This window comes from Aeromonas sp. FDAARGOS 1410 (genome assembly GCF_019048745.1).
In the GTDB taxonomy this organism is placed as follows: domain Bacteria; phylum Pseudomonadota; class Gammaproteobacteria; order Enterobacterales; family Aeromonadaceae; genus Aeromonas; species Aeromonas jandaei.
Genome location: NZ_CP077401.1, coordinates 1,648,384 through 1,705,157, shown reverse-complemented (window position 1 = coordinate 1,705,157; position 56,774 = coordinate 1,648,384). Strand labels below are relative to the sequence as shown.

The window sequence follows — 56,774 nt, the reverse complement described above, 5'->3', positions numbered from 1 at the left end:
ATCACCACCATCCGGCCGGGGATGAGAAAGCTGAAGCGGCTGCCAAAGCCGACCCGGCTCTCGATATCGAGCTGGCAGTCATGGTGACTCAAGGCATGCTTGACGATGGCAAGGCCGAGGCCGGAGCCACCGGTGTGGCGCGAGCGCGCCTTGTCCACCCGATAAAAACGCTCGGTGAGCCGTGCCAGATGCTCGGGCGGGATCCCCTCCCCCTCATCCTGCACGGCAAACAGCGCCATCGCCCCCTGCTTGCGCCACTCCACCGTCACCTTGCGCCCCGGCGGCGTGTAGTGAATGGCGTTGTAGACCAGATTGGAGACGGCGCTGCGCAGCTGCTCCTGATCGCCGCGTACCAGAAGATTGGGCTGCACCACGAACTCGATCTGATGGGCCCGCTCGCCCGAGAGCGCCCGCGCCTCCTGCTCCAGCAGCCCCAGCATGGCGGGCATGTCCACCAGATGGGAGAGATCAACGCTCGGAGCCGCCTCGATGCGTGACAGGGTGAGCAGCTGATTGACCAGATTGTCCATCCGGATGGTCTGCTCCATCATCACCCGGTGCGCCTTGGCCCACATGGCGGGCGGTGGCGGCTCCTCGGTCATCTCCAGATAGCCCTTGAGCACCGTGAGTGGCGTGCGCAGCTCGTGGGAGACGTTGGAGACAAAGTGTTTGCGGGTCTTCTCCAGACTGCGCAAGCGGGTGACATCGCGCACCACCAGCATCGCCTGATCGGAGGCGTAGGGCATGATGCGAAACTCGAGAAACTTCTCCTCGTTGACCGGGGAGTGCATCTCCAATGGCTCGTCAAAAGCCTGTTTCGCCAGATAGGCTGTAAAAGCCGGATTGCGGATCAGGTTGCCGATATGCTGACCGGCATCTTCCGGCCAGCGAAAACCGAGCAGCTGCTCCGCCAGCCGGTTACACCAGAGGATGCTGCCATCATCACGCAATACTACGGCCGCGTCAGGCAATGCCTCGGCCCCTTCCCGAAAGCGGCGGATCAGGCCCGCCAGCTCGCGGCGCCGGGCGCGGTGGCGCTGCTGCAACTTGTAAATGCCGTTGAAGATGTGCTCCCAACTGCCTTTGCCGTTGGGAGGAACCAGGCTGCGATCGTGCCACAGCCAGTCCGACAACCGCTTCTGGAAGCGGTAGTGCCAGCCAAGATGGAGCAACGCAGCAACCAGCAGAGTGAGCGAGAGGTGATCAATCAGCCAGCCAACCAATGCGAAGGGCGCGTAAAAAAATGCCATTCGCCACAACTGTCGCCGCCAGGCGTAGGGTTGCAACATAACAGCCTCTAGAGACGGGTTGAGAAGCGGTATCCGGCTCCACGCACCGTCTGAATCAATCTATCGTGCCCTGTCTCTTCGATCGCCTTGCGCAGGCGGCGAATATGGACATCCACGGTTCTGTCCTCGACGTACACATTGGTACCCCAGACATTGTTGAGCAACTGCTCGCGGCTGTAGACCCGCTCCGGGTGGGTCATGAAGAAGTGGAGCAGCTTGAATTCGGTTGGCCCCATGTCGAGCGCCCTCTCTTCGGCGCTGACCCGGTGCGAAACAGGATCCAGCTTGAGACCCTGCACCTCGATCACCTCGTCCACCGAGGTGGGAGAGACGCGGCGCATCACCGCATGGAGGCGGGCAGTCAGCTCCTTGGGAGAGAACGGCTTGGTGATGTAGTCATCGGCCCCCGCTTCGAGGCCGCGGACCTTGTCCTCCTCCTCGCCGCGGGCGGTCAGCATCACCACCGGGATCTGGCGGGTCACTTCATCCTGCTTGAGCTGCTTGATGAACTGGATGCCGCTGCCACCGGGCATCATCCAATCGAGCACGATGAGTTCCGGGTAGGGTTCGCGCACCTTCGCCAGTCCATCGGCAAAATCTTCCGCTTCAATCGTCTCATATCCCTTCTGTTCCAGCACGAAACAGAGCATTTCGCGGATCGGTGCTTCGTCCTCGACCACCAGAATTCGCTTAGCCATTCCCTTCTCTCTCCTCTGTGAAGATGGGTGCGCCAATTATTAGAATTTTCTGTGACACTTTTATGACTTTGTGACAGACGGGATGATAAACGTTTTCAAATGCCACTGGCAGATATCCGTTGCAGCAGATCCCAGCGGTTGCCACTGATATCTTCAAATACCACTACGGTGCCGTAAGGCTCGTCACGGGGTTGTTCACAAAAATGGACACCATACTGCTGCATCCGCCGGTAACCCCGCCAGAAGTCATCGGTCTCGAGAAACAGAAATACCCGCCCGCCGCCCTGCTTGCCGATGGCGGCACGCTGCTCTTCGCTGGCGGCGCGAGCCAGCAGCAGGGCGGAACCCGTGCTGCCCGCCGGAGCGACCCGTACCCAGCGCTTGCCCGGTTTGCCCGGCTCGTCGAGCCGGGTATCTTCCAGCAGCGCAAACCCCAGTCCCTCGGTGAAAAAGGCGATGGCCTCGTCGTAATCGGCCACCAGCAGGGTCAAGGCCCCGATGGTTTGTCCTGTCATAGGGTTCTGCCCGTTTTATAAGAAGTTGTCGAATGGTGGTCTACACAGCGTACTGCCCGCCCTCACTGCGCTTCCACCCGATTGCGGCCACGCTTCTTGGCCTGATAGAGCGCCTCATCGGCCCGCTTGAGCACCCGCTCCGGGCTATCTCCCACCCGTTCGGCCACCCCGAACGAAGCGGTCACCTGCAGAGAGGCGGGCCAGTGGGGATACTCTTCCAGCCGGGAACGCAGCCGCTCGGCCAATGCACAGGCCCGCAGCAGGTCGTAATGGAGGCAGAGCAGCACGAACTCCTCGCCCCCCCAGCGCACCAGATGGCAGAGCGCATCGCTGTTTAGCTGGATCTCGCTGACCAGATGCTTGAGCACTTCGTCCCCCACCGGATGACCGTGGGTGTCGTTGATCTGCTTGAAGTGATCCACGTCGACATAGATGAAGGCAAACGGCAGATCGCCGATATCGGCCAGCAGCCGCTCCCCGCCCAGACGGTTGAGGGCGCCGGTGAGCGGATCGTAACAGGCCAGCTCGCGGGAGCGGCGGCTCTCTTCACTCAGGCTGCGGTTGAGCGCCTCCACCTCCTCTTTGGCGCGATTGGCGTGGCACAGCCGCTGCTTCATATGCAGGTGATTGACCATAAAGGTGGCGCAGCCATAGAGAAACCAGACCAGCAGGATCAGGCGGTAGAAGAGGGTGGCATCCAGCCAGTCGCCATGAAACTGCAGCTCTTCGATCACCACGCCGTGCTCGCCCACCGACATGTCAGACCCCGCCGCAATCTCGATGGCGTAGACCCGGCTCAAATCTGGCCCCTGCAATTGCAAGGGCACCTTGTAGTGCTTGATCCACCAGGTGGCCGGGGTAAACACGTCGAGCGGCACCTCATGGCTTCTGCCGTAGTCGGCGGGGCGGAAGATGATTTCGTTGAACTTGGACGACATGGGATCGCCGGGGATATTGGATGCCCGGTTGTAGTTGCGCAGATAGAAGCGCCAATCCTGCTGGCCATCGCCGGTCACGCTCAGGCGCACATGGAGCGTCTTGAAACGACTGAGGTTGAGCCCCTGCTCGGGGGCAGACAACGTCAGGATCAAACCGCAGCCGGGATAGGTGTTGGGCTCGTCAGAGCGTGTGCAGCTCACGCCGGGCTCCCCTTCCAGCGAGGGAGCATAGCGGGCCGATGCTTCGCTCGCACCGGGAGCCCGCGTCACCTCGACGGTGTGGGGCCAGTTTTTGATATCCAGCACCCGCTCGGGACCGAACTCGAACAGCAGAATGGAACAACCTGTCAATGCCAGCAGATACCAGAAAACGGACTCGGCAAAACGGGAACCGGAAGCGAGCATGCTTACCCCATGGCATCAGGATGGATACACAAACCTCAGGATCAAGCCGGGCAACATAGCCCGGGCCTCATCGTGGAATCTCGAAACAAGCCACTATGATACCCTCGATAACGACAATAAACATGTAGCTTATCAAGATGTTCGCGACTCTTTGCCCGGCACTCCCGTCAGCGAACTGCCTCGCGATTGCTGCCGATAGCGCTGGGGCGAGCAGCCCAGTTCCCGGTTGAACATGGCAATGAACGCGGAGGTGGAACCATAACCGAGCCGCCAGCTGATCTCCTGAATAGGCAGCTCCCCCTTGAGCCAGGCCAGCGCCTTGATAAGCCGCAGCCGCGCCCGCCACTGGCCGAAGTTCATCCCGAGCTCGCGCAGACAGCGGCGCGCCAGAGTGCGCTCTGTGGTGTGCAGCTGCTGCGCCCACTGGGCCAGCGTGCGGGGATCGGCCGGATCGTTGTGCAGCACCGCCAGCATGGGGGCCAGCAGTTTGTCCTGACTCATCGGCAGGTAGCTCTCCTGACAGCGGGTACGGGTCAGCTTGGCCACCAGCAGCTCGGCCTGACGCTGATCCCACTCATCCACCATATGGCCCACCTTGCGCTCGCAAAAGTCGGCAAGCAGGGCGCGGATGAGCGGCGTCATCAGCAGCAGGCGCGGCTCGGCCGGCAAGCAGGCGGCCAGCTCGTGACTGACATAGATGGAGGTGTAGTCGAGGGCCTGCTCGTTATAAGCCGCGTGCTCCAGATCCGCCGGCACCCAGATCAGGTAGTCGGCGGGCACCTGCAAACGCTGGTTGGCCAGCCCCATCTCCATCACCCCCAGACTGATCATGCTGAGCTGCCCCCAAGGGTGGGAGTGCATCGCCATGACGTTCTCCGCCTGCAACTGCTGGTAGCGAAAGTAGAGGGGATTGGGCGCTGGCAGCTCGCTGTCTGCCGGATGGTAGTGCCGGTTTGTCATGGTCTCTTCACTCTCCTCTCGATGCCCGCCTCTATACCCGCCTGATGTGCAATCTCTGCCCGTACAAGGCAAGCGCCATACCCTAACCGATGGCGGTAGCCTTGCAGCAGATAACGGGGAGTTGTCTTTTCTGCGGGATAGTTTGTCAGTTTTACGTTACTTGACAACATACAGACAAGGTTAAACTTGTCGCATCTACTCCAAGGAGCCTTTGATGCGACTCTTCTCCCCCCTCCTGTTTCCGCTGATGGCGGTGCTGATCTGGGCCACCAATACCGTGGTCTCCAAAGCGGCGGCCAGCGTGCTCGACCCCGCAGCCATCTCCTTCTATCGCTGGGTGATCGCCGCCCTGGCGCTGACCCCCTTCTGCCTGCCCACCCTCTGGCGGCGACGCAGCGAGGTTCGCCCCTGGCTCGGCAAGCTGCTGGTGCTGGCGGCGCTCGGTATGGTGCTCTACCAGTGTCTGGCCTACTACGCCGCCCACAGCACCTCGGCTACCAATATGGGGGTGATCGGCTCCCTCATTCCGCTGCTTACCCTGCTGCAAGGGGCGCTCTTCTTCGGCCAGCGTCCCGGCAAACAGGCACTGCTCGGCATGAGTATCTCCCTGTTCGGGGTGCTCTGGCTGCTGGGCAAGGGCGAGCCGCTGGCTCTGCTGCACAACGGCATCAACCCGGGGGATGGCATGATGTTGCTCGGCTCCGCCAGCTATGCTCTCTACGGCCTGCTGATCCGCCGCTGGCAACCCCCCTTTGGCCCCTGGCTCAACCTCTACATGCAGATCCTGCTGGCCGTACTGCTGCTGGTGCCGCTCGCCCTCAGTGCCGACTCGATGGCAGTGCCGGCCGAAGGGTGGGGACTGGTGCTCTTCGCCGGGCTCGCCTCTTCCCTGCTGGCGGCCTACTGCTGGATGCGCGGCCTCGCCTGCATGGGCGCCGAGCGCACGTCGGTCTTTATGAACCTGATGCCACTCTGTACGGCGCTTATCGCTGTCGTCGGTCTGGGCGAGCCGATCCACTGCTACCACCTGCTGGGTGGCGGCCTCATCCTGGGGGGGGTGATGATCTCCCAGCTGAAAAAGCGTGTCCCACTGCCGGAACGCAATGCGGCCTGACGGACAACACGCCAAAAACAACAAGGGAGCGCTGGCTCCCTTGTTCATTTCTATCGTGTTTGAGCGACGGTGAACCGACTTCACCCCGCCCGGCGCCAGCGGTAGCGCCGCTCCGGTCGTCCACGCTGGCCGTAGTTGAGATCCACATCCACCCGATCTTCCGACTCCAGATACTCCAGATAACGGCGTGCCGTGGTGCGACTCAGCGACAACCGCTGTGCCACCGTATCGGTCGAGAAGACGCTTTCGGGCTCCGCGGCAAGCAGATCGAGCACCTGACGCAGGGTAATACTGTCGATCCCCTTGGGAGTGGTACGTACCTCCTTGGGTTGGGCACGTCCCTTGCCGAGCAGACGATCGAGATCCTCCTGCTCCAGCCGCCCCGGCTCGGAGAGCTTCTGATGAAGTTGCAGGATTTCGTCGAGACTCTGCTGGATGCGAAACAGCCGCAGCGGCTTGATGATGTAGTCATGTACCCCGAGATTGAGCGCCTGCTGGATGGTCTCCACATCGCGCGAGGCGGTCACCATGATCACATAAGCCTCGCGGTTGTGGCTGCGCAGGCGGCTCACCCACTCAAGGCCGGAGCCGTCAGGCAGGGAGATATCCACCAGCAGCAACTGCGGCACCACGCCGGCCATCATGGCATCGGCCTGGGCCAGCGTACCGGCCCGCCCCAGCAGGGAGAAACCGGAGGTGGAGGCCACCAGCTCGGACAAGATGGCACCAATCCGATCGTCATCTTCAATAACAAGGGTGAGTATTGGATCCATGGCTCACATTAATTTGTTTTTATTCAGGTAGATGCCAAACAAGGTGGTCTGCTCGACAGTTCGGCGCCATTCTATCACACCCTCATAGCGCCCCACGGTTTCCTTGACCAGAAAGAGTCCTACGCCATGATCGCCGCTCTGGCGGCTCACCCCGTAATCGAACAGGTGATCGGCCAGATCCTCGTCCACCCCCTCGCCGCTATCCTCCACTTCGATCACCAACCGGCGCCCCACATCGCACAGCGAAAGCAACACCCGCGGCGGACACTGCTGACGATTGCGCCAGGCCGCCTGCAAACCGTTATCCAGCAGGTTGCCGATGAGGGTGATGAGATCCGCCGAGACGGCGGCCGGATACTCGCCGAGCGCCGAATCGGGATCGAGCTCAAGCGTGACCCCCAGTTCGCGGGCCCGGCTGAACTTGCCGAGGATAAGGCCGGCCACCGGCTTGTTGTCGATAAGTTCCAGCAGCTCCTGCAGCAGGGTCTGGCACGCCTCGTTCTCCTGCTGGATAAGCTCTACCGCCTGATCCACATGGCCCAGTTGCAGCAGGCCGGAGAGACTGCTCAGCTTGTTGGCAAACTCGTGGCTCTGCATCCGCAGCATTTCGGCGTACTGGCGCAAGTGGGTGACCTGTACCCCCAGACTGGTCGCCACTTCGGGACGACTGAAGATCAGGAGGCGCCCGGGCTCCTTGCCATGCACCACCTGCCAGCGACCGACGAACGATTCGCCCTGAATGGAGAAGGCAACCTCGCCCTCCTGCTCGAGTACGGGCGCGAGCGGTGGCACCAGCTCGGCCAGCGCCTGCCCCTGCAGGGCGTGACGACCGGTGGCAGGCAACCGCAGCTGATAGATGGCGGTGCTGTTGATCATGGCGATGTGGCCGCGGCCATCCAGCGCGATCACCCCTTCGGCAATCTGCTCCAGCACCAGATCCTGCAGGGTGAAGCGGCGGACGATCGCCTCCGGCTCCAGATCGAGCAGGGTCTTGCGCAGCAGATATTGCACCCAGAGCGCCAGCAGCAGGCCGCAACCAAAGACGGCGCCGATGGCGGTGATGAGCAGGGCGATCCGCTCCATGTAGATGCCCTCCACCTGCTGCATCAGGTAGCCCACCACCACGGCCCCCATGGCGCGCCCGTCAGCCCCCACCACCGGAGAGAAGCAGCGGATCGCCGGCCCCATGGTTCCCATGTCGCGCGAGCAGTAGCTGCGCCGCTCGTGGATCGCGGGCCAGAGATCCTCACCGCGAAACTGTCCCCCCACCAGAGCGGAGTTGGGATGGCTGAGGCGACGGCCATGCTCGTCGGTCACCACCATATAGGCGGCATCGGTGCGGCGGCACACCTCCTCCATGTAATCGCGCAGCGCAGGCTCGCTCCCCTGATGCAGCGCCGCCACCACCCGGCTGTCAGCCGCCATGATACGGGCCAGATCGCCCCCCTTCTCCTCCAGATTGCTCTCCAGCAGGTGGCGGATAAAGAGCGCGAGCAGGCTGCCCAGAACGATGATGAGCAGCAGGGAGAGCCCAAGGGAGAGGGTAACCAGCTGGTGGCGAAGTTTCATGCACGGACCTTGCAACGTCAGGAAGCCACCCAATAGTGCGGATGCCACCAGGTCTGGTCAATCAAAGGTGCCGGATCACCGGCAAAATCGGCCAAACCCTCCTCACGGGCGCAGAGCGCCACCGCTCTGGCGACGGCGCGAGCCACCTCCCCCACCTGTTCGATGGGAGGCAGCAGCCGACCCGCCAACAGCGGATAGGCACCGACCGCCCGTACCGCGGCCAGCAACATGCCATCGCTGATACGGCGCGCCTTGACGGCGCAGGCCCCGAGACCAATCCCCGGGAAGACATAGACGTTATTGCACTGGGAGACCACCCGCCGCTCGCCCGCCACCGTCACCGGCGCAAAAGGGCTACCGGTGGCCAGCAGGGCACGGCCATCGGTGGCGGCCCACACCTGCTCGGGGGTGGCCTCGGCGCTGCGGGTCGGGTTGGAGAGCGGCAGGATCACCGGCTGATCGCACACCTCCCCCATCGCCTGCAACACCTCGCGGGTAAAGAGGCCACCCTGACCACTCACGCCAATCAAGACCGCCGGTCGCACTTGGCGGATGGTCTCCAGCAGCGAGCTGTTACCCTCCTCTACGGCGCGGGCAAAGGGCAGCTGGGCGCGGGTCAACGCAGGGCGATCGCAGCAAACCACCCCATCCTGATCAAACAACCAGACGCCGTCGTGACTCCCCGCCAGCTGGGCCAGCATGGCGGCAATGCCGCAACCGGCCGAGCCCGCCCCGACTATCAGCACCGGGGCATCGCACAGGACAGTGCCCGCCTGCTGCAACCCGGCCAGCACGCAGGCCGAAGCCACAGCCGCCGTACCCTGAATGTCGTCGTTGAACATGCAGAGCTCGTCCCGATAGCGGGCCAGCAGGTTGGCGGCGTGCTTGCCGGCAAAGTCTTCAAACTGCAGCACCACCTGCGGCCAGCGCTTGCGAATGGCGGCCACCACCTTGTCCATGAAGTGGTAGTAGCTCTCGCCGTCGATGCGCGGGGATTGCCAGCCAAGGTAGGAGTCATCCTCCAGCAACTCGGGGTTGTTGGTGCCCACATCGACGCAGAGCGGCAAGGTACGTGCCGGGTTGATGCCACCCGCGGCGGAGTAGAGCGCCAGCTTGCCGATACAGATCCCCATGCCGCCGATACCGAGATCGCCGAGCCCCAGCACCCGCTCGCCGTCGGAGATGACGATCACCTCCACCTCCTGCTCCACCGACTCGAGGATGTCGTCGAGATCGTCCCTGTCATGCCAGGAGAGATAGAGGCCGTGGCTGCGCAGATAGAGGTCGCTGTGGCGCTGGCACGCCTCTCCCACCACCGGGGTGTAGATGATCGGCAGCAGCTCCGGCAGGTGGTGGCGCACAAGATCGTAGAAGAGCACCGGGTTGTCCTCCTGCAGCTGGCGCAGCAGCAGATGCTGGTCAAACGGACTCTGCATGGCACTGACCAATCGGTAGATCCGGCGTCGTTGTTGAGAGAGGGACTCCTCCTTGTGCGGCATGCGGCCGCGTACACCCTGACGCTTGCGTTCGGCATAGGGCAGGCTGGTGCCCATCATGATGTCGTTCATCTTGTTTGTTCCTCAATCCGGTATCAGGCAAGCAGGGAGATAAGCGCAGTCGCCAAAATCAGCATCACGGCACCGCCGAGGCGGGAGGAGATCTGGGCAAAGGGCATCAGCTTCATGCGCTGGGCCGCCGAGAGCACAGCCACATCGCCGGTGCCCCCCATGTTGGCCATGCAGAGCCCGCCGGTGATGGCCGCCTCGATGGGATAGAAGCCGATCAGCTTGCCGACCAGCGCCGCACCGAGGGCGCCGCCAATCACGGTGACCATGACCAGCACGAAGTAGCTGATGGAGAAGGCGCTGATGAGCTCGGGAATACTGGTATAGGCGACGCCGATCCCCACCAGCAGGGAGGGGGTGAGGTTGCTCACCACAAACTGATACCAGTCGGCTGCCGCCTGCTCATAACGGCGCGGCAGCAGACCGCTCACCTTGATAAAGGCGACTGCCAAAATCATCAGGGCGAAGGGGTGCATGGGAATAAAGTTGCCAAGCAGGGAGCCCAGCACAAACATGCTGGAGCTGATGAAAAGGCCCATACCGAGACTCTGCAGGGTCGGCGCTTCGGCCTGCTCGTCAGCAATGCTCTGGCTATTCTCTTTGAGCATCAGCTTGCCGTTGCCGGTCAGGGAGGGGTAACGGCGACCAAGGCGCGCCAGCAGGGAGCCCACCAGAATGGCCAGGGTATTGGCGATCACGACCGCCGGTACCATGCGTGACAAGAGATCCGCACTGGACATCTGCATCGGGCCGGAGAGGATCTCCACCAGAGGCACCGCGCCAGCGCCCATGCCACCGCCCATGATGGGCAGGCCGATCAGCAGCACCGCATTCTTGAAGCCATACCCCATCAGGGAGCCGACCAGCCCCACGCTCAGCAGCGCCAGTGCGACGCCACCAAGAATGACCGGCAGGTAGCGCATGGCGGCATTTTTCAGCAAAGCGCCGCTCATGCCAAACACCGAACCAGTCACCAGACTGGCGATGAAGAAGTTGAGAAAGCCCCCCTCCTTCATGAAGTTGGTGATGACCTGTCCGGCCTGTACCGGCAGCAACTGATATTCAAACAGGGCAGCACCGCCGAAGATGGCGAGGATAGTGCCGCCACCCAGATATTCGCGGATCGGCATGATCCGCTCGCCCAACTCGGTCAGCAGGGTACCAAGCACAAACATCAGCGCCAGTGCACCGACCATGCCGAGCGGCAGCGAGCCGTTCCAGCCGGAAAAGAGAACGCAGGTCGCCAGCCCGAGAAATATAAAGAGCGGCATACCGGCAATTTGGTGGCCACCCATAAAAGCGGCCTTTTCTTGTGTGGTTGGTAGGGTAGAGAGGTTTTTCATTGTTATGGACTCTGCGTGTGATTGTGGCCGCTACTTTATTGATCCCCCTCGCCCCTGTCGGTTAGCCAGACTGCAAAGCCATATAAAAACATTAAAAACTTAAACGTCACGCCTCGAACAAATGTCATACATCCGGTATGGCAAGCGGGCGTTATATGAAGCTCAAGCGAACAAACCGGACAATTATTTTCCAGCCAATCCCGGCTTGTGGATCGGGATAAGCAGAGGCGTCGGTGAAAATAGCAGAACCGGATGACAAACCCTGTGGGCAAATAATCTACGCTGGCAGTGAAACATATGGTCGGGGTCGAAGCCTGTCGACCAGCCTCGCCGCAGCCATCCGTGGCTATGGCCACAGAGACGCAGCAAGAGCAAGGCATCGCAAAAAACTGGCGGTTTGGCCAACATCAGGAAAGGGGAATATCGATATAGAGCGATGAGCCAAGCCAGTGCATACATCGGCACCGGCTTGAACTCACAAGGACTACACGTGGTCAGATCTATTCCATCAGCAGCAATGGAATATTGGCAGGGTCAAAATCATGGCAGATATCGGCATGCTTGCTGGCGCCCTTATTGGGCCCCTCCCGACTCACACCATAATGGGACTCTGCACCATATTCTCCATCACTCAGCAGAGCTTCTATTGCCAGATATACACATCCACTGTCATAGCCATCCACAACCCGTCTCTCCCTGTTTTATAACCTCATCAATATTAGCGGATAAAAAATAAGCTGCGCGAGCGATACAGATATTTTCTGAAAATATCCTCGAAATTATTACGGTATTTCGTCACATATTTCCGCTCTTCCCCTTTTTCCCCCGGACCCGGTCACTCCACAGCCAAGAAGTTCCAATCAAGCCCCACCCGTTCACGATTTGCTGTCATCAGCTGAAAAAGAGATCTGCATCACACCATTTACTTAGCCTGCTAAACAAATGATAATGGTTAGCAGGCTAACAAATTTATGTGAGTGAGGAACAAGGGATGACGGATCTGGAGAGGTTGCGCGAACTGTCGCTCGCCGAGCAAATCGCACGCATGCACCGGTTGTGGCGTACCGCCGCCGATCTGGAGCTGGCCCCTCTTGGCCTGACCCACCCGCGCTGGACTGCGCTCTGGAAGCTCTCCCGCATGGGCAACCATGTCAGCCAGAAGACCCTGGCCGACGCCCTCGAAATCGAGCTCCCCTCCCTGATGCGTACCCTCGGCCAGCTGGAAGAGCAGGGGCTGATCGAACGCCACTGCTGCAGTCAGGACAAACGGGCCCGCATCGTCTCGGTCACTCCCACCGGCCAGACCCTGCTCGACCAGATCGCCAACCGCATCATGAATATTCGCAGAGAGCTGCTGGCCGGTATCGACGAAGAGACCCTGAGTCTGTTTGAGGCGACGGTGCAGCGCATCTCGGCCAATGCCCTGAGCAAGATTGAAACACACAACGAGAACGGTGGGCAGAGCACCCCGCCCGATGCACAACCCGCAGAGGAATAAGATGACCCCGGATCAACAATTCAGCCGCTGGATCAAATGGTCCATGGCCGGCTTTACCGCCCTCTTTGCCTACTTTCTGATGGCAGACCTGCTGATGCCCCTCACCCCGCAGGCCATGGCCACCCGGGTGGTCACCAAGCTGGCCCCGCAAGTGAGCGGCAAGGTGGTCGAAGTAGCGGTACACAACAACCAGCAGGTCAAAAAAGGCGACCTGCTCTTCAGGCTGGACCCGGTTCCCTTCGAGCTGGCGGTCGAGCAGGCCCGTCTTGCCCTGGCGCAAGCAGAGCAGCAGAACAGCGAGCTGGATGCAGCCCTCAGTGCCGCCAATGCCGAGCTCTATGCCAAGGAGACGCTGGCCAGCCAGAAGTGGCGTGAAGCTGAGCGGATCAATGCTCTGTTCCAACGTCGCATGGTCTCGCTGCAGCAGAAAGATGAGGCTGACAGTGCCCTGCGCAGTGCCCAGGCCAGTCTGCGTGCCAGCAAGGCGAAGCTGACCCAGCTTGAGGCCAGCCGTGGCTTGAGCGGGGATGACAACCTGCTGCTGCGCCAGGCTCGCAACAAGCTGGCGCAAGCCGAGCTGGCATTGGCTTACAGCCAAGTACATGCGGATCAGGACGGCACCATCACCAACCTGCAACTCAAGCCGGGCAGCATCGCCAGTGCAGGCAATCCGCTGCTGGCGCTGGTGTCGGAACAAGTTGATGTCATTGCCGATTTTCGTGAAAAGAGCCTGCGCCACGTTGGCGACCAGACCAGAGCGCTGGTCGCCTTCGATGGCGAACCGGGCCAGCTCTATCCCGCCCGCGTCAGCAGTCTCGATGCGGGTGTGAGCGCCGGTCAGTTTGATGCCAACGGTCGGCTGGCCGCTCCGGTCGAATCGGATCGCTGGGTACGGGATGCCCAGCGGATGCGGCTGCACCTCAAGCTGGAGCAGCTCCCCGATCATCTGCCAGCCGGGGCGCGGGCCACGGTACAACTGCTGCCGGACAACCCGCTGACCGCCATGCTGGCTCGTGCCCAGATCCATCTGCTCAGCCTGCTGCACTATGTCTACTAATCAAGCTGCGTCACCCAGTCCAGCCACAACCCATCTGTGGCATCGGCCCCTGACCGGTAACGAGCTGCGCCAGTGTCTGCGTATCGCCTTTGGCTGCACCACCGGCTTTCTGCTCTGCAAGCTGTGTGGCTGGAATTACGGGGTCTTCTACACGGTTACCCCCGTGCTGCTGCTTGGCATGGTGCCGGTGATGAATGGTCATGCCGCGCGCCAGCTGATCGCTGCGGCAGCCATCTGCGGGGTGGAGGTGGGTCTGTTGGGGGGGCTGTTCGGCAGCCACCCCGGGCTGATGACCCCCATCGCCTTTCTGCTGTTTCTCTACCGCTTTGCCGCCATGTCGCGGGGCAGCCTGTTCCTGTTTGGTGCCAACGGTGTGCTGAGCCTCAGCATCATGCTCCACTTTGCCAGCTATCCGCAGACCGACCTCAACGACCTCATCTTCAATAACCTCTTGGCCAGCGTGCTGTCGGTGCTTATCGCCTACCTGATGACGGCCCTGATACCGGATGTGGAGGCGCGCCCCAAACCAGCCCCTGCCCCCAAGGCACCGCACCGGATGCGCCATGAGGCTCTGCTGGGAGCAACGGTCGCCACCCTCTCGTTTCTGGTGTTTCAGGTGTTTGATCTGCGTGACTCCATGTCGGCGCAAGCCACCACCCTGCTGGTGCTCTTTCCCATGCACTGGAACGGGGCGCTGAACTACGCCCGCAAACGGGCCATGGGCACCTTGCTCGGTGTCACCTTCGGTCTGCTTGGCCAGCTGCTGCTCTATGACTGGTCGGGTCAACTGCTGCTGGTGGCTCCGCTGCTCTGGCTCGGCGCCATGCTGTTCAGCCATGCCCATGTGAAGGAGGCGAGCGGTTCCGGCGTCGGTTTTGGTGCCCTGACCACCCTCGGCATCCTGTTCGGTCAATATCTGACGCCGGGAAACGATCTGGTATTCAGTGCGCTCTACCGGGTCAGCAGCATCCTCTTTGCCATCGTGGCCACCCTGCTTATCTGCTATCTGGTGCACCAATTACTCAACCGCTTTGAGGCAACCCGCTTCGGCTGCTGACGGTTGGCGTACTCGAACGCCACTAACCACCTTGACCAGGCGGAGCAAGGACGCTAGCTATGCTTGTAGAGCTGCAATGTATGGGTGAGGAGCCGCGCTATGGTCGCAGGGTGGGGAAAATGGTTGGCAGGGGTGCTCTGGCTGGCGGCAAGCCAGACCGGCGCAGCACCATTGCTGATTGGCGCCGAAGATGACTGGGCCCCCTACAGCGTGCTGAACAGGGAGACGGGTCAGCCGCAAGGGCTGGCCCCCGAGCTGGTTCGGGCGGTATTCGCCGCCGAAGGCATCGAGGTCGCCTTTCGTACCCTTCCCTTTGCCCGCTGCATGCACGATGCCAAGAGCGACCAGCTGGCAGGCTGCTTCGATGCCACCATCACGGATGAGAATCACGACCAGTACTTTTGGCACAAGACCCCCATGTTCAGCGAGGATCTCGCCATCTTTGCCCTTGCCAGCGAGCCACGCCGGGACCTCGACCTCGCCTCTCTCAAAGGCAAGCGGGTCGGCATCACTCTTGGTTACACCTACCCCACCAGCTTTATGACAGATCCGCAGATCGCCCGCTTTCAGGCCAAATCCGACGCCCAGATCCTCGATATGCTGGCACGGGGCCGAGTCGACTACATCCTGATGAACGGCATGCCGGGCTATCTCAAGATCCGGGAGAAAGCGCTGACGGGGCAGGTGGTCAAGGTCGGCAAGCTCTCTACCGATGGCTTCTGGGTCGCCTTCTCTCGCCAACACCCTCAAGGGGAAGAGATGGCCAGACGGTTCGAGAAGGGGCTGCAGAAGATCAAAATGAACGGCACCTACGATGCCCTGATGCAGCAGTTTGAAACCCGGTTCGGGGCGCGCTGAAAGGCGCTCCGGCCACATTCTCCCCCCGTCAGACATCAATCGACGCAACCCTCGCACAAAGTGATTACAGCAGAGCGTTGAGCTGTTAGGCTCACGCCCGTATGACACCACCGTATAACATCAGGGGAGCTGTAACCATGAACAAGGTCCATATGATGAGCGCGGGGGCACTGGCTCTCTCGCTGCTTGCCGGCTGCAATCAGGGCAATACCCTCACCGTTACCGGCGGTAACCCCGTCAGCTATCAGTGTGAACAGGGCAAGAAGGTACAGGTACGCTACTTCTCTCTCTCCGACGAGAGCCTCAGCTTTATCAAGTTGTCTCTACCGGACGGCAAGGATTACACCCTGCCGCAGGCCATCTCGGCCTCCGGCGCCCGCTTTACGGATGAGCGTGAAGCCGTCTGGTGGAACAAGGGGGATGAGGGGTTTGTCGAGATGCGCGGTCAGGACGATGATTGGCAGATCGTCTACAACAACTGCAAACAGCAGTAAATAGAAGAGACCCCGGCCAGGCCGGGGTCTCTCTTTTGGTTGTTCGGGGATCAGTTGAGCTCTATTTCAAAGCGGTTGGTCACCACCACGGGAATGGCATCCGGATTGCTGTCCGCCGGACTGTAGCGCAGCCGTGAGAGGGTTGCCAACGCGCTCTGCTCCAGCTCTCCGGGCGGCTCGGCGGCGACGATCTCTGGTTTTATCGGGTTACCATCAGCATCGATCTGGTAGCGTACATCCACATATCCCCTGACCGGTTTGGCAGGCACAACGACAGGCACGTCATCACCAAAGAATGAACGGCGGTTTTCCTGAATCCAGTAACTGGAGAGCTGCTCGAGGGGAATCGCGATCGGTGTACGGTTAGCGGCGACCTCCTGCCGGGAGCTGCATCCTGCCAGCAGCAACACGGCACACCCCAACCACAATGCTTTCCATCCCATGCCAAGCTCCTTTTCGTCTCTTATGCTGGTTGTTTCTTGTTCTGCTCTTGGTCAGCAGACTGGCCGTCCACTGGTCAGTGACCCATCCTAGCGAAAAAGACCCGCGCTGGACATAAACAAAGGGCCAATCTGTGAAGATTGGCCCTGAAAACATCAAGTTGGCAAAAGTTAACCCGGCAGAATGCCGGACTCAGGAGGCGAACAGACAAGGGATACGCTCCCCGCCCTCACGCCAGGCGTTGAGATCATGGATCTGCTGGTTGCTGCTGCCACGCCAGAGCAAACCGGGATCCGCCAGCTCCTTCTCGAACTTGCCATCCACCAGCACATCAAGCAGAGCCACCAGCTCCCGTTGCGGTGCGGTGAGCTCGCCCAACAGGTAGCCGGTCCAGCACCAGATATCCTTGCCTGGACACTCGGCACGCACCCGTTTCACCAGCGCCAGCACATGAGGAACGTTGGCCGGGTGGAGCGGATCGCCGCCGGAGAGCGAGAGCCCGCGCCGTTTGATGCGGCTGTCGTTGAGATCCGCAATGACGCGATCGCTCATCGCCTCATCGAACGGCTTGCCGCCGTCAAGGCGCCAGGTGCTCTGGTTGTAGCAGCCGGGGCACTGATGTTCGCAGCCCGAGACAAACAGGGTGGCACGGGTGCCGGGGCCGTTGATCACATCAACCGGATAGTATTGGTGGTAGTGCATCATCTCTCTCTATTACGGCGCCCTCATCCCCGACTCTTCTCCCGCGAGGGGAGAAGGGAGCAAAGCAGCACAAACAGTACATCGGCCGGTTCCCTCTCCCCTTGGGAGAGGGCTAGGGTGAGGGCTCGGCTTACATATGTTTGACGCGGCGCTTCACCTCTTCCTGCTTGCCCGCATTGAAGGGGCGGGCATCCGGGCTGCCGAGGTAGCCACAGACACGGCGGGTCACCGACACCTTGGCGGGATCGTGGTTGCCGCAGCGCGGGCAGGTAAAGCCCTTGGAGGTGCACTCAAACTCGCCGGTAAAGCCGCAGTCGTAGCACTCGTCGATGGGGGTGTTGGTACCGTAGTAGGGCACCTTGTCATAGCTGTAATCCCAGACGTTTTCGAGCGCTTCCAGATTGTGCTGGATATTGGGGTACTCGCCGTAGCAGATGAAACCGCCGCTGGCGATGGGTGGATAGGGCGCCTCGAAGTCCAGCTTGTCGTAGGGGTTGACCTGCTTCTCCACATCGAGGTGGAAGCTGTTGGTGTAGTAGCCCTTGTCGGTCACACCCGGCACCACGCCAAACTCCTTGGCATCGATGCGGCAGAAGCGGGAGCAGAGGTTCTCGCTCGGGGTGGAGTAGAGGCTGAAACCGTAGCCGGTCTCCTCCTTCCACTCGTCAATGGCTGCCCTGAGACGGGCGATGATGGCGATGGCCTTCTGCTGCAACTCGGCGCTGTCGAACAGGTGTACCGAGTCACCAAACAGGGCGTTGATGGTCTCGTGTACCCCGATGTAGCCCAGGGAGATGGAGGCTCGGCCGTTCTTGAAGATCTCGCTGACGTTGTCGTCGGCCTTGAGACGCACACCGCAAGCCCCTTCCATATAGAGGATAGGGGCGACCCGCGCCTTGACCCCGTCGAGACGTTCGATGCGATACATCAGCGCCTTCTTGGCCACCCGCAGGGCTGCGTCCAGCTTGTCCCAGAAGTCCGCTTCATCGCGGGATTTCAGGGCAATGCGTGGCAGGTTGAGGCTCACCACGCCCAGGTTGTTGCGACCTTCGTGGATCAGCTCGCCATTCTCCTCGTAGGCACCGAGGAAAGAGCGGCAGCCCATGGGGGTCTTGAAGGAGCCGGTCACCTTCACCACCTGGTCGTAGTTGAGGATATCCGGGTACATCCGCTTGGAAGCGCACTCCAGCGCCAGCTGCTTGATGTCGTAGTTGGGATCGCCCTGCTTGTGGTTGAGGCCATCCCTGATGGCGAACACCAGTTTCGGGAACACGGCGGTCTTCTTGTTCTTGCCAAGGCCGGCGATACGGTTGCTGAGGATGGCACGCTGGATCATCCGCGACTGCCAGCTGTCACCCAGGCCAAAGCCGAAGGTAACGAACGGGGTCTGACCATTGGCGGTGTGCAGGGTGTTGACTTCGTACTCCAGCGACTGGAAGGCGTCGTAACACTCTTTCTCGGTGCGGGCCATGGCATAGGCTTCCACATCGGCAATACCCCACTCTTCGGCCACTTCACGGTGTTTCTGCCAGCTGATGGTCACATAGGGGGCCAGCACTTCATCGATGCGGTTGATGGTGGTGCCGCCATAGATGTGGCTGGCCACCTGAGCAATGATCTGGGCAGTGACCGCGGTGGCGGTGCTGATCGATTTCGGGGTATCGATCTCCGCATTGCCCATCTTGAAGCCGTGAGTCAGCATCCCCTGCAGATCGATCAACATGCAGTTGAACATCGGGAAGAAGGGGGAGTAGTCGAGATCGTGGAAGTGCAGATCGCCGCTCTCGTGGGCCTGAACCACATCACGGGGCAGCATGTGGCTGGTGGCATAGTGCTTGGCGACGATACCGGCCAGCAGGTCGCGCTGGGTCGGGATCACCTTGGAATCTTTGTTGGCGTTCTCGTTGAGCAGGGCCGCGTTGGTCTGCTCGACCAGACCGCGGATCTCCTGCGCCAGACGACCGCGCGCCTCGCGGGCCTGATCCCGATCGTGACGATATTCGATATAGGCGCGGGCAATGACCTTGTCATCGGAGGCCATCAGGTGGTTTTCAACCAGACGCTGGATCTCGTGGATATCAACCTCACCACGCCCCTCCAGCTCCTGACTCACCGCGCTTGAGATACGCTGTGCCAGTGCCGGATTGGCCTGATTGACCGCTTCCGCAGCACGACTGACCGCCTCGCTAATCAACTGGGCATTGAATGGTGCGCGACAGCCGTCACGTTTGATCACAACCGGTTTCATGAATTTTCCCCGTTAAAAGGCCAGGCAATCTGCTCTGGGCTTACCCTTGTTGGTTCCCCTCCAACGTCTCGTCCTGGACGCAAACAAATTCAGCCGAGGCTTGACAAGCCTGGGCTGAAGAGAGGAAGGGAACAGCTTATACACAGCTTAATAACACAACATATAGGTGTTAAAAACGAATGCATCCCTATATGTGGTGTCTATTAGGCACCAAAGCAAGTAGCCATTTATTGATCCAAAACAGGTTTTACAGCGAGTGGGACAGTTCACGACCAACCAATAAAAGCCTCAAACAAGGCCATTCTCAACGATGGTGCGGGCTGGCGTCCGATCTGCCCAAGCAGAAAAAAATTCGCAATAAACACTCTGGATGGCGGCGTGACAGTGCCAAGCAAAACCACTCATACTGAGCGGGTAGAGACGACGGTTCGACACAGGACACCCTATGCGTAAATCCCTCTTGCTGCTACTGCTGACTACCCTCTCCCTGCCTGTATGGGCAGCCCGCATACTGGTGATCAGCAGCTACCACCCCGACTATCTGTGGGACATCAGTTACAACCAGGGGCTGGTGGATGGTCTCAAGGAGAAACACCAGATCAGCCACTTCTACATGGATACCAAGCGTCGGCCACGGGAAGAGTTCGACGGAATCGCCCAACAGGCAATCGCTTTCTACCTCAAGAGCAAACCGGATATTGTGGTGCTCGGCGATGACAACGCCATCAACTATCTCGCCAGCGAGATCTCGTCCCTCGGTACCCCCGTCGTCTTTCTCGGCATGAACGAAAATCCCCGGCTCAAGGGCTTTGTCGGCCATCCCAAGATCACCGGCGTGCTGGAGCGCCCGCTGCTCAAACGCAATATCAGCGAGATGAGCCAGATGATGGGCGGTCTCAACAAAGCACTGGTACTGTTTGATTCCAGCAATGTGGCCCTCACCGCCATCGAGGATGAGTTCAAAACCCAGACCGAGCTGCGCGTTGGCCAGACCCGGGTCTACAGCCAGCTGCTCGGCGAGTATGACCTCTGGCAGGAAGCGATACTCAACAGCAAGAAAAACGGCTATGGCGCCATCTTCCTCGGTCTCTACCACACACTGCTGGATGAAAATGGCAAGCATGTGAATGAGAAAACGGTACTGGAGTGGACCAGCCGGCACAGTCCGGTGCCGGTTTTCTGCTTCTGGGAGTTCACCGTCGGCAAAGGGATGGCCATCGGCGGCCTGGTGCTCGATGGCAAAGATCAGGGGCTGCAAGCGGCGGCGCTCATCAACAACATACTGGCAGGTGCATTGCCCAAAACCCTCTCCCCTCGGGCGGCCCTGCGTGGCGAGTATGTCTTCAGCAAGAGCGAAGTGGCCCGCTGGCACCTCACAGTGCCGGAGAAGTGGCGCAACAAGATCCTCTGGCGTGAATAACACCCAATAAAAGAGAACCCGGCCATGCCGGGTTCTCTTTTTATCTCAGCCTGCGGGCCACTCAGCCCTGCAACGCCTGTTGCAGCTCCTCTTCGCTCCAGACGGTGATACCCAGCTCCTGTGCCTTGGCGAGCTTGGAACCAGCCGCCTCCCCCGCGACCAGCACATCGGTCTTGGCAGACACAGAGCCAGCTACCTTGGCGCCCAGCGCCTGCAGTGCCGCCTTGGCATCGTTGCGCGACAAGGTGGTCAGGGTGCCGGTCAGCACGAAGGTTTTACCGGCAAAGGGTTGCTCCGCGGCCTCTTTCTTCTCGATAGCTGGCCAGTTGATGCCGGCAGCCAGCAAGGCTTCCAGCACCTCCACGTTATGGGGCTGACGCAAGAAGTAGTAGACATGCTTGGCCACCACATCACCCACATCGGCCACTTCGAGCAGTTGCTCCACCGAAGCCGCGCGCAGGGCATCCAGGGTGAGGAAGTGGTTGGCAAGATTGAGCGCAGTCGCCTCCCCCACTTCGCGGATCCCCAGAGCAAACAGGAAGCGCGGCAGGGTGGTGCTGCGCGCAGCATCGATGGCGGCTACCAGATTGAGGGCCGATTTTTGCCCCATCCGCTCAAGACCTGCCAGCTGGAGGGCATTGAGGCTGAACAGATCAGCGGGAGTCTTCACCAGCCCCTTGTCTACCAGCTGCTCGACAATCTTGTCGCCAAGGCCGTCCACATCCATGGCGCGACGGGCGGCGAAGTGCTTGATCGCCTCCTTGCGCTGCGCCTCGCAGAACAGGCCACCGGAGCAGCGGGCAACCGCCTCGCCTTCCAGCCGTTCTACCGCCGAGCCACACACCGGGCACTCGGTCGGGAAGAGGATTTCGCGCGCATCAACAGGGCGCTGTGCCTCTACCACGGCCACGATCTGCGGGATCACGTCTCCTGCCCGGCGCACGATCACGGTATCACCGAGCATCACACCAAGGCGCTCGATCTCGTCGGCGTTGTGCAAGGTGGCGTTGGAGACTGTCACGCCGCCGACAAACACCGGTTTGAGCTTGGCCACCGGCGTCACAGCGCCGGTACGGCCAACCTGAAACTCGACGTTCTCAAGCAGAGTCATCTCCTCCTGCGCCGGGAACTTGTGGGCGGTCGCCCAGCGCGGGGCGCGGGCCACAAAGCCGAGCTCCTCCTGCAGAGCAATGGCATCGACCTTGTAGACCACGCCATCGATCTCGTAAGGCAGCTCGCCACGGCGGGCCAGAATGTCGTCGTGGAACGCCTGACAGCCGGCGGCCCCCTCTTTGAGTTTCACCTCGGGACTAAGCGGCAGCCCCCACTCTTTGAGCTGATTGAGACGACCGAAGTGAGAGCCACCGAGTTGCTCGCCGCCGACACCGACGCCGTAGGCGTAAAAGCTCAGAGGACGGCTGGCAGTGATACGTGAATCGAGCTGACGCAGACTGCCGGCGGCGGCGTTACGCGGGTTGACGAACACCTTCTCGCCTGCGGCCAGCGCCTTGGCGTTCATCGCCTCGAAACCGGCTTTGGGCATAAAGACTTCGCCACGCACTTCCAACCGCTCGGGCCAACCAGAGCCCCGCAATGCGAGCGGAATGGCCTTGATGGTACGCACGTTCTCGGTGATCTCCTCACCGGTAGCGCCATCGCCCCGGGTCGCGGCCTGCACCAGCTGACCATTTACATAGAGCAGGCTCACCGCCAGGCCATCGAGCTTGGGCTCGCAGCAGAACTCGAAACGCACTTCACGCTTGAGGCGATCACTCATCCGTTGTTCAAACGCCAGCAGCTCTTCGCTGCTAAATACGTTGTCCAGACTCAGCATGGGGATCTCGTGACGCACCTGCCTGAAGGCGGTCAGCGGCTGGCCACCGACCCGCACGCTCGGGGAAGCCGGGGTTTTCAGCTCGGGGTGGTCGGCCTCCAGCGCGATCAGCTCGCGCATCAGACGGTCATATTCGGCGTCCGGTACGGTCGGGTTATCCAGCACATAGTACTGATGACCATATTCGGTAAGCAGCTCACACAGTTGACGGTGGCGGGAGAGGATATCGCTCATGAAAAAGTCTCGAAGTGTGATTGAAAATCCGGTCGGGGTAGAAACAAAAATGCGGTACCTGGGTACCGCACTTTGATTCATTCGACCCGCATGGCGTATTAGTCGCGGCTGGCCTCGTAGGCTGCCAGCTCATGACGGTAACGGGCGATAGTCTCGTCGCTCAGCGGGCTGCGCTCCATATCGGTCAGCATCGCATCGAGATCGCTGGCCAACTGATCGGCAGCCTGCAGCATGTCCTCGAAGGCAAATGCAGCATTGCTGCGCAGGGGCAGCTGCATGAACAGGGAGACACCCGGTGTGGTGAACTGCTCCATCCGGTACGGGTTGAAGGTGCCCGGCTTGACCATATTGATCATGGAGAAGAGCACCTCACCCTTGCCGTTGGCATCTTCGTGACGGTGGAAGATATCCATCTCGCCAAACTTGAAGCCAAGCGCCATCAGGGAGGAGAGCAGGGTCGCCCCTTGCAGCTCGTGGCCCGGACGTCCCATCAGGTTGATGACATAAACGTCTTGCCAAATCTTCTCGACCGGCTGGGCAGCAACGCGCGGCTCTTCGACCGGCGCTTCGTAGACCGGCTCCTCATACACGGGCTCGGGAGCAACGTGACGGGGCTGCGGCTTGTATTCGGGTTCGGCAGCGCGCACCTGCTCGGCACGCACGCTCTCGTTGCGCGCACCAAAAGTCGGCGCAGTTGCATAGGCTGGCTCGACCAGCGGCTCGTCATCCTGAACCTGCATGACAGGCTCACGCTGGGGACGGGAGCGGTAAACCGGGGTACGACGATTGACCTGCGCCGGCTTGCGCACGGGTGCAGCAGGCTCTTCCTCTACCGCTTCGGGCTGAGGCGCATCGTATGCTTCCTCTTCTTCATAGACAGGAGGCGGCGGGGGAACCGGACGGGCAGCAGGCTTGCGCACAACGGGTGGCGGCAGATCGTCCTCGTCATCTTCATCATCAAAGGCAGGCAATGAGGAGCGACGGCTGAGTTCCGGCTGGCGGCTCTCTTCGTCACGATGTAGCTTGGGCTCGGCGCGACGACCACTGCTGACCACACGCACCTGACCGATGCCATCGCTGTCGAACGCATCATCGTCACGATTACGTGACTTGGACTCCATCCGGCCAAGCGGTTTCTCTTTGATCGGTGCCTGACGATTCTTTTTGTTGCTCCACAACCCGTGAATGAGCAATGCCGCAATAGCAATACCGCCCAGGGCAACCAAGATGTAACGCAATTCCTGCATTAGCTGCTTCTCTTTCTAGTTTTGCTCAGCCAAAGCGACGGCTTCACCGATATCGACCGACACAATGCGAGAAACTCCGGGCTCTTGCATTGTGACGCCAACCAGCTGCTCAGCCATCTCCATGGAGACCTTATTATGACTGATGTAAACGAACTGTACTGTGCTCGACATCTCTTTGACAAGAGAACAGAAGCGACCGACGTTCACTTCATCGAGCGGTGCATCCACCTCATCCAGCAGACAAAAAGGTGCTGGATTGAGTCTGAAGATGGCAAAAACCAGCGCAAGTGCGGTTAAGGCCTTCTCCCCCCCGGAAAGCAGGGCAATGGTAGCATTCTTCTTACCCGGAGGTCTCGCCATGATGCTCACTCCGGCCTCCAAAAGATCATCGGAGGTGAGCTCAAGCCAGGCACTGCCCCCACCAAACACTTTTGGAAAGAGGGATTTTAAATCTTCATTGACCTTATCGAAAGTGTCCCGGAAGCGTATTTGTGTCTCTTTATCAATTCTTTTAATGGCTTGGCTCAAGGTTTCCAGCGCTTGCTCAAGATCCTGGCACTGGTTTTCCAGATACGTTGCTCGCGTTTTCGCCTCTTCGTACTCTTCCAGCGCAGCCAGGTTGATGGCGCCAAGTGCCTCCACTTGCGTCTCCAGCGTCTGGATCTCCTGGCGCAGCTTGCCGCGATCAGCGGCAATCAGCGCAGCCTGATCGAGATCCACCAGTCGAACCCCCAGCTCTTCGAACTGTTCGTGCAACCCTTGCCGGCGAGTGAGGTTGCGCTCGCGCTCAAGGCGCAGGGTCGCCAGCTTCTCCTGCAATACCACCAACTGCTTGTGATCGGCGCTGCGTGCCTGATCCAGCTCGCTCAATTGGCGCTCCAGCTCCGCCAGCCGTTGATGGCAGGCGAGTTGCTGCGCCTCCAGATTGCGCTGCTCCGCCAGCAAAGGGGCGAGATCAGGAATTGCTTCGGTCTCCGGGTTCTTGAGTCCGGCCAGCTCCAGCCCGAGCCTTGCCAGCTCCTCCTCACCAAGCGCAATCAGCTGACGCAGGTTGCCAAGCTCAAGCTGCAAACGCTGACAGGTCGCCTGCTGCTGCTCGCGCCGCCCGCGCGCCTCTTCCTGCGCTCGCTCGCAGCGCCCCACCAAATCCTGAGCCGCCTGCAACGCTTCGCTCAGAGGCTCGCCCTGCTCCTGCAACTCGGCCAGACGCGCCTCTTCGAGCGCCAGCTGTTGCTCGGTCTCGGCCAGCCGCTGCGCCTCTTCGGCCTGCTCTTTATCGAGGCGAACCAGCTCTTCGCCAAGCTGGCCGAGCCGCAGCAACCGCTCTTGCCGCTGACCTTGCTGCAAACTCCAGGCTTCGCGCAGTTGCTGCCATTTTTGCTCCTGCCCGCGCAGGGTTCGCTGCGACAACTCCTGCGCATTAACGATGCGTGCCCGCCGTTCATCGGCTGCTGCCATCAGCTCGCTCAATTGTGCCAGCGCGTCGGCTACAGCGCGTTGCTCGGTGTGCAACCGCTCACGTTCACCCAGCAGCGCCATGGTACCGAGCGCAGCGCCCTGTCCAATATCCGCCCAGTTCGGCCCCAACCAGTCGCCGGCAGGAGTCAGTACCGACTCACCGGCCAGCAGGGTTGGCCGGCGAGCCAGTGCCTCTTCCCTGTCATCGGCCAGCCAGATGGCGTTGAGGAAGGCGGGAACGTGATCACCGCTGATCAAGGAGGCCAGGGTGCCGGCAACGGCTGGCAGTGCCGGGCCAATCCAGAGTCCGTCCAAAGCCGGATTGCACTCGTCCGCAGGGGTCGCGGTGAGCCAGCGACCCAGCACCTTGTCGAGCGCCTGTGCCCATTCGGGGACAACTTGCAGCCGATCAGCCAGAGTCGCCCCCTCCATCTGCTCGCCAAGGATCTGATCCAGCGTCGTCAGGCGCGCCTCCAGTTCCCGTAGCAACCCCTGCTGCTGGCTGTGGGCGAGCTTGAGCGCTTCATGCTCCTCAATGGCCTGCGCAAGCTGCGCTGCCAGCTCCCCGGCCGCCGCCCGGCCCAACTCCAGTTCGCCCCCCAGCATATCGAGGGCCGGTTGCAGATCTGCATCCTCTGCGCCGATGGGGCCGGAGCGCTCATCCTCCAGCTTGAGGCGGGCAAGCCGGGTTTTGGCTTGCAGCTCATGCAGGCCACCGAGCCGGGCCCGGGTCTGGTTTAGCTCCCCCTGCAGTCGGGTCACCTGCTGCTGCCACTGTTGCTGTTGCTGGCGGGTCTGCTCAAGCTGCTCGCTGGCCCGCAGTCGAGCTTCCTGTTGCTCGGTGAGCAACTGCTCACACTGCTCCAGCCGCGCCTCTTCCAGCTCGCCTCTCAACACGCCTTCAGTGAGCTGCTCCTGCTGGCTGGCCAGCTGCACCTTGCGGCTGGTGATGCGTTCCCCGAGAGCCTGAGTTCGCGCCTGCAAGTCACGGCCAAGCTCGCTCTGGTGCAGCTGTTGCTGTTCAAGGCGGGCGATGGCCTGTCCGCCAAGGAAAATCTGTTGTTGCCGATTGGCTTGCTCGGCCTGCGCCTCCTGCCGGGCCACCGAGAGGGTAACGTGGCGTCCCTCGTCGGCGGTACGCTTGGCATCGAGCGCTGCCAATGCCTGTTCGACCTGCGCCAGCTCGCTCTTGGCCTCGCCGAGACGAGTCTCCAGCGCCCACAGCTCGGAGCCAATCAACTCGGCGCGAGCGGCGCGTGAACGGCTCTTGAGCTGTTTGTAGCGCTCTGCGGTTTCGGCCTGCACCTTGAGGTGGTCGAGACGGGAGCCCAGCTCGCCGCGGATATCACCCAGACGCTCCAGATTCTCCTGGGTATGGCGAATGCGCTGTTCGGTTTCGCGGCGCCGCTCCTTGTAACGGGAGACGCCGGCCGCCTCCTCCATGAAGAGCTTGAGATCGGCGGGACGGGACTCCACCAGCCGGCTGACTGTGCCCTGCTCGATGATGGCGTAGCTGCGGGGCCCGAGGCCGGTACCGAGGAAGAGGTCGGTCACATCCTTGCGACGGCACTTCTGGCCATTGATCTGATAGTGGTTGGTGCCGTCACGCAGCACTTCGCGACGCACCGAGATTTCGGTAAAGCGGCCGAACTCGCCGGGCACCCGGTTATGGGGATTGTCGAACACCAGCTCGACCGAGGCGCGGGCATGGGCGGTGCGGTTGACGGAGCCGTTGAAGATGACATCCGTCATGTTCTCGCCGCGCAGATGGCGGGCCGAGCTCTCGCCAAGCACCCAGCGCACGGCGTCGATCACGTTGGATTTGCCACAGCCATTGGGCCCGACCACTGCGGTCATGTCGGCATTGAGCTCGATGCGAGTCGGCTCGACAAACGACTTGAAGCCGGCGAGTTTGATCAGTTTCAGACGCATGGCGACCTGTATCAGTGGCTAAATAAAGGGGAGGCGGGCAGGCGACTTTACCAAATCAAAAGCTTGTTTGTAATATGCTGACTGTCTTCCCATGCACAGATGGAGCTCATATGAGCCAATCACCCCATATGGTCAAAGCATCAATCAGCGGTGCAGATTACTTCCTGCGCGGTTTTTCCCTCATCCGCCAGCCCGGCATCCGCACCTTCGTGCTGATCCCCCTGCTGGTCAACTTCGTGCTGTTCGCCGGCGCCTTCTATGCTCTGCTGTTGCAACTCGACAGCCTGTTCGCCTGGCTGCACCAGCAGATCCCGGCCTGGCTCAACTGGCTGGATTACCTGCTCTGGCCAATCGCCCTCATCACCATACTGGTGGTCTTCTCTTTTATCTTCAGCTCGGTCGCCAACTGGATTGCAGCACCCTTCAACGGGCTGCTGGCTGAAAAGGTGGAGCAGATCCTGACCGGCGAGGCTCCCAACGACAGCGGCATGCTCGATATCGTCAAGGATGTGCCGCGCACCTTCGGTCGCGAGTGGAAGAAGCTCAAGTACTACCTGCCCAAGGCGATCGGCTGTCTCATCCTCTTCCTTATTCCCGTGGTCGGCCAGACTTTAGCCCCCGTGCTCTGGTTCCTGTTCAGCGCCTGGATGATGGCGATCCAGTACATCGACTATCCGTTCGACAACCACAAGATCGACTTCATCACCATGCGCGATGCCTTGAAGCAGCGCCGTGGCCAGTGCCTCAGCTTTGGCGCTCTGGTGACCCTCTTCTCCGCCATTCCGGTGGTGAACCTGTTCGTGATGCCGGTCGCCATCTGTGGCGCTACCGCCATCTGGGTCGATCACTATCGGCAGGAGCTGCTGCGCCGCTGATCCTCAAGCAGTGATTAAAAAGGCACCTTTCAGGGTGCCTTTTTGCTTTTTCGCATGAATTAAAATAATGGATATGTTGCTTTGCTTGTCCCCTATAGTCCGAGTTGTTAGGATGCTCGCCTTTCTCGTACCCTGGGATATCTCATGTTACATGCACTCTTCTTGCTGGGCCTGGTGGCCGAAGGGATGACTGGTGCGCTGGCAGCGGGCCGGCGACGGATGGATCTGTTTGGTGTGGTGATCATCGCCTCGGCAACCGCCATCGGCGGCGGTACCATCCGCGATGTGCTGCTGGGGCACTATCCCCTGCTCTGGGTCGAGCATCCGGAATATGTGCTGCTGGTTGCGGGCTCGGCCATGGCCGGGGTCATCTCGGCGCCGCTGATGCGCTACCTCGGCAAGCTCTTTATGGCGCTCGATGCGCTGGGTCTGGTGGTCTTCTCCATTTTCGGCGCAGCAAGAGCGCTGGAAATGGGACATGGCGCCGGCATCGCCTGCATCATGGCGGTCGTGACCGGGGTCTTTGGCGGGGTGCTGCGGGATCTGCTCTGCCAGCGCATTCCACTGGTGTTTCGCCGCGAGCTCTATGCCGCCATTTCCCTCATCACGGCAGCCCTCTACTGCCTGGCGCTGGATCAGGGGCTGCCGACCAACTGGGCGGCCTTTGGGGCGATTGGCATCGGCTTTGTACTGCGCCTCCTGGCGGTTCGCTTCAAGTGGGGATTGCCCACCTTCAACTACCAGTACGCAACCCACTGAGTACGCCAGCTTTTGGCGAGACAGCCCGGATTGCGGACAACAAAAAAGCGCCGACATGGCGCTTTTTTCATGGGCTCTTGCAGCCTCAGTTAATCCCTTCCGAACTGAAGAAGGTCGCCTTGTCGGCGATGAAGCGGATCTTGATGTTCTTGCCATCACTACCCCAGATACAGCTGGTGGTTCCCAGTGCATCGTCACAACGCTCGGCTTTGCCCAGAATAGCGCTGGCCTCGGCGTAGCTCATCCCCATCTTCAGCTTGTCGTAGTTGTCGCGGTTGAGCTTGCTGCAACCGGTCAATGCCAGGGCGATCAGGATCCCCGTTACCAGACGTTTCATCTGTCTCTCCTCTCTCAATCATTGGAGCCTAACAGGTTGGCCCGGGTGATCACCAGCTTCGTACAGGGCCTGTGTCGAGGTGAACGAAGTTGTCATGGGGGTAGTAGCCGACGCCACCGACCTTGAGATGGAGCGCAGCCTTGCGCAAATTCGCCAGCTGCACGCCGGGAATGCGCACATCGACCGCCTGTCCCAGAGTGTGGTAGCTATGCTTGGCAACCCCGCGGCTTCTGCGGCGCTTCTGGCGATTGGTCGCCGGCGCCCGATAACCGGAGATGAGCTGGATCTCCCCTCGCCGCCCCAGCTTGTGCTGCAGCAGGAAGAGCTGATCGAACAGCTTGGTATCGATGTCGAACACTTCATTGCGACGATAGTCGCGGAAGATATGGTTCAGTTCGGCCAGCCCGTCATTGAGATAGCGGCCATTTTCCCAATAACTGACCCTTGCCCGCTCACCGGTGTTGAGATTGAAAAAGCTCAGTTCACGACCAGTGGTACTGCGGCTTGCCAGCGCCGGGAAAGAGACCAGCGAGCTGCCCAACAGGCAACCGGCTCCCAGCAACAGGCGACGACGACTTATCTCTTGTTCCAGCATAAGGGGTCCGTCCATCGCAGATTCAAGCGACATGGTTGAATAAAGATTGTTCAATGAATTCGGTTCAGGCGCTTGAAACTACCTCCCGACCGGGATCATGTCAAACCTCTCTCGCCCATGAAAAAGCCCGGCTATGGCCGGGCTTTTCACTCTGTGGCAGGGATCACAGCAGACGGCTCTGGAAGCTGACTCGATCAAATCCGTAGATGTCGTTGCGCAGTTGCTGACGACCATCTTCGTCGATCCAGCTGCTCCAGTAGACAGTAAACACCGGAATTGGCTTGGTCAGCGGCAACCACTTGGTCTCGCTATCCTTGAGGATCGACGCCACCTTGTCCGGCTGGTAGCGGGAGTCAGCCAGCAACAGTTCGGCCAGATCATCTGCATGCTCGACCCGGATACAACCCGAGCTAAAGGCGCGAGCCCCCTGCTCAAACAGGGATTTGCGCGGTGTCGAGTGGAGGTAGATGGCCTCGTTGTTGGGCAGGTAGAACTTGTAGCGACCGAGCGCGTTGTGATCGCCCGGCTTTTGCCGCAGACGATAAGGGAAACCGGCGGCCAGCGCCTGACGCCACCCCTCTTCGGTGAACTGAACCGGGTTGCCCTCACCATCGATCACATCGAACTGCTCACGACTCAGATAGGCAGGATCGCGACTCAGCTTGGGCAGAATATCCTTGCTCAGAATGGAGCGCGGCACATGCCAGGAGGGGTTGAGCACGATGGAACGAATTTCGCTGGCGAGGATGGGCGTAGCACGCTGCTCCTTGCCGACGATGACCCGGCTGGTAAAGACCTCGTTACCGGACTCCACCACACTCAGGCGATAGTCAGGAATGTTGACCAGTACATAACGGGGCTTGCTCAACTGATCGACCAGATCACGGCGCCAGAGGTTACGCAGCAGCAGGCTGGCACGAACTTGCGGCCCGGTATTGAGCCAGGAGCGGGTCTGACGGCCGATCACGCCGTCGGCGGTCAGGCCGTGACGACGCTGGAACTGCTTGATGGCCTGCTCGGTATCGGCGTCATAGATGGCATCGCCGTGCCTGGGCGCGCTATCTCCCAGCTCGTTGAGCATGGTACGGATCTGGCCAAGCTCGTCAGAGCTCTCGCCGGCACGCAGGGTCGGCATGTCGAGGGTGGGCCACTTATTGGCCATCGGCATCGCCAAAAGCTTGTGGACCTTCTCCCGCACCGCATCATATTCAGCCACCTGAGGGCGCAGCGATTTCACCTGAGTGAGCAGGTCATCATCGCTTGGTTTGGTGACCACGGGACGGTTCAGATCGAACTTGAGCGTCTTCATCTGTTCCCGGGAGACCAGATCCATCGAGCGCCAGGCATACTGAAAGCGACTCAGCTTGGCGAACGCTTCATCATAGATAGCGCCCCGCGCCGCAGCAGGAGTTGCCTGCATCCGTCGCCAGAGCTTGAAGAAATCGGGATGGAGCTGGGCAAGTACCGCTTCCTGCAGCTGCTGTTCCAACTCGATACGGGCCTGTTCGGCCTTGCTGCCCTGATACCAGTCATGCTGGGTTTTGCTGGCAGCGACTACCACCTGTGCCTCGGCCGCATGCACTACTCCGGCAGGCAAACAGCCAAACCAGACCAGATTGGCAAGGGCCAGCCAATACTTCATCCCCATGGATACCTCAAAACGATGTGTTCACTCTGTCAGACCCTCTGGTCCGGCTGCTCATGATGCGTGAATGGCTATCACTTTGCCAGCACCCCGGAACATAGCGCCACCAGATAATTTCATTGTCATTGATTGAATCGCAATCGGCCAATTCACCCGTTGCTGCGAGCGGAAGAGCCAGCATCCGACCGCCAATCGCCATATAAAAGCAAGGTGCTCACCAGTGCTGCACCGACATGCGTAAAGCCGCTACAGAGCAGGTGGTCAGCCGGTGTGTGATAACCACGCCCTGGCTAATGAGGTCAGCCCGAAACGCTCCAGGTTTATCGACTGCCACCTCGACTGACTGAAGGGGTAAACCGGTAAAAAAGGGGCTCATATCAGTGCTATTGGAACTATCAGTAACGCCAGTGACGCCATCCGCAAGAAAATGACGCAGCAAACAGCACCCTTTTCTTATGCCAAAGAGAAGCATTCCTTTGTAATCAGCCACTTCCATAATGTTTGTTTTATCAACAAACAGTCGAGTAGGGTTTGGAGCATCGAGCAAAAGGGGTTAATATGTGACCAAATATTTTTTTGTGATCCACTATGCTTTTTTTGCAATTGGATTAGCATATGCGCGAGATCTGCCTACCAATTTCAGTCAGGCGTAGAGAGTGATATGACGTATAAAAAGTTTGGTTTTCTGACCGCCATCCTGGCGCTGAGCGGTTTCTATCTTTACACCCTCTATCTGGCGGCTCACCCCAACGTGAGTCTGGCCTACCGACTCTATTATCTGGAGGGGAAAACCCGTTTCTGGGAACACAACTCCAGCATGACCTACCTGCCGGGCAACGAGCTCAACCTCACCAAACCGAGCCGTTTCCTGTCGAGCGAAGGCTGGGCTAAAAAGCCGAGCGAAGAAGGCACCCAGCTGAGCGGCAAGGGCGGCCTCTACTTCGTGCTGCCCAAGCAGGCTGCCAATCCGGAAGAGCTGACCATCCACGCTCGCGTCAACAGCCCGCAAGCGGGCGCTCTGCTGCAGGTTGCGCTCGGTCACGACTTTACCACCACGGTCAAACTGGCCAAGGCCGGGATTAACGAAATCCGTCTCAGCCTGCCGGGGGATTCCCTCACCGCAGATCCCAAGCGCCCCAATTTTCTGGCGCTCTCGGCACCAACCCCCATCAACGTTCAATCAGTGCGCCTGACCGTTGCCCAGTGATATTTGCCCTGAACACCGTTTTATAAAAACTACTATCCAATAAGGACGTTCTTATGTCGTATCCAGATTTTCGACTCTCTCTGGTCGTTCCCGTTTACAACGAGGAAGAGAGCATCGATGCCTTCATCAACGCGATAGACAACGAACTGGCCCCGCTGAAAGACCAGCTTGAAATTGTATTCGTCAACGATGGCAGCCGTGATCGCACCCGTGAAGTGGTCGAGCAGGCTATCGCCCGCGATCCCCGCGTAACCTTGGTCAACCTGGCCCGCAACTTTGGTAAAGAGGCAGCTCTCACCGCCGGTCTGCATCAGGCCAAAGGGGATGCAGTAGTGCCGATGGACGTGGATCTGCAGGATCCTCCCGCCCTGATCTTGGAGTTCGTCAAACTGTGGCAAACCGGTGACTACGACACCGTCTACGGCATCCGCGTCGATCGCAGCGCCGATACCCCGATGAAGCGCCTGACTGCCGGCGGCTTCTACCGCTTCTTCAACGCCCTCTCCACCAGCACCAAGCTGCCGGAGAACGCCGGTGACTTCCGTCTGATCGACCGCAAGGTGGTTGAGGCTATCAAGCAACTGCCGGAGCGCAACCGCTTCATGAAGGGGCTGTTTGCCTGGGCCGGTTTCCGTGCCGTTGGCGTTCCCTACGAGCGTCCCGCTCGTCATGCCGGCGAGACCAAGTTCAACTACTGGAAACTGTGGAACTTCGCCCTCGACGGTCTGCTCAGCTTCTCCAGCTGGCCGCTGCGGGTGTGGAGCTACGTGGGCGTGAGCGTCTCTCTGGTCGCCTTCCTCTACATCCTGAAAATCATCACCCAGGTGCTCTTCTTCGGTATCGACGTACCGGGTTATGCCTCTCTGATGTCGGTGGTGCTGTTCCTCGGCGGTATCCAGCTGCTGTCCCTCGGTATCATCGGCGAGTATATCGGCCGCATGTTCGTGGAAGTGAAACAGCGCCCTGTCTACCTTATCGAGGGAGTCTACGGCCAGTACGCCAAGGAGGCGGGCAACAAGCAGGATGACGAGCAACAAGAGCAGCAGGAGCAAGCGTCCTGATGATCTCCCGCGAGGAATTCTGGCGGCTGGTTCGTTTCGGTTTTGTCGGCGGGGGGGCTACCCTCGTCGATCTGGGCACCTCCATCGCCCTGTTTCACACCTGGCCAACCATCTCCGAACATCTGGTGACGACACTGGCTTTTGCCGTCGCCTTCTGGTTTTCGTTCTTCGGTCACCGTTACATCACCTTCCAGAAGCAGGGAGCCGCCAGCAAGTTTCTGCTGGTCGCCCTCTTCTCGCTGGCGGTGCGTAACCTGATCCTGAGCGGTCTGCTGTTTGCGGGTCTCTCCGGTCTCGTCCCGGTGGTTATTGCCACCCTGACCGTCACTGTACTCACCTACATCCTCTCTCGCGTCTGGGTTTTTGCCTGATGAATGACATGACCAATACCGCTTCCCTGCCCGGGGACAGCCTCCCCTATCGCCCGTCACTACGCATCAGCGGCCGTGACTGGCTGATGATCATTGCCGCCTTCGTGCTGAGCCGCGTTGCCCTCTATGGCATGGGCTATTTCGGTGTCCAGCTCTATGGCACTCTCGGTATCGGGCCACTGCAAGCCTATTGCCAGTTCGACTGCGTCTGGTTCCAGCGCATCATCGAAAACGGCTACGACCTCTACCCGCGCTGGCTGAGCAAGGGCAATGCGGCCAACTGGGCCTTCATGCCGCTCTATCCGATGGTCTCCGGCGCCATCTCCAACCTGCTCAATGTCGAGAGCCTGATCGGCCTCATCATTGTCGCCAACGCCTCCTTCTTCGCCAGCCTGCCGCTGATGCTGCTGGTGCTGCGCCAGCTCAAGCTGGGTGATGACACCGCCCGTTTCGGCGTCTGGCTGCTGGCCTTCTCCCCCTTCTCCGCCTACTTCGTCTCCGGTTATACCGAGTCGACCTTTATGGCGCTGATGCTGGGGATGTTCCTGTTTGCCTACCGGCAGCAGTGGCTGATGGTGGCACTGCTCGGGGTGTTCATCTCCGCCACCCGCAACCTGGGTGTGATGATGGTCTTCCCGGTGCTAATCCTGGCGCTGCAGGCTTACGGCTGGCGCGAGTTCTTCCGCTTCACCGAGCGCGCCTTCAAGGTGGTCTTCACCCTCTGGATGATCCCTTTTGGCCTGTTTGCCTACATGCTTTACCTCTATCACCTCACCGGTGATGCGATGGCCTTCAAGCACATTCAGGTAGCATGGGGCCGTTATATGGACAGCCCGCTGGACTGGTGGCTAAGCGGTTTCGAGCTGGGCGGTCGCAAGGCCTACCTCTCCATCATGGTGATCTTCGGCTGGGGTCTGAACCTCTATCTGTTCAGCCAGAAGCGCTGGGCCGAAGCGACCCTGATGTTCATCTGCTGCACCATTCCGCTGATGACCGGCCTCAACGCCATGCCGCGTTACATGTTTGGCCTCTACCCGACCATGCTGGCGCTGATCCTGCTGACCCATCGCTGGCCCGCCATGCGCCCGGCAGTGCTCTGCATCAGCGGCATGGTTGCCTCCTTCATCGCGGTGGCCTTCGTCAACTTCAAGTTCTTCACCGTCTGATGTGACGGCGATGGCTGAAACCTCAAATGCCGGTCAACTGACCGGCATTTTTTATGGCCGCTCTTTTTATCGGCTGTATTCCCCTGCCACTCCTCGTCACACTTTGCTCGGCTTGAAAACGTAACCATTTGAACTGATGTCACAAATCGGCATTTTGCCGATCCAAGGCTCTCTTTGCTCCTCCTAGAATGGGCCCTTGTCCGAACTACCCTGCTCAAGGAATGGCTTATGCGTCGCGCTCCCAACTTGTCCCCTCTCTGGCTCGCCCTGCTGGCCAGCCCTCTGTTGATCGGTCAGGCCATGGCCGCCCCCGAGGTTCGCCTCTATTTGGATGGTCAACCGGTAGCGACTCCGATCGCGCTGGACAAGGGGACGGTCGAGCTGACCCACACCCTCACCAAGGGGAGCCACCAGATCCGCATCAGCGACGCGGGCAACAGTTGCGGTACCAGCTTCGGCCCGAGCGAAAGCAAGCCTCTCCCCTTCGGCACCGCCCAGCCCATGGACAAGTGCAGCAAGGGGCAGAGCTTTAACCTGCGAGTGATGCTGGCGGGGGATTATCAGTTCACCTTCAACCCGGATACCCCCAGCCTCAAGGTGCTGCGGGCGACCAAAAAGAGCGAGTTCAAGCGCCAGCCGCCGGAGGAGCCCTGCATCAGCTGGGATGGCGGCCCGGTTACCGTATCCCTGAAAGGAGTCTGGCCCGACGGCACCCGACTGCGGGATGCCTACTCCGGTCAGGAGAATGTGGTCAAGGGCGGCAAGCTGACCCTGACGCCGAGCAAAGAGAGTGGCGGCCTGCTGCTGCTCGAGCCGGTCAAGGCGGCCAAGCCAGCACCGTTCAGCTGGGATCAGGCGAGTGTCTATTTCCTGCTGACCGACCGCTTCAACAACGGCGATCCCGCCAACGACCACAGTTTCGGGCGCAAGAAGGATGGTCAGGATGAAGTCGCCACCTGGCACGGCGGTGACTTCAAGGGGCTGACCGCCAAGCTCGACTACATCAAGCAGCTCGGCATCAACGCCATCTGGATCACCCCCATGGTGGAGCAGGTGCACGGCTTCATTGGCGGCGGCGAGCAGGGCAACTTCCCCTTCTACGCCTACCACGGCTACTGGGCGCTCGACTTCACCAAAATTGACCCCAACTACGGCGATGAAGAGAGCCTGAAAACCCTGGTGGACGAGGCCCACAAGCGCGGCATGCGCATCATCCTCGACGTGGTGATGAACCACGCCGGTTACGCCACCCTCGCCGACCTGCAGGATTTGGGGCTTACCGATCTCACCCGGAACACAGACAAGCTGCCGACCGTCTGGAACCAGTGGCGCCCGAGCGGTGGCCTCAACTGGCATGGCTACAACCAGTTCATCGACTACCAGTCGCCGAAGTGGGACAAGTGGTGGAGCGGTGACTGGGTGCGCGCCGGTCTGCCCGGTTATCCGCAGCCTGGCACCGACGACGTCACCGGCTCGGTGGCGGGGCTGCCGGACTTCCTGACCGAATCGACCAAGCCGGTGGGGCTGCCGCCGCTGCTGATGGCGAAAAAAGATACCAAGGCCAAGGCGCTGCCCGACACCACCGTGAGCGACTATCTCATCGCCTGGCACACCGACTGGGTGCGCCGCTTTGGCATCGACGGTTTTCGAGCCGATACCGTCAAACATCTGGAGCCCGAGGTATGGGCCCGCCTCAAGCAGGCTGGCACTGCTGCCCTCAAGGAGTGGAAGGTCGCCAACCCGACCAAGAAGCTCGACGACCTGCCCTTCTACATGGTGGGCGAGGTGTGGGATCACGGGGTTGCCAAGGATTTCTGGTATCAGAACGGCTTCGATTCACTGATCAACTTCGACTACCAGCGCGAGTTTGCCCTGCCCCAGGCCCAGTGTCTGGCCAGTGCCGAGCCCACCTATGCCAGCTACGCCAGTCGCATCAATCAGGATCCCGAGTTCAACGTGCTGAGCTACATCAGCTCCCACGACACCAAACTGTTCTTCGGCGACTATCAGGACGTGCCGCTGCAGCGCCGGGTCGCCAGCAGCTTTATGCTGCTGCCGGGTGGTATCCAGATCTACTACGGCGATGAGTCCGGCCGCGGGCTCGCCAAGGATGGTGGCGTGTTCGATCAAAGCTTGCGCTCGGACATGAACTGGCAGGAGCTGGCCGGCGGCGACAAGGCCGAGCTGGTCAAGCACTGGCAGCGGCTCGGCCAGTTCCGCGCAGCCCACCCGGCGGTGGCGGCGGGCAGCCACAAGAAGCTGGCCGACAGCCCCTATGCCTTCGTGCGAGAGAAGGGGGATGACAAGGTGGTCATCGTGTTCGCCGGCCGGCAAAAATAGAGGCGAAGAGGCTGAGAAAACAAGAGAGGGGTGCCAGTGGCGCCCCTCTCTTTTGCAAGTCTATCGGCTTACTGCGTCTGGCGTACAGCCGCCGGCCACTGCAGGCGCGCTTTGACCAGGGTCTCCTGCCACAACGGCCAGGTCAGCAGTGCCTGCTGATAGACCCCCGCCTGACCGGGCAACTGGATACCATAGCTGGCCAGCCGATAGGCCATCACCGCATAGAAGGCATCGACAATGCCCGCCTCGCCAAAGTAGAAGGGGCCCCGCGTCTGCGACCAGATCTCCTGCAAACGGGCCAGTTCGCCCACCACCTCAACCGGCGGCTCGATGCGGGTGGGAGCACCGAGGAAAAAGGGGAGCAGAGTGCGGATCTGGCGAAAACCGGCGTGCAACTCGGCGCAAAGGCTGCGAGCCAGCGCCCGCTCGGCCAGAGATGCGGGATAGAGCTGGCGATCTGGGCACAGCTCGTGAACATATTCGGCGATAGCCAGCGAGTCGTGAACCCGCACGCCATCGTGTTCTAGCCAGGGCACCAGCCCGGCAGGCGCCACCCGCTTGAGCCGCGCCAACGACTTGGCATCTTCCAGATCGAACACCTGCTCCTGCCATGTCAGGCCGCTCATGGCCAGCACCAGTGTCGCCCGCATCGCCCAGGTGGAACCCGTGCCCACCGTCAATACCAGAACTCCCATCTTTGCCTCCTGCAGGGACTTGCGCTTTACGCCCCGTCGGCCTCTTGGCACGACATCCGGCGCCCGCTTCACATTTGCGCACAGGCAGGTTTGACCCTCCCGATGAGCGATGCTAGTTTGATTTTTCAAAACAATCAGTTAGCAACCATGTGAGCCATTAACTGAGATATGGACAGCCAATTTACCATCGTCATCGCAGATGACCACCCCCTGTTTCGGGGCGCCCTCTATCAAGCGGTGCACATGGCTATCAACGATGCCCATCTGCTGGAAGCGGACTCCATCGACAGCCTTACCCACCTCCTCGGCGAGCATCCGGAGGTCGACCTGCTGCTGCTCGATCTCAAGATGCCGGGCGCCAACGGCTTTGAAGGGCTGGCTCACCTGCGCGGCCAGTATCCCGACCTGCCGGTCGTGGTGGTATCCGCCTCGGAAGACCCTGCCATTATCCAGCAGGTGTTGCGCCTTGGCGCGCTCGGCTTCATCCCCAAATCGGCGCCGATGAAGGAGCTGGTCACCGCCCTCAATACGGTGATCGGGGGCGATAACTGGATGCCGGAGGGGATCTCGCTCCATCCCGAATCGGAAGATGGCCCCGATTTCGCCAGCAAGCTTGCAAGCCTCACACCCCAGCAGTACAAGGTGCTGATCATGCTGCGTGACGGCAGCCTCAACAAGCAGATTGCCTGGGAGCTCAATGTCTCCGAGGCCACCATCAAGGCCCATATCACGGCAATTTTCCGCAAACTCGGGGTCAAGAACCGCACTCAGGCGGTCATCGCGTTGCAGCAGATGGATATCAAGGAGGGTTGAGCCCTCCCATCCAGCACGCCACTTATCTGCCGCTCGACAAATAGCACGATCGTACTTTATGCTGCCACCAGCCATGAGGAGATCGTGATGAGCAAGGGGCGCCTGACCCGGGAAAACATTTTGCAGACAGCCTTCGAGCAGGCGAGCCAGCAAGGGCTGGAGAGCCTCACCATCGGCTCGCTTGCCAATGCCTGCGAGATGTCGAAAAGCGGCCTGTTCGCCCACTTCCACTCTCGCGACAATCTGCAGATCGCCGTGCTGGAGTACGCAGCCGAGGTGTTTCGGACGCGGGTGATCCAGCCGGTGCGCCAGCAGGAACACCAGAGCCAGCACGACAAGCTGATCGCCCTGTTGCAGGCCTGGCTGGCCTGGAACCAGAGCTTTGCCGGACGCTGCATGTTTCTGGATGCCTGGACTTCGGCGCAGGAGGGCGAGGTACAGCAGGCAGCCCGCCAGCTGGTGCGCTTCTGGCTCGACTATCTGGCTCGTCAGGTCGCACAGGGACAGCTGGAGGGGGAGTGGCGCGAGGGGATGGATCCCTGGCGTGCCGTCTACCGCCTCTATGGCCTCTATCTGGCGGATCAGGTGTTCAACGCCCTCAATCTGTGTCAGGATCCGGCCCGCCACTTCTGGCCCGAAGTGGAAGACCTGCTCGCCAGCTGGTACTGATCTCCTGGCAATCCTTTTTTAAAACCGACAAAAAAGCACGACCGTTCGAACATAAAAACCACAGGATGACCATGAGCAGCAAGATCTACTTCAACACCCGCCGCTTCAGCCCGAGCAAATGGCTGCTGGGGATCGGCACCCGATTGCACCATACCCTGGCACCCGGCCATGCCAAGCGCACCGCCAGCAAGTTGCTGCTGACCCCCCAGCGCAACCAGCGGGACAACGCAGCGCCAGCCGGTCTGGTCAAGCAGGCCGTCCATACCAGCGAAGGGACGCTGATGAGCTACCGGCTCGGTCAGGGACCGCTCTGGCTGCTGATGCACGGCTGGTCAGGCAGTGCCAGCCAGTTCTATCCGCTGATGAGCCATATCGCTGCGCAGGGCTTTACGGCAATCGCCTACGATCACCCGGCCCACGGCCACAGCGCCGGCCATACCGGTCACCTGCCTCGCTTCGTGCGCGCCTTCGACGAGTTGACCGCCCGGCTGGCTACGGAAGTGGGCCCTGTCCATGGGGTTATCGCCCACAGCATGGGGGGCGCCGTCACCCTCTCCAGCCGCCAGCAGCATCTTGACGGGCAGCCGCTGCTGCTCATCTCGCCGGTGCTCGACTATGTGCCCCAGCTCTACGGCATGGTGGCACGCTCCGGCTACTCCATCCGGCTGTTCGATGCGGTGGTCAAGGAGATTGAGCAGGAGTATCAGCACCCATTGAGCACGGTCGATCCACTGGGTCGCCTTGCCCGCCGCAGTGGTGAGGCGATTATCGTGCACGACGAAGAGGACAGATTCGCCCCCCATAGCGACTCCCTGCGGGCCAGCCAGGATGGGCATACCCAGCTGGTAAGCACCCGGGGTCTGGGCCACGGTCGCATTCTTGCCAGTGCGCCGGTATTCGCCGCCTTCGATCAGCTGGCACGACCGGAAAATCCTCTCCGGGCCCTTTGACCGGGGGCCATGAAAAAAACGGGCAAGCGCCCGTTTTTATATTTGATACAGCGCCTTATAGTTAATTTGTCAGTGGGAGCATCCTTGTCAGAACACTATAAGGCGCCAGCATATGGCCAGACCCAATACAGCGTTGTTGCTCACCGGAGGCGGAGCGCGCGCCGCCTATCAGGTCGGTGCCCTCAAAGCCGTGGCGGAGCTCTATCCGCGCAATCTCGGCATCCCCTTTCCCATTCTGTGCGGCACCTCGGCCGGGGCCATCAACGTCACCGCGCTCGCCTGCTACGCCTCCAGCTTTCATCTGGGGGTGCGCAAGCTGGAGTGGGTCTGGCGCCGCTTCGAAACCCACCACATCTTTGATTTTCACCCAGGGCGCCTGCTGTGGCGACTGATGTACGAAGGCTCGGCCGGCCTCATCAATCCTGACACCAACCATGCCTTTCATCTGTTTGACAACGCGCCGCTGCGCCGCCTGCTGGATCAGCTCATCGACTATCACCGCATCGATGACAACATCCTCTACGGCAGTCTGGAGGCGCTCGCCATCACGGCATCCGATTACGACGACGGCCTCTCCACCACCTTCTTTCAGGGGCGGGCCGACCACCATCCCTGGGAGCGAGCCAGACGGCGCGGGGTGCGCACCCTGCTCACCTCGGATCATCTGCTCGCCTCCTCGGCGCTCCCCTTTGTCTTTCCGGCGACCCATATCGGCGACAAGTTCTACGGCGACGGCTCCATCCATCAGCTGAGCCCGCTCAGTCCTGCCATCCATCTGGGGGCGGAGCGGATCCTGCTGATCACGCTCGATCCACCGGCGCACTCGGCACCCACTCACCACCATGGCCACCTCACCAGCTCCAATATCGCCAGCCATCTGCTCGATACCGTCTTTACCGACACCCTCAACTCCGATCTGGAGCGGCTGTGGCGCATCAACCAGACTCTTGACCTGATTCCGGAGCGGGAGCGCAATCGCCTCAAGCTGAAGCGGGTGGAGACCTGCGTGCTCAAGCCAAGCGAAGATCTCGATGCCATCGCGCTGGCCTATCTGCGCAAGCTGCCGGTGCAGTTACGCCGCCTGTTGCGCGTGTTGGGGGTGAAGGGGGATGAGACCAGCAGTCTGGCCAGCTTTTTGATGTTTTATCCGGGCTACTGCCAGCAGCTGATCAAGCTGGGCTATCGGGACACCCTGAGGGAGCAGGCCCGGGTAGTCGACTTTCTCGGTATCGAGCCTCAGCCGAGGGAGAGAGAGTAACCCTTCTCAGCGCCCCTCCAGCAGGCGCTGCTCCGCCTGCTCGATGGCGACCGCGGTACCAAACAGGATCAGCCGATCACCAGCCTGAAGGGTCAGCTCATCCCGAGGCTCCAGCATCTGATCGCCACGCTGAACCTCCTTGATCCTCACCTCATCCAGCGGCAGCTCCCGCACTTCGCGCCCCACAGCCCACGCCTGATCATGCAGCATCAATGGGTGGAGGCGCTCCAGCAGCTGATCAGCTTCCAGATTGTTGGCGCTCTGATCCCCCCAGTAGAAGCCGTGCAGAAAGCGATACTGGCTGCTGCGCTCATGCTCCATGCGCCGGATCACCCGCCCGAGGGGAATATCGCAATTGACCAGCAGATGGGAGACCAGCATCAGGGCCCCCTCCTGAGACTCCGGGATCACCTCAAACGCCCCCGCCTGCTTGTACTGCTCGAGAAAGCTGTCATCCCGGGTGCGTACCAGCACCTTGAGCTCCCCCGCCAGCTCGCGGATCAACGCCAGCATCGCCTCCACCCGCTTGCGATCGTCAAAGGTGATGATAACCAGCCGGGCCCGCAACAGGCCGGCCGCCAGCAGGATGTCACGCCGGCTGGCATCGCCAAAGGCCACCTGCTCCCCCGCCTGCTTTGCCTCGCTCACCCGCTCGGGGTCAAGGTCGAGCGCCAGAAACGGGATCTCCTCGAGCTTGAGAAAACGGGCGCAGGTCTGCCCCGCCCGGCCAAACCCGGCGATGATGACGTGCTGGCTCTTGCTGAGCCCCGACTGGGCGACTTCGGAGCGGGTCAACAGCGCCGGGTCGGTCAGACTGCGGGCCAGCGAGTGGGCCTGAGTCACCAGCCAGGGGGTCATGGCGATGGAGATGATGCCGATGCCGATCAGCCGGGAGACCAGTTGCGGATCCAGCAGGCCGTGGTGGAGTGCCAGCGCCAGCAGCACAAAGCCGAATTCCCCCACCTGGCTCAACATGATGCCGGCCGCCATGCTGTCGCGCTTGCGCTCTCCCATCAGCCGGCCGGCCAGCAGCACCAGCAGGGATTTGCAGAGCACCAGCACCACCACGCAGAGCAACACCTGCCACCAGGCCTGTGCCACCAGCACCCAGTCCATGTTCATCCCGATGGTGATGAAAAAGAGCCCCATCAGCACGTCGCGAAAGGGCTTGATGTCCACCTCAAGCTGATGGCGATAGTGGGACTCCCCCAGCATCATGCCGGCCAGAAAGGCCCCCAGCGCCATCGAAAGACCGAGCGAATAGGTCATGAAAGCGGCCAGTAGCGCCACCAGCAGGGCGCTCAGCACGAACAGTTCATCAGAGCGGGCCCGCGCCACCTCGTGAAACAGCAGCGGCAACAACCACTTGCCCACCGCCAGCAGGCTCAGGAGGGCGAAGAGCCCCTTGAGAATCGCCCAGGCGATCTCGGCAGCCAGCGCGCTGCCCTGCACCTGTGGCTCGGCCAGAATGGGGATCATCACCAGCAGGGGCACCACCGCCAGATCCTGAAACAGCAGCACACTCACCCCCAACTGGGCACGACGGGTGTGGAGCTGCTTCTGCTCGCCCAGCTGCTTGATCACCACCGCCGTCGAGGAGAGCGCCAGCGTGCCCCCCACCACCAGCGCCTGCGCCAGACTCAGCCCCAGATGCCAGCCAAACCAGAAGAAGAGCAGCGAGGTGAGCAGCACCTGCAAGCCGCCTACTCCCAACACCAGATAGCGCATAGCCAGCAGCTTGGGGAGGGAGAACTCCAGCCCCAGCGAGAACATCAGAAAGACGATCCCGAGCTCGGCGATAGTCTGCATGATCGACTGGCCGGTGATCACCGCCAGCCCGTGCGGGCCCAGAAGTACGCCGGCAATCAGGTAGGCGAGGATCACCGGCAAGCCGAAGCGTCGGAAAATTGCCACCAGCAGGACGGCGGCGAAGAGCAGGATCAGCAGGTCTGTGTACAAATTTTCCCCTCCTTTTTATCAACTTAAGTCTAGTCAGCCGATCCTTGGCTCAGGAAACATATATTGGGCATGCCAATTGCAGGTGAAGGGGAGCAGTCAAGTGGTTACAGGTGGAAGACCATGGAAAACAGATCGTCACTCAATGGCTTTAGCCATGGCATCGAGCAGTGGGTTCGCCAGATGGAGCGGCTCACGCCCTTGCCCAGCGTAGAACGCAATCAGTTGCTGGAGCAGTTGCTGGGGCAGCACGAGCTCGGCGGCCTGCTGGCAACTTTTGCCGATCAAGCGGCAAAAATTGTCAGGATCCACAGTCTCTATATGGACGGTAGCCACCCCCATGTGCTGATCCAGCACCCGCCGATGGCCACCCTCAACCTGCACAGCTACCTGTTCGAGCTGCGCGGCCAGCATGAGCAGCTGCTCGGCCAGCTCCACTACGAGCTGGAACACCCGCTCAGCGGCAGCCAGCAGCGTGTGCTGCTGCAGTACCATCAGCTGCTCAGCCTGTTGCTGCCCCTCTACATGCGACTGGAGAAACTGGATCAGCAGGTGCGCCTCGATCACCTGACCGGCCTTGGCAACCGCTCCTATTTTGACGAAGCCATTGGCCGCGCCATCGAGCAGCACAGCCGCGAGCCCCATGGTCTGGTGCTGGTGCTGCTGGATCTCGACCGCTTCAAGCAGATCAACGACACCTGGGGCCACCCGGTCGGGGATCTGGTGCTGAGTCGCTTCGCCCAGCTGCTCAAGGGGTGCATCCGCAGTACGGATCAGGCCTTCCGGCTCGGGGGAGATGAGTTCGCCCTGCTGCTGCAACCGGCCGAACCCGAGGCGTGGCGTCCGGTCTGGCTGCGCCTGCAACACATGCTGATGACCAACAAGGAACTCAGCACCTTCTCGGTCGGTTGCAGTCTGGGGGCCGCCAGCTGGCAATCAGGCGTCAGTGTACAAGCTCTTTACGAGGCGGCAGACAGCCACCTCTACGCCCGCAAAAAAGCCGGCAAAGCCGGCCTCGCGGAATAACCGGGTACTCTTCTTTGCTCCGGCACATGCAGCCATGTGACCGGAGCCCTTTTTTATTCAGGTTCCTGCTCAGGCAACAGCAACCCCCCTTGCGTTGGCAACCATTGACATGAAAGCCCCTCCTGCTCTGCCATAAATCCGTCGCAGACAAAGAATCCGACCACAGCCGCAACCTGCTCGCCATAGTAGAGGATAGGGATCCGCCCCCGCTGCCACGAAGGAACGCCGTACTCTTGCAGCAGCTTCTTCAAGCGGCGGCTGCCACCGCGTCCCACCGGCTTCAGCATGGCACCCGGCACCACACCAAAGCGCACCGACAGGGGCTCCTGTGGCCGGGGCAAACGCAGCAACCCCTCTCCCGCTTGCTCCATACGCACCACCAGCTCACCCAATCCATCCGGCAGGGTCAGCGGCTCGCCCGGCGTCAACGGCAACACCTGATGGCAAGGTTGCAGATCCGGGGCAACCAGATAGAGGCGATCCTGAAAACGGCGGCAACTCAGGCCGCCCCAGTTGAGCTGCGGATTGGCATCGGGCCGCGCCAGCGCTACCTCCTGCCACAGCCGGGCAAGCTGCTCGCGCGATGGCATCTCCCCCCCCTGACGGCGGATCCAGTAGCGCAGCAGGTTGTTGCGCCGGGTCGGCGAGAGGGCATGCAGCGGGCCGATATGGAGTGCCTCCCCCTCGCCGGCCAGCTGCCAGTCGCTCTCGGCCAGTTCGTCCAGCAGCGCCTCCTGCTCGGCGCACAGCGCCATGCTGCGGACGGCGGTGCGGGCAATGGCAGGCCAGCGCGCCTTGAGCCGGGGGATAAGCTGCTGGCGCAGAAAATTGCGGTCATAACTCACATCATGATTGCTCTCATCCTCGACCCAACCATAAGGCAGGGTGGCGGCAACTTCGGCCAGCTCGGCCCGGCTGATATCGAGCAGCGGCCGCAGCAGCAGACCGCCAGCAAAGGGCTGGCTTGGCAAGATGCCGGCCAGACCGCGCAGACCGGCGCCGCGCTTGAGGGCCAGCAGCAGAGTCTCCAGCTGATCGTCCTGATGGTGGGCGGTGAGCAGCCACTCTCCCTCCGTCATGTGCGCCATCAGCTGCTGGTAGCGGGCGGTGCGTGCCTGCGCTTCCAGACTCTCACCATTGCCGCGGGCAAGGGTTACCCGCTCGACAATGAGCGGCACCGCCAGCTGCTGGCAGACCGACTCGCAGTGAGCCACCCACTCGTCGGCATGGGGGCTGAGACCGTGGTGCACGTGCAGCGCCCGAAGCGGCAAGCCGTGCTCACGGGCAAACTGCGCTGCCAGCACCAGCAGCAGGGTGGAGTCGAGGCCACCGCTGAAGGCCACCAACAGGCGAGTGGAACCTTCCGGTTCTGGCAGAGTCTGACAAAAGCGAGAATAAAGATGAGAAATCATAGGCTTCCCCAAAACGGACCGGCCGATCTTAGCAGAGTCGCGGCTGGCAAGCTGCACTGTGGCGACTAGGGGCTCGTTCGGGAGCATTCATCCTGACGACGCCGCTTGCGCCGGCACGGCAACCCACCCTAGAGTAGGGCTCGCCTGCGCAGACCCGAAAGTCACCAGTTCAGAAGAGACGCAGGCAGGGAAGCAAACAACCCGATGTGGAATCAGATCCCATGAACAACAAGAAAAGCATTCTGGCCGGCCTTATCGGGCTGGCCCTGTTGGCTGGTTGCAGCCAGGCGCCCGAGAGCGCGCCGAAACACTCCGGACTGGCGCTGGCCAATATGGATACCCGGGTCAAACCCGGTGATGACTTCTTCCGCTACGTCAACGGCAAGTGGCTCGCCACCGCCAAGATCCCCGATGATCGCCCCGCCGACGGCGCCTTCTACATGCTGCGGGACAAATCCCTCGCCGATGTGCGGGTACTGGTCGAGGGGCTGGCCCATCAGCAAGCCGCCACCGGCACGCCGACCCAGCAGATCCGCGATCTCTACGCCAGTTATCTGGATCAGGCTGGCCGCGACGCCAAGGGGCTCACCCCGCTGGCACCGGCGCTAGCCGACATCGACCGGATCGGTGATCAGGCGGCACTGGCCCGCGCCTTTGCCCAAAGTGGCCGCATGGGCGGCGGCGCACCGTTCGGCATCTGGATCGATGCCGATGCCAAGGCGCCGGATCGCTATGCGGTCTACCTCTATCAGGGCGGGCTGGGGCTGCCGGATCGCGATTACTATCTCAAGCAGGATCCCGACAGTCAGGCGCTGCGCCAGAAGTACCAGCAACATATCGCCGCCATGCTGAGCCGCCTCGGTGAGTCTGACCCGAGCGGCAAGGCCAAGCGGATTCTGGCCCTCGAAACCCGGCTCGCCACCATCCAGTGGGACAACGTCGCGCTGCGGGATCGGGAGAAGAACTACAACAAACGCCCCGCCAGCGAGCTGGCACGCCTTGCCCCTCACCTCGACTGGCTGGCCTATCTCGATGCGGCCGGCATTGCCGCCCAGCCGGATCTCGTCATCGGTCAGCCGACCTATCTGAGCGCGCTGGATCAGGTTGTGGCCCAGACCCCCATCGCCGACTGGCAGGCCTACCTCAAGTGGCAGCTGCTGACCGACTACGCCCCCTATCTCGACAGCGAGACCGACCGGGCCAACTTCGCCTTCTACGGCACCACGTTGAGCGGCACGCCCAAGCAGCGAGCCAGCTGGGAGCGTGGACTGGGGGTGTTGAACGATCATCTGGGTGAAGCGGTTGGCCAGCTCTATGTGGCCCGCTACTTCCCGCCTGCGGCCAAGGAGCGGATGGAGCAGCTGGTGGAGAACCTGCGCACCGCCTATCGCCAGAGCATCGAAGAGCTCGACTGGATGTCGCCGGAGACCAAGACCCAGGCACTCGAGAAGCTGGCCAAGTTCCGACCCAAGATCGGCTATCCGGACAAGTGGAAGGATTACAGCGCCATCGCCATCAAACCGGACGATCTGGTGGGCAACCTGCAGCGCTCGCAAGCCTTCGAGTATGCCGACAATCTGGCTCGCCTCGGCAAGCCGGTCGATCGGGACGAGTGGCACATGTCGCCCCAGACGGTGAATGCCTACTACAACCCGAGCAACAACGAGATCGTCTTCCCGGCGGCCATTTTGCAGCCCCCCTTCTTCGACATGACAGCGGATGACGCAGTCAACTACGGCGCCATCGGCGGGGTCATTGGCCACGAGATGGGCCACGGTTTTGATGATCAGGGGGCCAAATCCGACGGTGACGGCATGATGCGCGACTGGTGGACACCGCAGGATCTCAAGGAGTTCCGCTTCCGCACCAGCCGGTTGGTGGCCCAATACAACCGCTTCGAGCCCATCAACGGCCAGTTCGTCAACGGCCAGTTCACCCTGGGCGAAAACATCGGCGATCTGGGCGGCCTCACCATCGCCCACAAGGCCTACGAGCTGTCGCTGGATGGCAAGGAGGCGCCGGTGCTGGATGGCTTTACCGGCGAGCAGCGCTTCTTCCTCGGCTGGGCGCAGGTGTGGAAAGGGATGTATCGTCCCGAGCTGATGCAGATGCTGCTGCGCTCCGACCCCCACTCGCCGCCCGAGTACCGGGTCAACGGCGTGGTGCCGAACATTCCCGCCTTCTACGAGGCATTCAACATCCAGCCGGGGGACAAGCTCTATCTGCCGCCCCAGAAACGGGTGAAGATCTGGTAATGCACGCCTCTTGTGAGGCATAACAGAGGGGCGGATGCCATGTGTCGGCACCGCCCCATCTCCATACGTTGACGTCAGTGAACGGCCCTGCCGCTCACCGCAGTAACAAGGGTAACGCCTATGAAAACCTTGCTGATGACACTCGGTCTGCTCACTCTGCCCTTGACCGGCCAGGCAGCGGAGAGCTTCTTCAAACAGCTGACACTCCCCTCCGGTCAGGTGATCACTGTGGCCGAAGGACGCGGTGAACCCGCCTCCATCGGCAGCTACGATGTGCGCCTCTACTCCGGCGCCAATCCCCAGTTCCCGCTGGATCAGTTCATCGACGGCAAGGTGCTGCCGCGCGATGGCTCCATCAAGGAGCTGAAATTGCTGGATCTCAACGGTGACAAGCAGCCCGAGCTGGTGGTCATCATGGAGAGCGCCGGCAGCGGCAGCTACCTGAGCGCCGACGCCTTTACCATCAGTGCGCAGGAGGGGCTCGACACCTTCAACCATGTCGAGGGACTCGGCCCCAAGGAGGATGTGATCGAGGCGCTCAAGGATCCCAAGGATTAAGGCGCAACTGCCCCACATCCTTCAGAAATAGAAAAAGCCCTGACCAGCAGGGCTTTTTTGTATCCAGAATCGGCGACGCCTCTACTCAAGGCGAGTGGCCCGGGTTCGCACCAGCGGCAGCGCCATTTCGTGCTGGGCCGCCACCAGTTGCAGCTCGTAGGCCCCCGTCAGCCAGGTGCGAGCCAGCACCGCATCGACACTGGCGTTGGTGCGCTCGAACGCCACCACGGGAGTGAAACCGGCCAGCAGATTGGCCAGCATGGTGGCGCTTAGCAGATCCCCGACCCCGATGGGGTGGCGGGCAAAAGGGTAGAGCGGACGCGAGAGGTGAAACGCCCCCTCCTCGCACACCAGCAGCATCTCGAACCGGTCCATGGCAAAGCCGGCCTTGCCCAGATGTTTCACCAGCACCATCTTGACCCCCTGCTCCCGCAGTTGCTGGCACACCGCCAGCGCCTGCGAGACATTGCCGATATCGCGACCGGTCAGCTGCTCCAGCTCCAGCAGGTTGGGGGCCAGCATGTCGGCATGGGGCAAGGCCCGCTCCCGAAAAAAGTCGGTGACGCCGGGCGCCACTATGCACCCCTTGTCCGGGTGACCCATCACGGGATCGCAGAAGTAGAGGGCGCCGGGATTGCACGCCTTGAGCCGGGCCACCGCTGCCAGGATCTCCTCCCCCTGCTCGGCCGAGCCGAGATAGCCGCTGAGCAGCGCATCGCACTGGGCCAGCACGCCAATCTCCGCCAGCCCATCCACCAGCTGGGCGATATGGCCCGCCGGCATCACCATCCCCTGCCACCCCTCACTGTACTGGGTGTGGTTGGAGAACTGCACCGTGTTCATCGGCCACACCTCGATGCCGAGGCGACGCATGGGAAAGACGGCGGCACTGTTGCCGGCACAGCCAAAGACCACATGGGATTGAATGGAGAGCACTCGCTTCATGATGACTCACGCAAGAAAAGAGAAATTCCGGAGGGAAAAACGGGCCTTGCGGCCCGTTGTTGTCACTGTGATTAACGCAGCACCTTGACGGTGTAGCTGCCATCGGCCTGACGATAGAGGCCATGGATGTCGGTCTCGAAGCCCGGGTAGTGGGCACCGATCTCGCACAGCATCTCGAGGAACTCGAGCACCGGCAGAGAATCCTGGGTCACCATCTCGCCCGGCAGAACCAGCGGTACTCCCGGCGGGTACGGCAGGATCATGTTGGCGCTGATGCGGTCAACCATGTCACGCAGCGGCACTTCCACCACGTTGCCGGCCAGCTCTTGCTGCCATGCGGCGTGCGGAGTCATCTTCATCTCCGGCAGTACGTCGAACGCCTTGAACATCAGCTCCGGCAGACGGTACTTGCTGGTCAGCTCATGAATGCGCTGCGCCAGCTCCTGGATACGCATCCCTTCGTAGAAGCTCGGGTCTTCACGATAGAGGCTCGGCAGGATGCTCTTGATGGTCAGGTTCAGGTCGTAGCCACGCTTGAACTCGGTCAGGGCACGCAGCAGCTGCATCGCCTTGGACTGATCGATACCGATGGAGAAGAGGAACAGCATGTTGTAGGGGCCGGTCTTCTCGACCACGATGCCGCGCTCGTCCAGGAACTTGGAGACCAGAGAGGCAGGGATGCCCTTCTCCAGCAGCTGGCCGTCACGGCCCATACCCGGAGTCAGCAGAGTGACCTTGATCGGATCCAGGTACATGTGGTTGTCATCGATGTCCTTGAAGCCGTGCCAGTCATCTTTCGGATCCAGCTTCCAGCACTCGACGGTGTCGATGTTGTCCGGCTGCCATACGTCGAAGAACCAGCCTTCGCTCTGATCACGCAGACGCTTGATCTCTTTGCGGAAGGAGATGGCGCGATCGATGGAGTCCTTGATCAGACGCTTGCCGGTGTTGCCACGCATCATGGCAGCAGAGATCTCGGTAGAGGCCACGATGCCGTACTGCGGCGAGGTGGAGGTGTGCATCATGAAGGCTTCGTTGAAGGTCTCTTCCTCCACGTCACCCTTGATGTGGATCATCGAGGCCTGGGAGAAGGCCGCCAGCAGCTTGTGGGTGGACTGGGTTTCGTAGAACACCTTGCCCGGCATCGCTTCACCGCTCATGCCGCACTTGCCTTCATAGATCGGGCTGAAGTTGGTGTAAGGCACCCAGGCACTGTCGAAGTGGATGTAAGGAGTATCCAGACTCTCCTTGATGAAGCCGGTGTTGTAGAGCAGGCCATCATAGGTGGAGTTGGTGACTACGGCGTAACGGGGAGCCTGGGCACCCGGTGTCGCGGCAACCTTGGCAGCGATGGTCTCGCGGCTGAATTCGCTCTGCGGGATACCACCCAGAATGCCGTAGGCGTTGCGGGTCGGACGGAAGTAGATCGGCGTCACGTCGTTCATCATCATCAGGTGAGTGAGCGACTTGTGGCAGTTACGGTCAACCAGCACTGTGCTGCCGGCCGGCGCGGAGTACATGCCGACGATCTTGTTGGCAGTGGAGGTGCCGTTGGTAACGATATAGGAGCGATCGGCGTTGAAGGTACGGGCGATGTACTCTTCGGCTTCCTTGTGCGGACCTGAGTGATCCAGCAGGGAGCCCAGCTCCGGCATGGAGATGGAGACGTCAGCCTTGAACGCGTTCGGGCCGTAGAAGTCATAGAAGATGCTGCCGGCCGGGCTCATCTGGAAGGCGGTACCGCCCATGTGACCCGGAGTACAGAAGGTGTATTTACCCTCTTCCACGTACTTGAACAGTGCCTTGGTGAACGGCGGCAGGATGGCGTCCTGATACTCCTGAGTGGCCTGACCCATCTTGAGGGCGATGTCGTCAGCCATGCCGAGACGGTACTCGAAGAAGTGCACGTTCAGACGCAGGTCGGTCAGGTGAATGTCTAGGGTGGACTGGTCGTTGGCGAAGGCGAAGATCGGCAGCTTCTCGTTGCGATCGTGGATCTCCTTGCACAGACCCAGGGAGTATTTGTCCCAGTCGAAGATGGCGCCGCAAACGCGGGGGTTCTTCTCAATCAGTTTCAGCAGGTCGGCGACGTCGACCGGATATACAACCTCGAAACCCTTGCGCTCGAGGGAGGCTTGCAGCTGGCGAATGGGTTCTTCTTTAAAGAAAACGCCGAGGTGGTTGAGGATGGCAATGATATTCATCGTAATGCTCCACACGTAAAGGGGCGCTCTCCATCAGGGATGGTGAGTGAAGAGCGCTCGGAAGATAAAAGGGGAAATCAGTTGCTGGGTTGTTCGTTCAGCAGGGCATCGTGCTGACGCAGACCCAGTTTTTTGGCGTAGAACATCAGGATGATGAGCGACACCACGAAGGTAGCTGTGAGGTTGGAACCCTTGGCACCCATCAGGGCTACCAGACAGAAGACGCAGGCCACACCGGAGAAGATCATGGCGCCGATGCTGCGGGAGGTCATGCCTTCAAAACGGATCAGGTTAATGCTGGAGTAGAAGTAGGGCAGCATGGTCAGCAGCACCGCATCTGTGGTCAGCACGTTGAAGAGATCGGCAGCGTGGGCGGACTGGGAGGTGAAGGCGGTCAGGCCAATCATCAGGGCAGTCATCTTCAGGGAGCCCAGGATCAGACCCTTCTTGGCCACGCCGTTCTTGTCCACTTCGCCGTAGATTTTCGGGAAGTTGCCGTCGTTGGCGGCACGCTTGCCCGCCTCGCCCACCAGCATCATCCAGGAACCGAGCGAGGTGAAGCAGGCCAGGGCGGTGAAGGCAGAGACGAACGGAGCAGACCAGCTACCGAAGATAGCAGAAGAGGCCATGGCAAACGGGGCGCCGGAAGCAGCCACTTCACCGGCCGGGAACATGCCGCTGATCACCTGGGTAGAGAGGATGTAGATAACACCCGCGATACCGGTACCCAGCATGGTGGCGAGCGGTACGGTGCGCTTCGGATTCTTCACCATGCCGGAAGAGACGGCGGCAGATTCAACACCGACGAAGGACCAGAGGCAGATCAGCACGGCGCTGATGACCGCATGCAGGTCGCTGCCACTGGTGGTGTTCCAGTTCTGGCTGTAGACGGCGCTGTCAAAGTGAGTCCAGCCTACCAGAGCGGTACCCACCACCGGCAGCAGGATCAGTACCAGACCCAGAGTACAGAGTCGGCTCACCCAGCTACCGCCCAGCAGGTTGACAAAGGTGAAAATCCAGACGGCGGCGATGGTGGCTGCAGCGGCCGGGATCGGGCTGTTGAGAATGGGGAAGAAGACCGAAAGGTAGGAGACGCCGGTAATGGCGATGGCCAGGTTACCGATCCAGTTGGCGTGGTAGTAGAGCACACCGGTCTGGAAACCGAATACCGGAGAGATTTCACCGGCGTAGGCAATGGGGCCACCCTCTTGCGGGTTCTTGGTAGCGAGGCGGGCGAAAACGAAGGCGAGGCCCATGGCGCCTACCAGACAGATAGCCCAGCTGAATACAGAAATGGAACCTATGTTGGCCAGTGCCGAAGGCAGCAGTGCGATACCGCTCCCCATCATGTTGCCGGCCACTACACCTGTACAGGCGATAAGGCCGATCTTCTTGCTCGTATCTAGGGACATAAGATCTCCGGGTCTTTAAAAAGGTCGGGTCGTCACATACACAGTTGGCACAACGTCCGGCCAACGAATGGGCACAGACTAGGCCTCTCGTCCCCGAAAAACATAAGGAGCAGCTAACGGATAAAAATATGAGGCAACTTTTTTCACCCTCCTCGCCAACTCGATAAAAAACCTTTAAAAACAGTAAATTGATGATGACCAACCGAGCTTTCTTGATAAAACCTTGATATCCGGCAGCCCGGTTTTTTCGCCTTGATAACCCCTTTATCTCGCCGTCTTGATATTTTCCCCGCGATAACCCCGGGATAAAGGGGCTCGCACAGGACCTTCCCGCTCTCGCCTACCCTGTCCATCTCATCGACCCGGCCAATCCCATCGCCATAAGCACTATCCGGCATGCACTTCACTCTCTCCTTTCATGGCTGCCGCTCCTCAGATGAAGGTGCATCTGCCTGCTCAATGCACTGTTGGCAACCCGTGCGGCGCCAAGGCCACACACGCTAAAAGACGTAATCGGAAGAAGTTCGCTCCGGCTGGGCATAGCTGGAGGCACGGGAATTCAGGAACGCAGGAATGCAGGAATGCAGGAAATGGATGATGCGAAGAAACGACTAGAACCAACGGTGTACCCGGCACGGTTCGCCGGAAGATCACCCTGGGTAGCTCACCACGATATGGCTTGCAGATAACCTCTTTCAGGAGTCGCAAGCCCGATGAAAAGCGGCCAGAAACGGCTCAGGCCACCCGAAGGTGGCCTGAGCGAAGGGCCGGATGTCATGCCGGCAGCAACAAAGGGCGCGGAATTAGAAGAGCTTCACCTTGCTCTGACCCAGTGCATCGAACAGCGCCGGGGTGAGGGTCTCCATATTGCTGTAGAAACCGAGCTGCTGGCAGAGCAGATAGGTCTGCTCGGTCGCCTCCATCAGAAAAGCCTGACTGTAGGCGTCCCCCGCCTCTTCCGGACGGCCATCCAGCTCCGCCAGCTTGCCCTGCAGTATGTAATAGAGCACCGAGCGGCCGCGTTTTGCCGCCTGATCCAGCAGATAGTTGGCCTGCTGCTGCTCGCTGTTGAGCACCGCCTGCAGCGCCAGCGCCTCCCACACCCGGGATGGCAGGGCACCGCCATTTTGCACCACGCGGGCGAGATGGGTTCCCACCTCCTGCAGCCGCTCGCTCTCGGACTTGCCAGCCAGGGTAGCCAGCACCTCACCGGCCAGATAGCGCTCCGCCAGCAGCAACGGCTGATCAGGCTGGAGCGCCAGCGCCTCTTCGAGCAGCTCGATACCGCGCTTGAGGGCGACCGGATCCCGGCTGTTGGTGTAGTAGTGAGCCTCCATCATCGCCATCAGGGAGGCGTCATCGGTGGGCCACCCCATGCCCGGTTCGGCATCCGGCTGGTCGAGGGCGCGCAGCAGATCCTGACTGCTCTCCTGCAGCACGCCGTGCACGTTGTGGCGACTGAGCTGGTACTGATGGCTGAACAGCACCCGGTTGGTGTTGATATTGCGGTACTCCAGATCGAGATAGGTGCCGCGCGGCTGGCGCGAGACCCGCACGCTCAGCTCCTTGCCGGGCATGATGCCTCCCATCAGAGTGGTGGCACCATACTGCACCCGCAGTGGCGTCGCCGCCGCCACCTCGGCCATCAGGGCGCGAGTGATGCCGTCGGCAAGGCGGACGTTCTCGTTGTTGTCATCCATGCCGGAGTGGAAACGGAACACCAGCAGGTTGGGATCCAGCATGGAGTGCACCTGTGGTGCCGTGTGCTGGTAACTGAGCAGGCTGACAATGGCAACCAGAATGACGGCCACGAAGATATCGAAACTCACCATCTTCCAGCGGCTGCGGGCATCCTTGGCATGGTTGGAGATGGCTCGGGTCAGGGGCCCGGCGGGAAAAGGGGCAACATTGGAGAGTGGCTCATCCTCAGCGGGCGGACTGAGGTCGGAGAGGGTCGGATTGAGCTGGGAATTGGCAGAGGAGACCGCATGCTCCTCGGCAGAAACCAGCTCCTGCTGCGGCCGTACCGGCGCAACCAGCTTGTAGCCACGCTTGGGCACGGTGACGATATAGTCGGTCGCATCGGTGCGACCATCTTTGAGGATCTTGCGCAGTTCGAAGATGGACTGGGTCACTACCTGATCGGTCACCTCGGCGCCATCCCACACCTCGTTGATCAGGGCATCGCGACCAAACACGGTGCCGGCATTGCGGGCCAGAAACCGCAACAGGTTGACCAGCCGGGGTTCGAGGTAGACCTCGCGGTCGGGACGGCAGAGCGTGTTGTCGTCAACGCTCAGGGTCCAGTCATGGATCTCAAAAACCGATTCGCTCATGATTCACTCGCAGCAGATGGAGACAATGCTCGATGAGAGTGACGCAGGACCTGGGCTGACTGAACGGAACGAAGCGCTGTCACGCAAGGGCGACAGAGAAGAAGAGAACCGAAGCAGTAACATCTCTGTGAGCCAGTCTGGCCAGGCCATCCTGTTGACGTCTGAAGGGCATCCTTGCGGGCATTCCGGGCTGAGCCGGAAAAGAGTCACTTTAAGCAAAACGAGAGCCGGATCCCACTTTTTTTGCCGACAAATCACCGATGAGTTGATCCAACAGGGG

Annotated in this window: 48 protein-coding genes (1 of these 48 running past the window's edge); 21 read left to right on the top strand and 27 right to left on the bottom strand. The window is 60.7% G+C overall.

Going from position 1 to position 56,774, the window contains the following annotated elements; genetic code table 11:
* From phoR to I6L40_RS08170, 5 genes are all read right to left on the bottom strand, one after another.
* On the bottom strand, positions 1 to 1,289 hold the 5' portion of the coding sequence (phoR, locus tag I6L40_RS08190) for a phosphate regulon sensor histidine kinase PhoR (protein ID WP_033115755.1). 7 nt of this gene lie to the left of the window's left edge; 1,289 of the gene's 1,296 nt are visible here — the first part of the coding sequence; the start codon lies at positions 1,287 to 1,289; its stop codon lies off the left edge, out of view.
* 8 nt (positions 1,290 to 1,297) lie between these two features.
* The gene (phoB, locus tag I6L40_RS08185; protein ID WP_033115756.1) at positions 1,298 to 1,987 is read right to left on the bottom strand and encodes a phosphate regulon transcriptional regulator PhoB; all 690 of its coding nucleotides are present in this window, start codon (positions 1,985 to 1,987) and stop codon (positions 1,298 to 1,300) included.
* Positions 1,988 to 2,082: 95 nt separating this feature from the next.
* On the bottom strand, positions 2,083 to 2,502 hold the full coding sequence (locus I6L40_RS08180; RefSeq protein WP_216995265.1) for a VOC family protein: 420 nt from the start codon (positions 2,500 to 2,502) through the stop codon (positions 2,083 to 2,085).
* Positions 2,503 to 2,564: 62 nt separating this feature from the next.
* Positions 2,565 to 3,845 carry a GGDEF domain-containing protein gene (locus I6L40_RS08175; RefSeq protein WP_216995264.1) on the bottom strand — a complete coding sequence of 427 codons (1,281 nt, stop codon included), beginning with the start codon at positions 3,843 to 3,845 and terminating at the stop codon, positions 2,565 to 2,567.
* A 132-nt stretch (positions 3,846 to 3,977) separates the two neighbouring features.
* On the bottom strand, positions 3,978 to 4,805 hold the full coding sequence (locus I6L40_RS08170; protein WP_216995263.1) for a helix-turn-helix transcriptional regulator: 828 nt from the start codon (positions 4,803 to 4,805) through the stop codon (positions 3,978 to 3,980).
* A 214-nt stretch (positions 4,806 to 5,019) separates the two neighbouring features.
* On the opposite strand from I6L40_RS08170, the gene I6L40_RS08165 reads away from it, so the two are divergent.
* On the top strand, positions 5,020 to 5,919 hold the full coding sequence (locus I6L40_RS08165) for a DMT family transporter (RefSeq protein WP_216995262.1): 900 nt from the start codon (positions 5,020 to 5,022) through the stop codon (positions 5,917 to 5,919).
* An 80-nt stretch (positions 5,920 to 5,999) separates the two neighbouring features.
* Here I6L40_RS08165 and I6L40_RS08160 read toward each other — a convergent pair whose 3' ends face one another.
* The 5 genes from I6L40_RS08160 to I6L40_RS08140 form a co-directional block, all read right to left on the bottom strand.
* A complete protein-coding gene (locus tag I6L40_RS08160) occupies positions 6,000 to 6,692 on the bottom strand; it encodes a response regulator (RefSeq protein ID WP_041208165.1) in 693 nt (230 codons plus the stop codon).
* 3 nt (positions 6,693 to 6,695) lie between these two features.
* Positions 6,696 to 8,261, bottom strand: coding sequence for an ATP-binding protein (locus tag I6L40_RS08155; RefSeq protein WP_216995261.1), 1,566 nt, complete (start codon positions 8,259 to 8,261; stop codon positions 6,696 to 6,698).
* 17 nt (positions 8,262 to 8,278) lie between these two features.
* A complete protein-coding gene (locus I6L40_RS08150) occupies positions 8,279 to 9,829 on the bottom strand; it encodes an NAD-dependent malic enzyme (RefSeq protein WP_071912142.1) in 1,551 nt (516 codons plus the stop codon).
* Positions 9,830 to 9,852: 23 nt separating this feature from the next.
* On the bottom strand, positions 9,853 to 11,169 hold the full coding sequence (locus I6L40_RS08145; RefSeq protein ID WP_216995260.1) for a 2-hydroxycarboxylate transporter family protein: 1,317 nt from the start codon (positions 11,167 to 11,169) through the stop codon (positions 9,853 to 9,855).
* 500 nt (positions 11,170 to 11,669) lie between these two features.
* The gene (locus I6L40_RS08140; protein ID WP_225628274.1) at positions 11,670 to 11,852 is read right to left on the bottom strand and encodes a hypothetical protein; all 183 of its coding nucleotides are present in this window, start codon (positions 11,850 to 11,852) and stop codon (positions 11,670 to 11,672) included.
* Between the two features lie 308 nt (positions 11,853 to 12,160).
* On the opposite strand from I6L40_RS08140, the gene slyA reads away from it, so the two are divergent.
* From slyA to I6L40_RS08115, 5 genes are all read left to right on the top strand, one after another.
* Positions 12,161 to 12,667, top strand: coding sequence for a transcriptional regulator SlyA (gene slyA / locus I6L40_RS08135; RefSeq protein ID WP_041208161.1), 507 nt, complete (start codon positions 12,161 to 12,163; stop codon positions 12,665 to 12,667).
* Between the two features lies 1 nt (position 12,668).
* Entirely contained in the window at positions 12,669 to 13,724 is a 1,056-nt protein-coding gene (locus I6L40_RS08130; RefSeq protein WP_216995259.1) for an HlyD family secretion protein, read from the top strand.
* On the top strand, positions 13,714 to 14,781 hold the full coding sequence (locus I6L40_RS08125; RefSeq protein ID WP_043849376.1) for a DUF2955 domain-containing protein: 1,068 nt from the start codon (positions 13,714 to 13,716) through the stop codon (positions 14,779 to 14,781). The genes I6L40_RS08130 and I6L40_RS08125 overlap by 11 nt, the downstream gene beginning before the upstream one ends.
* 99 nt (positions 14,782 to 14,880) lie before the next feature.
* Positions 14,881 to 15,639, top strand: a complete 759-nt coding sequence (locus tag I6L40_RS08120) for an ABC transporter substrate-binding protein (RefSeq protein ID WP_216995258.1) — start codon at positions 14,881 to 14,883, stop codon at positions 15,637 to 15,639.
* Positions 15,640 to 15,776: 137 nt separating this feature from the next.
* Positions 15,777 to 16,133, top strand: coding sequence for an MliC family protein (locus I6L40_RS08115; RefSeq protein ID WP_216995257.1), 357 nt, complete (start codon positions 15,777 to 15,779; stop codon positions 16,131 to 16,133).
* Between the two features lie 50 nt (positions 16,134 to 16,183).
* Here I6L40_RS08115 and I6L40_RS08110 read toward each other — a convergent pair whose 3' ends face one another.
* From I6L40_RS08110 to nrdD, 3 genes are all read right to left on the bottom strand, one after another.
* Entirely contained in the window at positions 16,184 to 16,576 is a 393-nt protein-coding gene (locus I6L40_RS08110) for an energy transducer TonB (protein WP_041208157.1), read from the bottom strand.
* Positions 16,577 to 16,766: 190 nt separating this feature from the next.
* Positions 16,767 to 17,276, bottom strand: coding sequence for an anaerobic ribonucleoside-triphosphate reductase-activating protein (gene nrdG, locus I6L40_RS08105; RefSeq protein ID WP_198506615.1), 510 nt, complete (start codon positions 17,274 to 17,276; stop codon positions 16,767 to 16,769).
* A gap of 130 nt (positions 17,277 to 17,406) precedes the next feature.
* A complete protein-coding gene (gene nrdD / locus I6L40_RS08100) occupies positions 17,407 to 19,524 on the bottom strand; it encodes an anaerobic ribonucleoside-triphosphate reductase (RefSeq protein WP_216995256.1) in 2,118 nt (705 codons plus the stop codon).
* 445 nt (positions 19,525 to 19,969) lie between these two features.
* Between nrdD and I6L40_RS08095 the strand changes: the two genes are divergently transcribed.
* Positions 19,970 to 20,944 carry an ABC transporter substrate-binding protein gene (locus tag I6L40_RS08095; RefSeq protein ID WP_216995255.1) on the top strand — a complete coding sequence of 325 codons (975 nt, stop codon included), beginning with the start codon at positions 19,970 to 19,972 and terminating at the stop codon, positions 20,942 to 20,944.
* 61 nt (positions 20,945 to 21,005) lie between these two features.
* On the opposite strand, the gene ligA is transcribed toward I6L40_RS08095, so the two are convergent.
* The 3 genes from ligA to I6L40_RS08080 form a co-directional block, all read right to left on the bottom strand.
* Complete coding sequence (gene ligA / locus I6L40_RS08090; RefSeq protein ID WP_216995254.1) at positions 21,006 to 23,012, bottom strand: NAD-dependent DNA ligase LigA; 2,007 nt, start codon at positions 23,010 to 23,012, stop codon at positions 21,006 to 21,008.
* A 98-nt stretch (positions 23,013 to 23,110) separates the two neighbouring features.
* Positions 23,111 to 24,259 carry a cell division protein ZipA gene (gene zipA, locus I6L40_RS08085; protein WP_216995253.1) on the bottom strand — a complete coding sequence of 383 codons (1,149 nt, stop codon included), beginning with the start codon at positions 24,257 to 24,259 and terminating at the stop codon, positions 23,111 to 23,113.
* A gap of 15 nt (positions 24,260 to 24,274) precedes the next feature.
* Positions 24,275 to 27,649 carry an AAA family ATPase gene (locus I6L40_RS08080; protein ID WP_216995252.1) on the bottom strand — a complete coding sequence of 1,125 codons (3,375 nt, stop codon included), beginning with the start codon at positions 27,647 to 27,649 and terminating at the stop codon, positions 24,275 to 24,277.
* A 110-nt stretch (positions 27,650 to 27,759) separates the two neighbouring features.
* Here I6L40_RS08080 and cysZ point away from each other — a divergent pair, with 110 nt between their 5' ends.
* Both cysZ and I6L40_RS08070 read left to right on the top strand, forming a co-directional pair.
* Positions 27,760 to 28,524: a sulfate transporter CysZ gene (gene cysZ / locus I6L40_RS08075; protein ID WP_216995251.1), complete on the top strand. Its 765-nt coding sequence runs from the start codon at positions 27,760 to 27,762 to the stop codon at positions 28,522 to 28,524.
* 144 nt (positions 28,525 to 28,668) lie between these two features.
* Complete coding sequence (locus tag I6L40_RS08070; RefSeq protein ID WP_033115777.1) at positions 28,669 to 29,283, top strand: trimeric intracellular cation channel family protein; 615 nt, start codon at positions 28,669 to 28,671, stop codon at positions 29,281 to 29,283.
* Positions 29,284 to 29,368: 85 nt separating this feature from the next.
* Here I6L40_RS08070 and I6L40_RS08065 read toward each other — a convergent pair whose 3' ends face one another.
* From I6L40_RS08065 to I6L40_RS08055, 3 genes are all read right to left on the bottom strand, one after another.
* Positions 29,369 to 29,620, bottom strand: a complete 252-nt coding sequence (locus tag I6L40_RS08065; RefSeq protein WP_041208149.1) for a lipoprotein — start codon at positions 29,618 to 29,620, stop codon at positions 29,369 to 29,371.
* A 49-nt stretch (positions 29,621 to 29,669) separates the two neighbouring features.
* Positions 29,670 to 30,215, bottom strand: coding sequence for a YcbK family protein (locus I6L40_RS08060; protein ID WP_033115779.1), 546 nt, complete (start codon positions 30,213 to 30,215; stop codon positions 29,670 to 29,672).
* A gap of 163 nt (positions 30,216 to 30,378) precedes the next feature.
* Entirely contained in the window at positions 30,379 to 31,863 is a 1,485-nt protein-coding gene (locus I6L40_RS08055) for a murein L,D-transpeptidase (protein ID WP_216995250.1), read from the bottom strand.
* 658 nt (positions 31,864 to 32,521) lie between these two features.
* Here I6L40_RS08055 and I6L40_RS08050 point away from each other — a divergent pair.
* The 5 genes from I6L40_RS08050 (at position 32,522) to I6L40_RS08030 (ending at position 38,005) form a co-directional block, all read left to right on the top strand.
* Positions 32,522 to 33,067 (top strand): hypothetical protein, encoded by a 546-nt coding sequence (locus I6L40_RS08050; protein ID WP_033115781.1) that lies wholly within the window; start codon positions 32,522 to 32,524, stop codon positions 33,065 to 33,067.
* 53 nt (positions 33,068 to 33,120) lie between these two features.
* The gene (locus I6L40_RS08045) at positions 33,121 to 34,128 is read left to right on the top strand and encodes a glycosyltransferase family 2 protein (RefSeq protein ID WP_033115782.1); all 1,008 of its coding nucleotides are present in this window, start codon (positions 33,121 to 33,123) and stop codon (positions 34,126 to 34,128) included.
* The gene (locus I6L40_RS08040) at positions 34,128 to 34,499 is read left to right on the top strand and encodes a GtrA family protein (RefSeq protein ID WP_033115783.1); all 372 of its coding nucleotides are present in this window, start codon (positions 34,128 to 34,130) and stop codon (positions 34,497 to 34,499) included. The genes I6L40_RS08045 and I6L40_RS08040 overlap by 1 nt, the downstream gene beginning before the upstream one ends.
* A complete protein-coding gene (locus I6L40_RS08035; RefSeq protein ID WP_216995249.1) occupies positions 34,499 to 35,665 on the top strand; it encodes a hypothetical protein in 1,167 nt (388 codons plus the stop codon). The genes I6L40_RS08040 and I6L40_RS08035 overlap by 1 nt, the downstream gene beginning before the upstream one ends.
* A 228-nt stretch (positions 35,666 to 35,893) precedes the next feature.
* Complete coding sequence (locus I6L40_RS08030; protein WP_216995248.1) at positions 35,894 to 38,005, top strand: alpha-amylase; 2,112 nt, start codon at positions 35,894 to 35,896, stop codon at positions 38,003 to 38,005.
* Positions 38,006 to 38,073: 68 nt separating this feature from the next.
* On the opposite strand, the gene I6L40_RS08025 is transcribed toward I6L40_RS08030, so the two are convergent.
* Positions 38,074 to 38,700, bottom strand: coding sequence for a glutathione S-transferase (locus I6L40_RS08025; RefSeq protein ID WP_216995247.1), 627 nt, complete (start codon positions 38,698 to 38,700; stop codon positions 38,074 to 38,076).
* 168 nt (positions 38,701 to 38,868) lie between these two features.
* Between I6L40_RS08025 and I6L40_RS08020 the strand changes: the two genes are divergently transcribed.
* The 4 genes from I6L40_RS08020 to I6L40_RS08005 all read left to right on the top strand — a co-directional run bounded on the left by I6L40_RS08020 (position 38,869) and on the right by I6L40_RS08005 (position 42,390).
* Entirely contained in the window at positions 38,869 to 39,513 is a 645-nt protein-coding gene (locus tag I6L40_RS08020) for a response regulator transcription factor (RefSeq protein WP_216995246.1), read from the top strand.
* 87 nt (positions 39,514 to 39,600) lie between these two features.
* Complete coding sequence (locus I6L40_RS08015; protein ID WP_216995245.1) at positions 39,601 to 40,182, top strand: TetR/AcrR family transcriptional regulator; 582 nt, start codon at positions 39,601 to 39,603, stop codon at positions 40,180 to 40,182.
* Positions 40,183 to 40,253: 71 nt separating this feature from the next.
* Positions 40,254 to 41,132: an alpha/beta hydrolase gene (locus I6L40_RS08010; RefSeq protein WP_216995244.1), complete on the top strand. Its 879-nt coding sequence runs from the start codon at positions 40,254 to 40,256 to the stop codon at positions 41,130 to 41,132.
* 112 nt (positions 41,133 to 41,244) lie between these two features.
* Positions 41,245 to 42,390: a patatin-like phospholipase family protein gene (locus I6L40_RS08005; protein ID WP_104015436.1), complete on the top strand. Its 1,146-nt coding sequence runs from the start codon at positions 41,245 to 41,247 to the stop codon at positions 42,388 to 42,390.
* A gap of 6 nt (positions 42,391 to 42,396) precedes the next feature.
* Here I6L40_RS08005 and I6L40_RS08000 read toward each other — a convergent pair whose 3' ends face one another.
* The gene (locus I6L40_RS08000; RefSeq protein ID WP_165791375.1) at positions 42,397 to 44,349 is read right to left on the bottom strand and encodes a monovalent cation:proton antiporter family protein; all 1,953 of its coding nucleotides are present in this window, start codon (positions 44,347 to 44,349) and stop codon (positions 42,397 to 42,399) included.
* Between the two features lie 120 nt (positions 44,350 to 44,469).
* On the opposite strand from I6L40_RS08000, the gene I6L40_RS07995 reads away from it, so the two are divergent.
* Positions 44,470 to 45,372 carry a GGDEF domain-containing protein gene (locus I6L40_RS07995; RefSeq protein ID WP_216995243.1) on the top strand — a complete coding sequence of 301 codons (903 nt, stop codon included), beginning with the start codon at positions 44,470 to 44,472 and terminating at the stop codon, positions 45,370 to 45,372.
* A 53-nt stretch (positions 45,373 to 45,425) separates the two neighbouring features.
* Here I6L40_RS07995 and tilS read toward each other — a convergent pair whose 3' ends face one another.
* Positions 45,426 to 46,784 carry a tRNA lysidine(34) synthetase TilS gene (gene tilS / locus I6L40_RS07990; protein WP_216995242.1) on the bottom strand — a complete coding sequence of 453 codons (1,359 nt, stop codon included), beginning with the start codon at positions 46,782 to 46,784 and terminating at the stop codon, positions 45,426 to 45,428.
* Positions 46,785 to 47,005: 221 nt separating this feature from the next.
* On the opposite strand from tilS, the gene I6L40_RS07985 reads away from it, so the two are divergent.
* Together I6L40_RS07985 and I6L40_RS07980 are read left to right on the top strand one after the other, a co-directional pair.
* Positions 47,006 to 49,039, top strand: a complete 2,034-nt coding sequence (locus I6L40_RS07985; RefSeq protein WP_216995241.1) for a M13 family metallopeptidase — start codon at positions 47,006 to 47,008, stop codon at positions 49,037 to 49,039.
* 120 nt (positions 49,040 to 49,159) lie between these two features.
* A complete protein-coding gene (locus I6L40_RS07980; protein ID WP_005347855.1) occupies positions 49,160 to 49,597 on the top strand; it encodes a PliI family lysozyme inhibitor of I-type lysozyme in 438 nt (145 codons plus the stop codon).
* Between the two features lie 81 nt (positions 49,598 to 49,678).
* Here the strand turns inward: I6L40_RS07980 and pdxY are convergent, their stop codons facing one another.
* The 5 genes from pdxY to cadC form a co-directional block, all read right to left on the bottom strand.
* Positions 49,679 to 50,542 (bottom strand): pyridoxal kinase PdxY, encoded by an 864-nt coding sequence (pdxY, locus tag I6L40_RS07975; protein WP_216995240.1) that lies wholly within the window; start codon positions 50,540 to 50,542, stop codon positions 49,679 to 49,681.
* Between the two features lie 71 nt (positions 50,543 to 50,613).
* Complete coding sequence (locus tag I6L40_RS07970; RefSeq protein WP_043849356.1) at positions 50,614 to 52,746, bottom strand: lysine decarboxylase CadA; 2,133 nt, start codon at positions 52,744 to 52,746, stop codon at positions 50,614 to 50,616.
* 77 nt (positions 52,747 to 52,823) lie between these two features.
* Positions 52,824 to 54,158, bottom strand: a complete 1,335-nt coding sequence (cadB, locus tag I6L40_RS07965) for a cadaverine/lysine antiporter (RefSeq protein ID WP_041208134.1) — start codon at positions 54,156 to 54,158, stop codon at positions 52,824 to 52,826.
* A 143-nt stretch (positions 54,159 to 54,301) separates the two neighbouring features.
* On the bottom strand, positions 54,302 to 54,556 hold the full coding sequence (locus tag I6L40_RS07960; RefSeq protein ID WP_216995239.1) for a hypothetical protein: 255 nt from the start codon (positions 54,554 to 54,556) through the stop codon (positions 54,302 to 54,304).
* A 405-nt stretch (positions 54,557 to 54,961) separates the two neighbouring features.
* On the bottom strand, positions 54,962 to 56,494 hold the full coding sequence (gene cadC, locus I6L40_RS07955) for a lysine decarboxylation/transport transcriptional activator CadC (protein WP_216995238.1): 1,533 nt from the start codon (positions 56,492 to 56,494) through the stop codon (positions 54,962 to 54,964).
* Positions 56,495 to 56,774: the final 280 nt, after the last annotated feature.

What these genes read in the sequence shown, in the direction of transcription:
- I6L40_RS08055 (WP_216995250.1), bottom strand. Translation starts at nt 31,863, where the DNA reads ATGGGGATGAAGTATTGGCTGGCCCTTGCCAATCTGGTCTGGTTTGGC.
- I6L40_RS08125 (WP_043849376.1), top strand. Translation starts at nt 13,714, where the DNA reads ATGTCTACTAATCAAGCTGCGTCACCCAGTCCAGCCACAACCCATCTG.
- I6L40_RS07985 (WP_216995241.1), top strand. Translation starts at nt 47,006, where the DNA reads ATGAACAACAAGAAAAGCATTCTGGCCGGCCTTATCGGGCTGGCCCTG.
- I6L40_RS08020 (WP_216995246.1), top strand. Translation starts at nt 38,869, where the DNA reads ATGGACAGCCAATTTACCATCGTCATCGCAGATGACCACCCCCTGTTT.
- slyA (WP_041208161.1), top strand. Translation starts at nt 12,161, where the DNA reads ATGACGGATCTGGAGAGGTTGCGCGAACTGTCGCTCGCCGAGCAAATC.
- I6L40_RS08095 (WP_216995255.1), top strand. Translation starts at nt 19,970, where the DNA reads ATGCGTAAATCCCTCTTGCTGCTACTGCTGACTACCCTCTCCCTGCCT.
- I6L40_RS08115 (WP_216995257.1), top strand. Translation starts at nt 15,777, where the DNA reads ATGAACAAGGTCCATATGATGAGCGCGGGGGCACTGGCTCTCTCGCTG.
- nrdG (WP_198506615.1), bottom strand. Translation starts at nt 17,276, where the DNA reads ATGCACTACCACCAATACTATCCGGTTGATGTGATCAACGGCCCCGGC.
- I6L40_RS08120 (WP_216995258.1), top strand. Translation starts at nt 14,881, where the DNA reads ATGGTCGCAGGGTGGGGAAAATGGTTGGCAGGGGTGCTCTGGCTGGCG.
- cysZ (WP_216995251.1), top strand. Translation starts at nt 27,760, where the DNA reads ATGAGCCAATCACCCCATATGGTCAAAGCATCAATCAGCGGTGCAGAT.
- I6L40_RS08005 (WP_104015436.1), top strand. Translation starts at nt 41,245, where the DNA reads ATGGCCAGACCCAATACAGCGTTGTTGCTCACCGGAGGCGGAGCGCGC.
- zipA (WP_216995253.1), bottom strand. Translation starts at nt 24,259, where the DNA reads ATGCAGGAATTGCGTTACATCTTGGTTGCCCTGGGCGGTATTGCTATT.
- cadB (WP_041208134.1), bottom strand. Translation starts at nt 54,158, where the DNA reads ATGTCCCTAGATACGAGCAAGAAGATCGGCCTTATCGCCTGTACAGGT.
- I6L40_RS08060 (WP_033115779.1), bottom strand. Translation starts at nt 30,215, where the DNA reads ATGCTGGAACAAGAGATAAGTCGTCGTCGCCTGTTGCTGGGAGCCGGT.
- I6L40_RS08025 (WP_216995247.1), bottom strand. Translation starts at nt 38,700, where the DNA reads ATGGGAGTTCTGGTATTGACGGTGGGCACGGGTTCCACCTGGGCGATG.
- I6L40_RS08160 (WP_041208165.1), bottom strand. Translation starts at nt 6,692, where the DNA reads ATGGATCCAATACTCACCCTTGTTATTGAAGATGACGATCGGATTGGT.
- I6L40_RS08010 (WP_216995244.1), top strand. Translation starts at nt 40,254, where the DNA reads ATGAGCAGCAAGATCTACTTCAACACCCGCCGCTTCAGCCCGAGCAAA.
- ligA (WP_216995254.1), bottom strand. Translation starts at nt 23,012, where the DNA reads ATGAGCGATATCCTCTCCCGCCACCGTCAACTGTGTGAGCTGCTTACC.
- I6L40_RS08045 (WP_033115782.1), top strand. Translation starts at nt 33,121, where the DNA reads ATGTCGTATCCAGATTTTCGACTCTCTCTGGTCGTTCCCGTTTACAAC.
- I6L40_RS08110 (WP_041208157.1), bottom strand. Translation starts at nt 16,576, where the DNA reads ATGGGATGGAAAGCATTGTGGTTGGGGTGTGCCGTGTTGCTGCTGGCA.
- cadC (WP_216995238.1), bottom strand. Translation starts at nt 56,494, where the DNA reads ATGAGCGAATCGGTTTTTGAGATCCATGACTGGACCCTGAGCGTTGAC.
- I6L40_RS08165 (WP_216995262.1), top strand. Translation starts at nt 5,020, where the DNA reads ATGCGACTCTTCTCCCCCCTCCTGTTTCCGCTGATGGCGGTGCTGATC.
- I6L40_RS08170 (WP_216995263.1), bottom strand. Translation starts at nt 4,805, where the DNA reads ATGACAAACCGGCACTACCATCCGGCAGACAGCGAGCTGCCAGCGCCC.
- I6L40_RS08080 (WP_216995252.1), bottom strand. Translation starts at nt 27,649, where the DNA reads ATGCGTCTGAAACTGATCAAACTCGCCGGCTTCAAGTCGTTTGTCGAG.
- I6L40_RS08180 (WP_216995265.1), bottom strand. Translation starts at nt 2,502, where the DNA reads ATGACAGGACAAACCATCGGGGCCTTGACCCTGCTGGTGGCCGATTAC.
- I6L40_RS07970 (WP_043849356.1), bottom strand. Translation starts at nt 52,746, where the DNA reads ATGAATATCATTGCCATCCTCAACCACCTCGGCGTTTTCTTTAAAGAA.
- I6L40_RS08145 (WP_216995260.1), bottom strand. Translation starts at nt 11,169, where the DNA reads ATGAAAAACCTCTCTACCCTACCAACCACACAAGAAAAGGCCGCTTTT.
- I6L40_RS08155 (WP_216995261.1), bottom strand. Translation starts at nt 8,261, where the DNA reads ATGAAACTTCGCCACCAGCTGGTTACCCTCTCCCTTGGGCTCTCCCTG.
- I6L40_RS08035 (WP_216995249.1), top strand. Translation starts at nt 34,499, where the DNA reads ATGAATGACATGACCAATACCGCTTCCCTGCCCGGGGACAGCCTCCCC.
- I6L40_RS08065 (WP_041208149.1), bottom strand. Translation starts at nt 29,620, where the DNA reads ATGAAACGTCTGGTAACGGGGATCCTGATCGCCCTGGCATTGACCGGT.
- phoB (WP_033115756.1), bottom strand. Translation starts at nt 1,987, where the DNA reads ATGGCTAAGCGAATTCTGGTGGTCGAGGACGAAGCACCGATCCGCGAA.
- I6L40_RS07995 (WP_216995243.1), top strand. Translation starts at nt 44,470, where the DNA reads ATGGAAAACAGATCGTCACTCAATGGCTTTAGCCATGGCATCGAGCAG.
- I6L40_RS08070 (WP_033115777.1), top strand. Translation starts at nt 28,669, where the DNA reads ATGTTACATGCACTCTTCTTGCTGGGCCTGGTGGCCGAAGGGATGACT.
- pdxY (WP_216995240.1), bottom strand. Translation starts at nt 50,542, where the DNA reads ATGAAGCGAGTGCTCTCCATTCAATCCCATGTGGTCTTTGGCTGTGCC.
- I6L40_RS08050 (WP_033115781.1), top strand. Translation starts at nt 32,522, where the DNA reads ATGACGTATAAAAAGTTTGGTTTTCTGACCGCCATCCTGGCGCTGAGC.
- I6L40_RS08175 (WP_216995264.1), bottom strand. Translation starts at nt 3,845, where the DNA reads ATGCTCGCTTCCGGTTCCCGTTTTGCCGAGTCCGTTTTCTGGTATCTG.
- I6L40_RS07980 (WP_005347855.1), top strand. Translation starts at nt 49,160, where the DNA reads ATGAAAACCTTGCTGATGACACTCGGTCTGCTCACTCTGCCCTTGACC.
- tilS (WP_216995242.1), bottom strand. Translation starts at nt 46,784, where the DNA reads ATGATTTCTCATCTTTATTCTCGCTTTTGTCAGACTCTGCCAGAACCG.
- I6L40_RS08030 (WP_216995248.1), top strand. Translation starts at nt 35,894, where the DNA reads ATGCGTCGCGCTCCCAACTTGTCCCCTCTCTGGCTCGCCCTGCTGGCC.
- I6L40_RS08015 (WP_216995245.1), top strand. Translation starts at nt 39,601, where the DNA reads ATGAGCAAGGGGCGCCTGACCCGGGAAAACATTTTGCAGACAGCCTTC.
- I6L40_RS08040 (WP_033115783.1), top strand. Translation starts at nt 34,128, where the DNA reads ATGATCTCCCGCGAGGAATTCTGGCGGCTGGTTCGTTTCGGTTTTGTC.
- nrdD (WP_216995256.1), bottom strand. Translation starts at nt 19,524, where the DNA reads ATGAAACCGGTTGTGATCAAACGTGACGGCTGTCGCGCACCATTCAAT.
- I6L40_RS08150 (WP_071912142.1), bottom strand. Translation starts at nt 9,829, where the DNA reads ATGAACGACATCATGATGGGCACCAGCCTGCCCTATGCCGAACGCAAG.
- I6L40_RS07960 (WP_216995239.1), bottom strand. Translation starts at nt 54,556, where the DNA reads ATGCCGGATAGTGCTTATGGCGATGGGATTGGCCGGGTCGATGAGATG.
- I6L40_RS08130 (WP_216995259.1), top strand. Translation starts at nt 12,669, where the DNA reads ATGACCCCGGATCAACAATTCAGCCGCTGGATCAAATGGTCCATGGCC.